This window comes from Acidobacteriota bacterium (genome assembly GCA_039030395.1).
Classification (GTDB): Bacteria; Acidobacteriota; Thermoanaerobaculia; order Multivoradales; family JBCCEF01; genus JBCCEF01.
Genome location: JBCCEF010000001.1, coordinates 57,672 through 115,342, shown reverse-complemented (window position 1 = coordinate 115,342; position 57,671 = coordinate 57,672). Strand labels below are relative to the sequence as shown.

The window sequence follows — 57,671 nt, the reverse complement described above, 5'->3', positions numbered from 1 at the left end:
GCGGCCGTTGGAACGCTGGTCAACACGGTGACCGTCGACGTTTCCAGCTCGACGGTCAACATCGGCGATACGACCGCCTCGGATACGAACACCTTGACGCCGCAGGCGGACCTCGCGATGACCAAAGACGACGGCGTCGAGGTGGCGGTGCCGGGCACCAGCGTCCGCTACACCCTCACCGCCAGCAATGCCGGACCGAGCGACGCCCCGGCGGCGCAGGTGACCGATCGCTTCCCGCCGGAGATCGACAGTGTGGTCTGGACCTGCAGCGGCCTGAACGGTGGAGCTTGCCCCAACGCCTCCGGTACCGGCGACATCGACGAAGTCGTGGTCCTGCCGGCAGCCGGCTCGGTGGAGTTCATCGCCGAGGCGGCGATCGATCCGGCGGCGACCGGCACCCTCGACAACACGGCGAGGGTGATGCCGGGGCCGGGCGTGGCGGATCCGGTGATCGACGGGCAGGAACAGGACACGGACAGCGACCTGCTGTCGCCGCAGGCGGATCTCGCCATCGTCAAGACCGCCGATGCCGACATCGTCGGCCCCGGCGCGGCGCTCCAGTACTTCCTCGAGGTCGTCAACGGCGGTCCGTCGGCGGCGAGCGGCGTGGAGGTGACGGACACCCTGCCGGCCGGCGTCTCCTTGGTCCAGGGGACCGGCACCGGCTGGATCTGTAGCGAGTCCTCCGGCGTGGTGACCTGTACCCTGCCATCGCTGTCGCCGGGGGCGGCACCGACGGTCACTCTCGACGTCACGGCCCCCCTCGCCGACGGTGCGTTCACCAACACCGCCGAGGTGGTGCTGGCGACGGATCCCGCCACCGGCAACAACGATTCCACCGTCGAGGTCACCGTCGATGCCACCGCGCCGGAGGTGGTCTCCGTCGGTACCGACGAAGACACCGGCGACGGCGAACTCAGCTCGATGGAGACGATGCGGGTCGAACTCGATCGCTTCTTCGTCACCTTCACGGAAGAGCTGGACAACCCGGCCGGTGACGGCGACCCGGGCGATGTGACCAACCCGGCGAGCTACCGGGTGATCGCCGCCGGAGCGAATCATCTGGTGGATACCGCCGGCTGCGGTCCGCTGGCCGGCGATGACTACGAGCTGCTGATTTCCGCCGTCGAGTGGGATGCGGTGGAGCGCATCGCAACCCTGGTGCTCGAGGCGGCGGTGGAGAAGCGGGACGACCTGTACGCGCTCTTCGTCTGCGGCAGCCTCGGCGACCTCTACGGCAACGCCCTCGACGGTGATGGCGACGGCTCCGGCGGTGACGACTTCGCGCGCTACTTCCGCCTGCAGCTGCGCAACCTGATCCTGAACGGCGACTTCGACTTCGGTCTCACCGGCTGGACGCCGAGCCCTGCATCACCGGGCGCCATCGCCTTCGACGACACCCGGGACGGCTGGGGCTGGTCCCTGTCCGGTTCACTGTTGATGCGCAATCTGGCCGGCGAGTCCTTCCTGGGGATGCAGCAGTGCATCAACACCGAGACCACCGAGGATCTGAGGCTGCTGTGGCAAGGCCACCTGATGGCGGATCTCGCAGCCGACATCTCGGTCGGGGTCGAGATCACCCAGTTCGAGGGACCGGATTGCAGCGGACCGATCGCCAGCGTCACCATTCCGGAGCACCGGCCGGAGGCCGTCGGGCCGCCGTGGATGGTGTTCGGCCGCACCGTGGAGCCGGTGTCGGGCCTGCGCTCGATCCGCCTGGAGATCCAGGCGGCGACGCCGCAGGGTGACGCCTTCGACCTGGGCGTTGACAGCTTGTCCCTGGCCGCCAGCGATGAGATCTTCAGCGATGGCTTCGAAAGTGGCGATACCACCCTTTGGACGACGGAGGTGCCGTGAGTACGGCGACGACGGATCGGCGCGAGAACCCGGTACGGAGAGATCCATGGTGAGAGACACTGGCTGGACGAGGGGCGTCCCGCGCGGCGCCGGGTGGTGGTTGGTCTTACTGCTGGCGGCGCTGCCGGCGGCGGCCGCCGAGCGCACGCAGACCTTCAACCTCAATCCGGGATGGAACTCGATCTTTCTGGAGGTCCAGCCGGAGGATGTGGCACCGGACGCGGTGTTCGCCGGCCTGCCGGTGGCGAGCGTCTGGACCTGGATCCCCGACGATACGGCGGTCCAGTTCATCCAGGATCCGGCCGAGGGTCTGATCGACCGGCCCGGTTGGCTCGGCTGGTTCCCACGGCCGCGACCGGAGTCGATCCTCACCAACCTGTCGGCCATTCACGCCAACCGGCCGTACCTGGTGCACCTGGAGGGTGCGGCTCCGGTCGAGCTCCGGGTGACCGGCGAACCGCGAGTGCGGGATCGCGGTTGGATCACCGATTCCTTCAATCTGGTCGGCTTTTATGTCAACCCGGCCCTGCCGGCCACTTTCGGCAACTATCTCGCGCCCTCGCCGGCCCACGCCGGGCAACCGATTTACCGGCTCGACGGTAGCGGCGTCTGGCAACTCATCGCCAGTCCCTTCTCGCAGCAGATCGAGTCCGGGGTCGCCTACTGGGTGTACACCGACGGTCCTTCGGACTACCGCGGCCCGGTGGAGATCGACCTTCCCGGCGGCACGGCGCTCGAATTCGGCGGTTCTCTGAGCCGGCTGCGCCTCAATTTGCTGAACCGCGGCAATGCTACCTCGCTGTCTGTTCGTCAGGTCGATGGTTCCCAGGTTCCTCTGACGGTGTTCCGTTTCGATACGGACACCGGCGAGCAGAGCTGGCCAGATCTACCGGAGGTCTATTCCTTGGCGGCGGGGCCCGACGAAGAGCTGCAGATCGAACTCGGAGTACGCCGTCAGGACTTTGTGTCGGTCGAAGCGGAAGGCTTGCTGGAGATCACCAACGGTCAGGGGTTCCGACGCTTCGTCGCCGTTTCCGCCGCCGCCGCTCTGCCTTCGGTGAATACCCTGCGCTCGGCCCGCGCCGCCGCGCGGGTGGGTGCGCCTCTGCCGGCGGCGACGCCGGGCCTCGAAGGGCTGTGGATCGGCGACGTGCGGGTGACCGGAGTGAGCGAGGCTCAGAACGGCTCGCTCACTCCCACGCCGGTCGGCGCCAACTTCAGCTTCAGAGTCCTGATCCACGTCGATTCCTCCGGCCAGCTTCGCTTGCTCAAGGAGGTCATCCAGATGTGGCAGGAGGGCACCATGGTGGTGGATCCGGCGAGCGGTGATCTGGTGGTGGAAACCCCCGGGTACCACGTGCTGGTGACCGACGACAGTCTGATCCCGAATTTCGACGGCGCTTCCGCCCGCGACGGTCAGCCGGTGGGCATCCGGGCCAGCACCGCCGCCTACGACTTCGACGGCGACGAGCAGTTGATGAACGGAAACTTCGCCCTCGGCGGTGCGGTGACGACCACCCTGCTGCTGCCGTCGGAGTTCCCGACCAACCCCTTCCGGCACAAGTTCCATCCGGATCACGACAACAAGGATCTGCGCTTCATCGAGTTCAGTCCGGAAGCCTATGAGGTGACCCGCAACATGACCTTCGACTTCGCGACCACCGATCCCTTCGGCCGCGACCTGCCGGAATGGGGATCGGAGTTGATGGGCGGCACCTACAGCGAAACCTTGAGCGGCCTGCACCGCAACGACATCGCCGTGGAGGGGACCTTCCTGCTGCGGCGGGCCTCGGCGCGGGCGGTGCTGAACGAGTAGGGAGAGTGGGTAGATGATCGGCTTCAAAACCAAGCTGGTGGCGTTGATCCTCCTCGCGGCGTTCACGGCGTCCGGGGCGTGGGCCCTGTGGCCGCTGAGCACCGGCAGTGCCGACGACGACGACGCGCGGGTGATCAAGACCGACGACCGCGGCAACGTCTACGTGGCGGGGGTCTACCAGAACACCATCACCCTGCCCGGATCGTCATCGGACGATGCCACCATCGGAGCCCAGGGCCTGACCGATCTCTACGTCGCCAAGTACTCGGCCGACGGCGAGCTCCTGTGGGTGGCGACGGCCGGCGGATCCTCCGTCGACGAGGTCAACGGGATCGCCATCGACGGCGGTGAGAACGTCTACGTCACCGGCTACTTCGTCAGCGAGATCCAGTTTCGCAACCAACAACTGGCGACCATTTCGCTGCCGCCGGTGGGCTTCGACGGCGACGACTACGAAGGCTTCGAGATCGTCGACTCACGCAGCGACCTGTTCGTCGCCAAGCTCGATTCTTCCGGCGACTGGGAGTGGGCGCGTATGGCCGGTGGCCCGGGCCATGATCGAGGTTTCGACATCGAGGTGATTCCCGGATTCGCCGGCGGCAACGATCCCATTCCCGACGGCGTGGTGATCGCCGGCGAGGCCAACTGCCCGGTGTTCTTGAACGACTCCGGTGAGTTGGTGGGCGACGACGCCTCGGAGCCCCAGCTTCACACCCAGTGGTTGTTCGATCAGAACGACGTCGATGACGCGACGTCCGGCTGCGGCGAGGCGTCGGTGCTGGTGGCGAAGATCGACACCTCGGGATCCTGGCAGTGGGTGCGCCGCGCCGGCACCAAGACCAGCCGCGAATGGGCCCGCGAGATGGCGATCGACGACGAAGGCAGGATCTTTTTGCTCGCCAGCTACCTGGACGACACCACCGTTCAAACCGCCATTCCCGAGGATCTTTCCTTCACCGGCGTGGCCGGCGGTGGGGTGCTCGAGTTCTACCACCGCTACGACTTCGATTTCGATGGTTTCGTAGCCAACGACGGCGGGGCGTTGGAGTACAGCTCCGACAGCGGCGCCAACTGGTACGACATCCTCGCCGGCGAAGCCGACAACGATCCCTCCAGTACCGCCGGCAACCCCCTGCGGTTCATCACCGGTGGGTATCCGACCGATCCCGGCGAGGACATCGAAGCCAACAGCAATCCGCTGGACGGGCGTGAGGGCTGGGCCTGCGATGTAGACAATCCCTGTCTTCTGAGCTTCGGTCTGGTGCAGGTGAGTCTCGACGACTTCAGCGGTCAGGATGTGCGCTTCCGCTGGCGGTTCGGCACCGACGACAGTGCCGGAGACGCCGGCGAGGGCTGGTGGGTGGACGACGTGGAGGTGCGCGATGCCACCGGCAATGTCCTCTTTACGGACGACATCGAGGGCGCGCCCACCCAGTGGCAGGTCGGCGCTTCCCTGGGCGGCACGGAGGTCTGGCATCAGGCCGGCGACTTCGTGAATGACGTCAACGGCGGGGTGCAAGCTTGGGAGGTGTTGGCCGACGACAGCCGGCGCGACCACCGACTGGAACTGGCGGACTCCCTTTCGATTCCCGAAGGCGAGCCTTCCCACTACATCGCCAGCATCGGCGACACGGACACCGCCAACCCCACCTGGAAGTGGGCCTACAAGTTCCCGGACGACGTGGAGGTGCACGACATCGCGGTGGACGACGCGGTCAACGTCTACATCGCCGGCACCTCCTCCGCCACCAATCTCACCTTCTCGACGGACTTCGGCGACACCCTCTTGACCACCCAGGGCGCCTTCCTCGGCAAGCTGACGGAAAACGGCGGCGAGCAGACCTGGGCGTGGCTCGTCGGCGCGACCGGCGGCCAGGGCTTCGGAGTGGCCCTGGACGACAACGACGGCGTCTACCTGGCGGGCTCCTACTCCGGCAACGCGAGTCAGATCACCAGCGTGCTGATGGACCCGCTCGATGCCGGGGGCGGGACCCAAACCGTCACCCTGCCGAGCGCCAACGGCGAAGACGTTCTGGTGGCCCGCCTCGACACGTCCGGTTCGCCGTGGACTTGGGTCCAAACCTCCACCGCCTCGGACTCGCCGGGGAACGATTACGGCCGCGCTATCGTCACCGATGGCGACGACGATGTGTTCGTCGCCGGTGACTTCGAGCAGGACCTACGGCTGGGTCCGGACGTCGGTCAGGAAGTCAGCGCGGTGGGCGGCACCGATGCCTTCTTCGGCAATCTCGAGGCCGATACGGGCGATTGGTTCGAGGTGCCGTTCGAGAGCTGGACGGTGGGCGCCGAAGTGCCGGCGCCGGCCGGCGCCGACGTCAGCCATCCCACCCAGTCGACGCCGGAGATCATCGCCAGCGGACCGGGCAACGCCATCGGCGACTACTTCTTCTGGAGCCCGCCGGCGGCCAACAGCTCGACGGGTCCCATCGGCCAGGGCGACGACCAGGGCCATCTCTATGTCCTGCAGCCGGTCAGCGCCGAGATCAAGTGGAAGGTCGACGCCGGCGATCTGACCAATCTCGAACGCCTCACCACCGTCGGGGCGTCGGACTGGCCGAGCGACTACTGCGGTGAGCCGGATTCGTCCCGGCCCTGCCGCCAGCTCCACATCGCCGGTACGCCGGCGGAGATCGAGCCGGACGGGTTGGATCTCGAGTACGTCAACTCGGTCAACGTGTTGAGCGATGGCTCCGGTGCCGAGATCAACGCCCAGACCAAGGTGTTGACCGCCACCAGCCCGGGTTTTGCGGTGTTCGGCTACTCGGAAGAGGTGGGCAACGTCGATCCGACCACCGCGCCGATCGTCTTCGAGATCGTCGAAACGGTGCCCTTCGACACCAGTCTGGTGCTCGACGACGGCTTGGTGTTCCAGGACGATCAGGCGTGCGAGATCGGTACGCCGATCACCTCGAATGTCGCCCCTCGGGTGCACACCGACTATCCCGGCAAGAACGGCTATGTGCTGTTCGAGAAGGCGCCCATCGACGCGGACGGCCCGGACCGAGCGCACGATCGGGACTCCCGCTCCGGCAGCATCGTGGCGGTCAACGAGGTGCCGCTCGATTCCGACGGTGACGACCTGATGGTGGTGGTGTGGTACCAGCTCAACGACCGCGGCGTCGCCTGGGGCAGTTTGCCCACCCGCTACGACTGCCAGTGGCCGGACAACCCGCTGAGAATCGTCATCGCCAGCCAGACCGGTTCCGAGATCTCCGGCCAGCCGGAACTCGACCCGGCGATCTACACCGCTATGCGGCTCTACAACCAGGACGACCCCTCGAAGCCCGGTTTCAACCCCAACGACGAGCACGCCTTCTTCGCGCCGGCCAATTCGTCGTCCGGGTTCAACGCGCTGTTCGCTCTGCGGGCCGATTTCACCGCCGCCGAGACGGTCTCCACCTCCAAGCCCTATTCGATCCTCAAGTACTTCGACGAAGGGGCGCAGGATTGGCGCTACCTGATCTATCAGGTGCGGGCGACCGGCGAGGGCTTCGACAGTTTCCAGTTCTCCGGCGTCGCCGGCAACAAGATCAACGCTCCTTATCCGGTGCGTCTGCTGGGCGGTTGCGAAGAGACCGCGGGCGCCGGCTCGCCGTTCTACCAGGACTATCAGAAGGCCGTGTGGGCGCGCTCCGCCGGTCAGGTGGTGGTGGAGTACTGGTATCCCCTGCAGCCCACCTTTCACTTTGACCGCGATGCCGACGACGCGGTGGAGTTCGGGCCGGGCCAGTGCATTCCCTGGCTGGGTGGAGATCCCAACGCCGGCGATCCGGTGGACACCCTCTACAACATCTCCTGGCCCTCGGATCCGCCGGTGCTGCTGGTCGGCGAAACCCTGGCGGAGCCCAAGTTCGGCTTGCCGGACATCATCAACCAGGCGGGGGTGAAGATCGTCTACGACGAGCTGCAGGAGAACCAGCTCGCCAGCGGCGAGTACGACCCCTTCAACACCCTGGCGCGGATCATCGATCCGCTCTCCGCTCGCTCGGTGATGATCGACGATCTGCCCACCTCGATCGCGACGGAGATCGACACGGCGACCGGTCAGACCGAGATCGTTTCGAACGCCGAGGGCACCATCCGGCTGCCTTTCAGCATACGTTCGCGCATCATCTACGACGGCCTGAACAATGAACTCAAGTGGAAAGGCATCTTCGATACGGCGGGCACCGGTGAAGACCTGTTGATGCTCAACGTGCTGACGGACCGCGAGCGGAGCCTTTTGAAGACCCTGGACGGCGGCGACGGCACCGAAGCCGAGGATTCCACCAAGACCTGTGAGGATCTCGACGACGCCTGCACCTGGGACGAGTCCATCGAGGCGCTCTACCGGTTGAGCCGCAACCCGAACCAGTTCGAGATCATCAACCCCGACGAGTGCAATACCGAGGAGCTGGAAACCGCCGTCGAGCAGGTGTGTGTCCTGTTTGAGAACATCGCCAATCCGCTGTGCGACAACCCGGACATCCTGGCGACCATCCTCGAGCAGTATGTGGTGTGCAGCGAGGTGCCGCCGACCCTCGATACGGAACGGCTGTTGATCGGCCTGCAGGACGAAAAGGGCATCACCGTTGAAAACGGCAGGCTGGTCGAAACGGAAGGGGCCGACGGCATTCCCGAGCCGGTTGAAGTCGCCGGCATTCCGGTGGCTCTGTCCGCCGGTGCGGCGCGCGGCACCGGCTATCTGACCCTCGCCTTCAACGAGGAGGCGAGCCTCAGCCCGCTGCCGGTGGACCTCCAGGTGATCCGCGTCGACTGCCTGGAGGTGGCCACCACGCCGCCGACCCAGAGCACCTACCAGGGCGAACTCGACGTCATCTTCCCGGACAACGTCTTCGATGAGCAGCTCACCCTGCGCCACAGCGGCGACTTCATGGGCCGCTCGTCGGACTATCGCTTCGAGTGGTTCTTCCACCCGGACGAGGACGGCACGCCGCCGGAGCCGCTGCCGGACCCGGACGGCGGCCAGCTCAACGGCTGGTTGCAGTATCAGCCGGACGGCGGCGACATCGGCGCCAACAGCATCACCATCAGCGGTTCTAATCTGCAGACCTTGTCGGACAACTGGTTTGTGGCGCGCTACCGCCCGATCGAACCGATCATCCCCTCCGGCGAGACGGAAGCGCTGTGCGGCGGCGGCTGGAGCTTCTATGCCGGCCAGCCCGGCTCCACCGCCCTCGAGGAGCGCGCCCAGCTCGCCCCCGGCTGGGTGGCGCGGGTGATCGACGGCCTCGGCCCCTTCGAAGCCCGGGTGCAGGATTTTCACGCCGCGCCCACCAACACCTACGCCAGCATGCTGGTGCAATTGGGGGAGCGCTACGAGGGGGACATCTCCTACAACCCGACGGCCGACAATCTCAACTCGATCGGTTTGATCGAAGCCTACGAGACGGTGCTGCGCCGGGCGCTGAGCCTGAGCGTGGACGGCACGCCGCCGGTGGACTACGCCCCGGTCAACCATCAGATTCTGCGCATCTCGTCGCGCCTGTCGGATTTCTACATGCTGCTCGGCAACGAGGCCTACGGTGATGCTCAGGATCCGATGATCGGCTTCGACGTGGCGAGTTCCGAGTACGGCTCCCTGGCGCCGGCCATCTTCACCTTCCAGAACCAGCTCTCGTCGCTCTTGGAGGAGGAACTGACCCTGCTGCGCGGCCGCGACAACTCCTTCGGGGCGGTCACCGCCAGTCCCCACTACAACCGTCTGCTGTGGAACTTCACCACCGGCGACGGCGAACTGGCCTACGCCCAGAACTACAACGTTTCCGATCAAAACACCGACGGCGTGATCGATGAGCTGGATGCTCAGATCCTCTTTCCGCAGGGCCACGGCGACGCCTGGGGTCACTACCTGACGGCAATGACCACCTACTACAACCTGCTGCGCCATCCGTTCTTCACCTGGCTGCCGCGCACCGGCGCGGTGCTGGTGGCCAACTCGCCGGTGACGGTGGACTTCCTCGACGAGCAGAAGTTTGCCCAGGCGGCGGCGGCCAAGGCGCGCGCCGGCGCCGAGATCGTGGACCTCACCTATCGCGATAGCTACGTGGAGGACCCGGCCGGCCAGTGGCAGGGCTACGAGGATTCGGACCCAGATCGCGCCTGGGGCCTCTCCGGCTGGGCACGGCGGGCGGGCCAGGGGGCGTATTTCGATTGGGTGGTGGCCAACGCCATTCTGCCGTCGGAGGATCCGGATCCGACCCATGTCGGTATTCAGCGCATCGATCGCAAGAACACCGAGGGGCTGGACCAGATCGCATCGCAGTTCGACGCTATTCAGGTGCAGCTCGACGAAGCCGATGCGGGGCTCAATCCTCTCGGCCTGGCCAAGGGCGTGGTGCCCTTCGACATCGATCCGGACCTGGTGGACAACGAGGCCGAGCCGTCGGCCGCCAAGACCCACTTCGAGCAGATCTACGACCGCGCCAGCGCCGCGCTGGAAAACGCCGCCGCCACCTTCAACTACGCCAATCAGTTGAGCGAGATGCTGCGGCGCAATCAGGACTCGGTGGACGCTCTGACCAACAACGTGATCGATCAGGAGCGCGCCTTCAAGGGCCGCTTGATCGAGATCTTCGGCTACCCCTATTCGGACGACATCGGTCCGCCGGGAACCTATCCGAGCGACTACGTGGGGCCGGATGTGTACCACTACATGTATGTCGACCAGACGGATTTGACCGGTACGCCGGAGGATCCCACGGACATCTTCACGGCGGAGTTTTCGGCCCTACCGGCGATGGAATTCTTCGACTTCGACGTCGGCAACCCGACCTGCAGGGACAATCCTTTCGATACCGGCTGCTCCCTGTCGAATCCGACCAACGACACCCTGTCGGTGGACTACCACGTCTCCCGCTCGCGGCGCACCAATGCCGCCGGCATGCCGCCGACGGCCGATTCCTTCTTCCTGGTCAAGCCCCCCGAGTGGACCGGCAATCGTCGCGCCACCGGCGAGCTGCAGGACCGTTTGTCGGATTTGCTGGTGGCGATCAACAGCTACGACCAGATCCTCGAGGAGTACGACAATCTCCTGCTGAGGATCAACGACCAGCTCGAAATCCTCGAAGCCCAGCACCGGCTGAGCAGGAAGCAGATCAAGATCCGCAACAAGCAGCGCACCGAGCTGGCCGACATGAACGCCATCCTCGGCACCCTGCAAACCACCTCGACGACCCTCAAGCGGGTGGCTTCGGGCATCGAGGAATTCGGCAAGAGCACCTCCCAATGCGTGCCCAAGTCGCTGGTGGTCGGCCTCTCTTCCGGCGGTGACGTGTTCGCCGGCGTGCGCTGTGCGGTGGAGCAGAGCAAGGGACACGCCAAATTCTGGGTGGAAACGGCGGCGGACGTGACGGACACGGCGGCCAACCTGCTGTCGTTGGCGAAGGAAGACGTGGGCATCCAGGCGGACATCGAGATCCAGGCCCTGAATGCGGAGTTCGCGGCCTTCTCCAAGCTCAAAGAGCTGGAAGCCACCCTGCGCCAGGAGCCGTTGCTGCGCCTGGAGGCCTACCAGCGCCGCGAGATCATCGACCAGAACCGCGGCAAATATCTGGCGGCCTTGGCCAAGGGGCAGCGGGTGCTCGAAGAGATGGTGCTGTTCCGCAAGTTCGCCGCCGCCGACGTGCAGCAGGCGCGCTACCAGGACATGACCTTCCGGGTGTTCAAGAACGACGCGCTGCAGAAGTATCGCGCCCAGTTCGACCTGGCGGCGCGCTACGCCTATCTCGCGGCCACCGCCTACGACTATGAGACCAATCTGGTCGGCACCGACGAGCAGGCCGGCCAGGCCTTCCTGTCGGATATCGTCAAGGAGCGGGCGGTCGGACAGCTCCTCGACGGTGAGCCGGTACCGGGCTCCCGCGGGCTGGCCGATGCGATGGGGCGCATGCGGGAGAACTTCGACGTCCTCAAGGGGCAGCTCGGCTTCGTCAACCCGCAGAGCGAAACCAACCGGTTCTCGCTGCGCCAGGAGATGTTCCGCATCCCCGACGAGGATCCCACCACCTTCGACGACCAGGACGACCAGGACTGGCGCCAGGCCCTGCGCGACCACTATGTGGACGATCTGTGGCAGTTGCCGGAGTACCGGCGCTACGCCCGGCCCCTGGCACCGGAGAGCGCCGGCCCGCAGCCGGCTTTGGTGATTCCCTTCGAGACCACCGTCACCTTCGGGCTGAACTTCTTCGGCTGGCCGCTGGGGCCCGGCGACAGCGCCTACGACGCCACCCACTTCGCCACTCGCATCCGCACCGTCGGTACCTGGTTCCAGGACTACGACGGGTTGCCGCTGTCGAACACGCCGCGGGTGTACCTGCTGCCGGTGGGAGCGGACGTGCTGCGGCCGCCGAGCGGCGACCTGTTCCAGACCCGCGAATGGTCGGTGGTCGATCAGGTCCTGCCGGTGCCCTTCCGCATCGGTGACACGCAGCTCGACGACCCGGATTGGATTCCGATCAACGACAGCCTGAGCGGCAGCTTCGCGGACGTTCGCCGCATCGGCACCTTCCGGGCGTTCCACGATTCCGGAGACTTCTTCGAGGGTGAGACCACCGCCGACAGCCGCTTGATCGGGCGCAGCGTGTGGAATCGCCGCTGGCTGCTGATCATTCCCGGCGGCACCTTGCTGAACGATGCCGAAGAGGCGATCGACATCCTGATCGACGGCAACGACCCGGGCGGCGACGGCACGCGCGACGGCGATGGCATCGACGACATCTTGATCTTCTTCCAGACCTATGCCTACACAGGAGTGTGAGGAATGGTGACGCCAATCAACTCAACCAGAAGACGGCTGACCTTCCGTCGACTCGCCGGCCTGGGGATCGTGCTGCTCCTGGCTCTGGAAGTAGGGGCGCGGCTACCGGGCCCGGACCACATCTTCTACGGCCGGGTGCTGCGCGGCGGGGAGCCGGTCACCAGCGGCGTGGTCGAGGTGTTCCTGGAGGGGGATTCGGTTCCCCTCGCCAACTACGTCATCGGATCCGACGGCGAGCTGGGACAGCGCTACGCGCTGCGCATCCCCATCGACTCGGTCGATCCCCAGGACCCCGGCACGGCACGGCCGGGCGACGCGGTCACCTTCACTGTCGACGGCGTGTTGGCCGGCGAAGGGGTGGTCGGTGAATGGGGTGAGGCACAAGTGCTCGACCTCGACGAGCTGGCAGCGCTGCCGGGTATGACCGTCGACGATGTGTCGCTGGTCGAAGGCGACACCGGCAGCCTCGATGCGGTGTTCACCATCACCTTGTCGCAAACCTCGCTGAACCCGGTGACCGTCGACTACGAAACGCCGTCCGACCAGGGAACGGCGACCCAGGGCCTGGACTATGTCGACACCAGCGGTACGGCCACCATCGATCCGGGCGATTTGACGGCGACGGTGATCGTGCCGGTGCTCGGAGACTTCGAGGAAGAGGCGGACGAGACCTTCAAACTGATCTTGAGCAACGAGAGCGGCACGGTGCTGTCCGACGCCGAAGGTGAAGGCACCATCATCGACAACGAGCGGCCGCCGGATGTGGCCGTCGGCGATGCGGCGGTGCTGGAGGGGGACACCGGTTCGACCCAGGTGGAACTCACCCTGGTGCTGTCGCGACCGATCTCGCCGGCGGTGTCGGTCGATTGGTCGACCACCGAGGCGTCCGGCGGCGCCACCATGGACGTCGATTTCGCCGCCGCTTCCGGCACGGCGGTGTTCGCTTCCAACACCACCACAACGACCCTGATGGTCGAGGTCTTCGGCGACCTCGAGGACGAAGACGACGAACTCTTCCACGTCGATCTCGACGCGGTGAGCGCCGAGGCCACCTTGAGCGATCCCCGCGCCGACGTCCTGATTTGGGACGACGATGGCTTCCTGGAATTCGTCGAAGCGGTCGGCCTGGGCGCCATCTCCGGCCTCGACGAGGCCTCGGCGGTGGCCGTGGCGCCGGCCGGCGACTGGATCTTCGTCACCGGCAAGGTCAACGACACGCTCCTCTCCTTCGCCCGCGACGGCGTCGACGGCAGCCTGACCTTCGCCGATCAGATCTCCGAGGGCGACGGGGCCGGCGCGGTCGACGGTCTCGATGGACCGGAAGACATCCTGGTCAGCCCGGACGGCGCCCACGTCTACGTCGCCTCCTTCGTCAGTTCGGCGGTGTCGGTGTTCGCGGTGGATGGCGGCTCCGGCGCCCTGACCTTCATCGAATCGCAGATCGACGGCGCCGGTGGCGTCGACGGCCTGCTCGGGGCCTCGTCCCTGGCCTTCGACTCGACCGGCGATTTCCTCTACGTCGCCGGTGAGACGGACGACGCGGTGGCGGTTTTCGAACGCGACGAGACGACCGGCGCCCTGACCTTCGTCGACGCCTACTTCGACGCCGACGATCCGGTGGACGGCCTCGGCTTGGACGGCGCCACCTCTGTGGCCGTCAGCGCCGACGACGCGCACGTTTACGTGGCGTCGCGGATCGACTCGGCGGTGGCCGCCTTCGAGCGCGACGGCACCACCGGCGAACTGACCCTGGTCGACGTCCAGACCCTGGCCGGCGGTCCGATCACCGGCCTCGGCGGCACCAGCTCCGTGGCGGTGGCCGGCGACGGCGCCTTCGTCTACGCCACCGGCGCCTCGGAAGACGGTCTGGTGGTGTTCCAGCGGGACGACGCCACCGGCGCCCTCACCTGGGTGCAAACGCTGCTCGACGGGGTCAACGGCTCCGACGGCCTGGACGGCGTCACGGAGGTCGCCGTCTCTTTCGACACCCGGGTGGTCTTCACGGCGGCCCTCGAAGACGACGCGCTAGGGGTGTTCCTGCGCGACCCCAGCACCGGCTCCCTGTCGCCCATCGAGTTCCACTTCGACGGCACCGGCGGCGAGGACGGCCTCGACCGTGCGCTCCAGCTCGCCGTCTCGAGCAACGATTCGAGTATCTACCTGGTGGGCAGCAACGACGACGCGGTGGCGGTCTACCTGCGCGATTCCATTCAGCCGACGGATCCGACCAGCCTCGAAAGCACCACCCACACCGAGGGCGTGTGGTCCAACCTGTCGCGCATCACCATGGAGTGGTCCGGCGCGGTGGACAACATCGGCGGTACCGGCGTGCTCGGCTATTCCTTCCAGTTCGATCTGACGCCGGTCGAGATGCCGGACCTGATTCTCGATCTCGTCCACACGGTGGACGCCCACTCCACCGAGAGCGCCCTGCTGCCGGACGACGACGGCTACTATTTCCACCTGCGCACCTGTGACTTCGGCGCCAACTGCACCTCGGCGATCCACCGCGGCCCCTACCGCATCGACGCCACCTTGCCGACGGCCCCTGCGGACCTCGCCTCGGCGAGTCACGGCGGTGGCGCGCCGGTGGCGGACGACACCATCGACGTCACCTGGACCGCCGCGACGGACAATCTGAGCGGCGTGGCGGGCTACTCGGCGGTGTTCGATTTCGATCCTGCCAACACCTGCGCCGAGACCCAGGACATCGGACCCGTTACCGGGCTCACCAGCCCGCCGCTGGCCGACGGTTCCTGGTACATCCACCTCTGCGCGGTGGACGAGGCGGGCAACTGGAGCGACCCGGTGACCCTCGGCCCGCTGGTGGTCGAAGCGGTGCCGCCGACGATACTGGCGGTAGACACCGTGGCCGGCACCGGCGACGGCGTGCTGACCTCCGGCGAGGTGGTCGACACCTATTCGGTGACCCAGATCTACGTTTCCTTCAGCGAGCTGATGGAGGACGGAGCGGGCGACAGCGATCCCGGTGACGTCACCAATCCGGCCAACTACCAACTGGTCCACGGCGGTCCCGATGGCGTGGTCGAGACCGCCGTCTGCGGCGCGCTGGCCGGGGATGACGAGGCGGTCAGCGTCGATGCGGTGTCCTTCGATACCGCCACCTTCCGGGCGGCGGCCGAGGTCAACGGCGGCCTGGCACTGCCGGCCGGTGCCTATGTTCTCTTCGGCTGCTCGACGCTCCTCGACGTCTTCGGCAGCGCCCTCGACGGCGACAGCGACGGCACCGGTGGGGACGACTCGGTGCTGCCCTTCAGCGCGACCTTCAGCAACCTTTTGGTCAACCCGAACTTCGACGGCGACCTGAGTTCTTGGTTGCGCTTCCCGGACGACTCCTCGGTGGTGGACTTCGCCGCCGAGGACGCGGATTTGGCGCCGACCTCCGGCTCCGCGGGCGCCGTCTTCTCGGCCCTCGATCCGGTGGCCTATGTCACCCAGTGCGTCGCCCTCAACGCGGGCCTGCCGCACCTGGTGCGCGGCCTGGTGCGGATCGACGGCGGCACCGACAGTCTGCCGACGGCCTCCGCCCTGGTGCGCTACTTCGGTTCGAGCAACTGCGGCATCGACCAGCTCGGCGAGGAGACATCGTCGGTGGTGAGTGGCGATACGCTGGGCCTATGGGAACCCTTCGAGCTGCCGGTCCTCACCATTCCGCCGGGAACCCAGTCGGCGCGGGTCTTCTTCCTGGTCGACGGCACCGGCTCCACCAGCTATGACGCCTTCTTCGACAACCTGGTGTTCGGCGAGCAGGCCACGGCGGAGATCTTCACCGACGGCTTCGAGTCCGGCGACACCACCCTGTGGTCGGCGGCGGTGGACTAGGGCGGTGCCGAGGGTGCGGTTGTCGAGGGCCTGGTGGCTCGGGCTGGCGCTGGGGACCGCTGTCGGCTGCGCCACGGTGCCCCCGCCGGAGCCGGCATCGCCGAGTCCGCCGGTGGAGACGCCGGAGCCGGCATCGCCCCAGCCCTCCCTCGAAGCTCTCACCGGCCGGCCGGAGGTGCTGGCGGTGGTCGAGGGGACGGTCATCTCCGTCGAGGATCTCGAAGCCGCCATCGAGCTGCGCGGCGGCGCGGCCCGCTACCCCGACCGGCAGCGCCGCCAGGCCCTCCTCGACGAGCTGATCCAGCATCGGGTGACCCTGTTGCGTGCCCTCGAGGAGGGCTACGACCAGCGCGAGGATGTCGTCCGCGCCTTCGATAAAATCCTCGTCAACCTCTACCGCCGGGAACACCTCGAAGAAGAGGCCCTCGAAGTGACCCCGGAGGCGATCGAAACCTACTACCGCGAGAATCCGGAGCGCTTCCTGCGGCCGGCGCGTTCGCGGCTGGCGATGATCTTCGTCGAACTCTCGCCCCGTCTCGGCGAGGAGGGGCGGGCCCGAGCGCGGAGCAGGGTCGAGCAGGCCCGTCGCGAAGCTCTGGAGCTGTCCGTCGAGACCAAAGGCTTCGGTCCGCTGGCCAAAGGCTATTCGGACGATGCCGCCACCAAGTACGTCGGCGGGGTGGTGGGCTGGCTCTACCCGCGCCAGTCCGCCGGCTACAAGTGGCCGGAGGAGGCCTTGCTGTCGGGGCTCGCCCTGCAAGAGGTCGGTGAGGTCAGCGAGATTGTCACCACCGATGAGGGCTTCTACCTCTGGCGTCTGGTGGAGCGCGAGGAAGACCGGCCGCTGCCCCTCGACCGGGTGCGCGACGGCATCGCCGGCATCCTGCGCAAGGAGATGCGGGCCGAGCGCCGGCGCGCCTTCGCCCAAGAGCTGCGCCACGGCTTCGAAGTGTGGACCGACTACGATCGCCTCGACGCCCTGCCGGAAGTGACCACCGATCCCGGCCCCCCACCCTTGCCCGGCGGATAGCTACCCGTGGTCGCCGACGTTCTCACCCAGCCGAGAACCGAATCTCTGCCGGAGACCTGGAGTCTGTGGCGCTATCGCCACGTCGCCGGTCTGCTGCGGCGAGGTGGCCGGCCCAGCGATTCGCTGATCGACCTCGGATGTGGCGCCGGAAATGTGACCCGGTTTCTGGCCGACGAGCTCGGGATTTCGCGCGTCGTCGGTGTGGAAGAGGATCCGGTTCAGATCCGGGAAGCTCGCCGTTTGGGGTTGGAAGTGCGGGCCGCTTCGCTGCTCGATGAGAGCCTGCCGGAGCGCATCGCCGAGCGCTTCCCCGAACGCTTTCAGGTGGCGCTGCTGGGCGATGTCCTGCACCATCTCACCGGAAGAACGATCGAGGATTCCTTCCGCCGCGTTCGCCGGGTTCTCGCCGCCGCCGCCGCGCTGCTCGAAAAGGGGGGCACGTTGATCGTGGCGGAGCCGGTCTATCGCTGCCGCTGGCTGCGGGACGGCACGTATCACCTCAAACGCACGGTGTCGCGCTGGCGGCGTGGGCGCCTGGAGTTGGGACCTCGTTGGCTCAATGTCGGTCCGCCGGTGGTGCGGTTCTTCGATCGCCGCGAGCTGCTCGCCCTGATCGAAGGCAGTGGCTTGAGGGTGGAAGCGGTCGTCGAGAGCGACCACCAGCGGTTGGCTGGGGTGTTCGCCCGCGGCCGCATCACCCTGCTCGCTCAGCCGGCCCGCTCGACGTCTTCTGAGTCCGGCCGCTCCACCGCCACCGCCACCAGGTCGCCGGAGAGGCGATGAAAGTTCTCCGACGGATGCGCGCGCCCTTCGACGGCAAAGAGCGTCGGCGCCTGGTCGTGGCCGAAGAGGGCGATCAGGGCGCCGTTGTCCGGTTCCGCGATGGCGCCTCGGAGGGCGTAGGTGCCGGCGAGAAGCGGCAGGTTGGGAATGCGACAACGCAGCACGCCGGAACCCTCGGCGAGGGCATAGGCGGGCCGCTCGCCGGCGTGCAGCAGGCCGGAGGTGATCTGCACCATCAGGTCCGCCGTCGCCACCCGAAATCCCCAGAACACCTCCGGCCGCGCTTGCCGGGAGCGGTAGTGGAGGTGCACCTCGGCGACCTCGCCGGTGCGCAGGGTGTCGCCGGTGATGGGCAGGATCTCCAGCCGGTCGATGATCACCGGCTCGCGGGTGCTCAGGGGACGTGCTGCGCTCGCCGGCGCCGCCGGCCCGGGCTGCTCCTCGCCACGGCTTCTCCCATGACGACCCCCATCGCTCGCAAGGTAGGCCTTGACCACCCGGTCGCTGGGGCCGTAGTCCACCACCTCGCCGCCGTCGAGGTAGAGGGTGCGGCTGCACAGGTTTTGCACCGTGTACAGGTCGTGGGACACCAGAATGATCCCGGCGCCGGCCTCGATCAGTCCCATCATGTGGCGGACGCACTGACGGCGGAAGTGCAGGTCGCCCACCGCCAGCAGTTCGTCGAGCAGCAGGATGTCCGGCTCGAGATGGACAGCGATGGCGAAGCCCAGGCGCGCCCGCATGCCGGTCGAGTAGGTCAACACCGGCGCGTCGACGAAGTCGCCGATGCCGGCGAAGTCGAGGATGGCTTCCAGGTGCTTCTCGGTTTCGTCCGCCGACTGGCCGAGGAGGGTGGCTTCGTGGAAGATGTTCTCGCGCCCGGTGAGCACCGGATCGAAACCGATGCCCAACTCCGAAATGGCCCGCAGCCGGCCGCGCACGGTGATGCGTCCGCCGTCGAGGGGCAGGCGGCCGTTGAGCAACTTCAGCAGGGTGCTCTTGCCGGCGCCGTTTGGGCCGACGATACCGAGGCATTCTCCGGCTTCCAGACGGAAGGTGACATCGGCGAGCGCCCAGAACTCGCCGGCCCGCAGCTTTTCCGCCGGCCGTGGCCGGCCGAGGGCGCTCGTTACCAGATCCTGCACTCCGTAGCGCAGGGATCGATCGAGGCGCCGGCAGAACTTCTTGCGCACCGAAACGGCTTCCAGGAGAGCCTCGCCGGGGGGAGAATTCACCCCGCCAGTGTACAGGGTCGGGGATGCTGAGACCGAGACTGGGACGTTCCGTCCGGCGCTGGCTGCGCTGGCCGGCGAGCTGGCGCAGGGGCGCTCCGCCGCCGGCCGCCGTGGCGGCCTACTACGACCGCTGGACTTCGCGCTACGAGGCGGCCTTCGGCGATACCTTCCAGTCCAGCCGGACCCACGACCTGGACGAGTTGTTTTCCCACATCGCAGACCAGGTGGAACTGGCTCCCGGCCAGCGAATTCTCGACGCCGGCTGTGGCGTCGGGGGTCCTGCCCGCTGGCTGGCGCGCCGCCGCCGGGTGTTCGTCGACGCGATCAATGTGTCGCCGGTGCAGGTCGAAAAGGCCAGGCGCAATGTCCAGAATGCTGGCCTCGGCAACCGGGTGCGGGTGATCGAAGGCGACTTCCACCAGCTCGATCGCCATGTTCCGACGGGAGCCTTCGACGCCGTTCTGTTTCTCGAATCGCTGGTGCACGCGCGGCAACCGGTGATGGTTTTGGCCGCGGCGGCTCGGGTGCTCCGTCCCGGGGGAATCCTCTACGTCAAAGACCTCTTCCGGCGCCGCGATCCGTTGCGGGGCCAAGAGGCGCGGCGGGTGAAACGGGCCGTCGCCAACACCAACCGGCACTTCCGTCTGGAAGTTCAGCCGAGCGACCGCATCGCCCGCTGGCTCGTACAGGCCGGCTTCCGCGTCGACTACCTGCGCGAGCTACCCATCGCCACTCAGCACGACCTCGGCAATGCTTTCTGCGCCGAGCACGGCATCGACATTTACCAGGGCGAGCCGGTCACCTACCTCGACTGGCTCGAGCTAAAAGCGAGGAAGACATGCTGAGAGATCCGGCGGCGCGCGCCCAATTGGAGCGCGAAGGCTGGGTGATCGTGGACTTCTTCGAGCCCGCCGAGATCGACGAGCTGGTGGCGACCTTCGAAGCTCTTCACGACTTTCCGGTGGAGGGGATGTTCTTTTCCAACCGCAGTCCGGACCAGGAGTACAAAGCCCGAGTCCAGAAGTTCATCAAGCGGTACTACCCGCCGAAGGTCGACCAGTTCTTCGACGACGCCGAGTGGATCGACGGAGTGTTCATCATCAAGGCGCCGGGTGCCGGCGAGTTCACCAATCACCAGGACTGGTCGCTGGTGGATGAAGGCGAGCATCGCAGCATCGGGATTTGGGCGCCGCTCCTCGACACCGATGCCGGCAACGGCACCTTCTGTGTGCTGCCCGGCAGTCACCGCTTTCACGAGACCTACCGCAGCCCCACCATCCCGTCGATCTACGCTCGCGACGAGCTGGAGGCGGTGGTCGACGCCCACCGCCAGGTACTCACCGTCCGCCGCGGCCAGGCGGTGCTCTTTGACCACGCGCTGATCCACGCCACCACCTCCAACACCTCCCGGGAGCGGCGCAGCGCCGCCTTCGTCGGGGTCAAGCCGCGGCGGGCGGAAATGCGGTTCTACTGGCTCGATCCGGAGGCACAGAAAATCGAAGCCTTTCGCATCGAGCGCGATTTCTTGTATCGCTACGACTATCGGTCGCGGCCCGAGGCTCCCAGTCTGGGGTTCTTGCCGTGGAATCCGCCGGAGCTGTCGCCCGATGACCTGGAGCAGGCCATCTCCCACCACGCCGGCGCCGAGCCGGTGCGGGTGCCGTGGTGGCGCCGCTGGATCGCTGCCGGGAGGTAGGTTCTACGCGCCGTAGATCGTTGCCCGGATCTCCTGGCCCCGCGAAAGCAACGCCGCGAACTCGGCCTCGTCGATTTGTCGATTACGGTTGTCGACGAACCCCAGGCTGGGCAGGTCCGGCCGCCCGGCGAAGAGCGCCGGCCCCACTTCCACGTAGAAGTCCGAATCCGCCGCCAGCACCTCGAAGCGCTCCGGCTGAGCCGGGTCGAGCCAGTGAATCACCGTGGTGAGTTCCCGCGGTACCAGCTCGATCTGGATGGCGACGCGCGCTTGCCCGGTGCGGTTGTCGGCGGAGTAGTGGAGCAGGCTGTCGTCGAAGATGACCGCCTCGCCGGCGGTCGTCTCCAAGGGCACGAAGTACTTTTCCTTCAAGGCCGCCTCGAAGCTGTGGAAGTAGGGCGTCGAGGCGAAATTGGCCACCTCCGGCAGCAGCTTGTGGCTGCCGTCGATCACCTGCAGGGCGCCGTTCGTTTCATCGACATCGATCAGCGGGCACCAGGCGGTGACGGTGGTGTCCGAAAGCTGGGCGGTGGTCGGCCAATTCTGGTGGATCATCAACGCCCCCTGCCCCGGCGGCTTGACGTGGATGTTGCTGGTGAGAATCCGGTAGTCCGCCAGCAGTTCCTTGAGCGGCGCGGCAAAGAACTCCCGGATCAGGTGGTCCGAAGCCCGCCGGTACTCGACCTTCGGGTCGAGGTAGGTGCAGTGATAGGTGGGCCGCTGGGGGTCCTCCGCGCCGGGCGCAAAGCCGTCGGCGGGCTGCAATTCGTCGATCCGCGCCCGCAGCGCAGTCACCTGCCGCGAATCGAGCAGGGGAGTTCGAACCCAACCCTTGCGCCGCAGGGTCTGGTCGCAGTCAGAACTCTGAAAAATGGGTCTCACGGCAAGACTTTCCGGGGGCCAAGTGGTGGTGAGAATAGCATCCGGAAGGTCCGCCACCGACGAGCGTCCGGGTCCTGAAGATCCTGCCAGGGGATAGGATCGGGCGATGTCATCGGAACCCAAAGACGGCGCCCGGGTGCGCATGCCGCCACCCCTCGTCTTTCTGGCCGCGGCGCTCCTCGGTGCGCTGATGGAGCGTCAGGTCATCGCCCTGCCGCTCGCCGGGGCCTGGACCCTGCCGGTGGGCATCCTCTGCCTGGTTCTCGGGGCGCTCCTGATCGCTCTGGCGATGCGGCTCTTCTTTCGCTCGGGCCAGGATCCGGAACCCTGGAAGCCCACCCCGTCGATTGTCGCCGCGGGCATCTTCCGCTGGACCCGCAATCCCATGTACGTGGGGATGGCGCTGCTCCAGATCGGCGCCGGGGTGCTCAAGGGGTACGGCTGGATCGTCCTCACGGTGCCGCTCTCCCTGTGGCTGGTCTACCTCACCGCCGTGCGCCACGAGGAGGAGTACCTGACTGGCAAATTCGGTGACGAGTACTTGCGCTATAGGGCGTCGGTGCGCCGTTGGTTGTGAGTCCTAGGATTCCCCTGCCTTGAGACCCTGGGTGTCGATCCGCCGCAGGGCGGTGGTCAGGTCCTTCATGCGGTCGAGCTGTTCGAGGGTGGTGCTGAACAGTTTTTCGATCCGCTTGTCCGGCGGCACTTCCTGGCGTTTCATCCAGCGGTGGATGGAGCGCACGGATTCCATCAACCCCTGGTCCACCGTACCGGTGAGTTCATCGAGAATGTCGTAGACGCCGGACTGGAGGGTCTGGACCACCTGGAAGGTGGTGCCCGCCTGGGCTGACTCGGCCGGTCGCGCCTGGAGCCCCTGGTTGAGGGTGTGGGCGATGGTGCCGAGACCGCTGGCGAGGGCCTGGAGCTGTCCGTAGATGGCGGCGACCTGCTCCGGATCGATCGCCGAGACGGGTGGGGGAGTTGCCTCGACGGGTCGAGCAGCGAGGGCTTCGCGGGTGGCCGTGTCGCTTGCCGAGAGGGCTTCAAGCACCGTCTGCAGGCGCTCCAGGTAGGGGCCGAATTCGACCTTTAGGGCGGTCGGTGACTCGTCCTTCGCCGGTGCTTCGAGGGTGACGGTGCGGTCCTCGGCCGCGCGCTGGATCTCGCGGCCGATCTCTGCCAGCCGGTCCGACAGCAGACCGAGGGTGCCGGTGACCCGGGCCACGGGATCTTCGTCGTCGCCCACCGCTTGGTGCTTGGCGAAACCCTGCTTGATCTCCCGCCAGCGCTCTTCTTCGTCGTCGGTCAGCACGCCGCGCAGCTCGCGCAATTTCAAGAGGTTGTGCTCGGCGCCGGAGGTGAGGGTCTGGGCCTCTCCCTGGTAGTGGTCGTCGAGCAGCGCTTCGAGCTCCCGTGCGTCCATCACGGCGACGATCTTCTCGGCCAGCTTCGCCATGTTGCGGTAGCTGCCCTGGAGCTGGAAGCGCGGCTCCGTGCGGTAGCGCGGGTCCTGGGCCGCCGAGGCAATGTACTGCCGGTTCACCGCCAGCAGCACCTCCTGCACCCTCAGCAGTTTGGCGAGCACCGCCAGTACCTCGCTCAGTTCGGCGCTGCCGTAGGGGTGTTCGAGCTGGTCCGCCGGCACCTTCTCGCCGCCGGCCATGCGCACCAGGTGGTAGAGGTCCTGGCGATTGCGGCCGGCGAGCGGCGCCAGCACCGGGTTCGAGGTGAGGGCGTTTTCGATGTACGAGAGGGCGAAAAGTTCGTCCTTGCCGGAGAGGACGTCGCCCAGGTTGTAGACGTCCGAGCGGTTGGCGAGCATGTCGGGAATCTGGAAGCGCTCGCCGGACTCGGTGTAGGGGTTGCCGGCCATGCACACGGCGAAGCGCTTGCCGCGCAGGTCGTAGGTGCGGCCGCGGCCGCGCCAAATGCCCTCCACCCGACGCTGGGCGTCGCACAGAGAGATGAACTTCTGCAGCAGCTCGCTGGAGGTGTGCTGGATGTCGTCCAGATAGAGCAGCACGTTGTTGCCCATCTCGAAGGCGAAGTTGATCTTCTCGACCTCCTGGCGGGCGGTGGCGTTGGGCGCTTCCTGGGGATCGAAAGACGTCACCGAGTGGCCCAGCGCCGGCCCGTTGACCTTGACGAACACCAGCCCCAGGCGGTCGGCGATGTACTCCATCAGGGTGGTCTTGCCGTAGCCCGGCGGCGAGATCAGGAGCAAGAGACCCATCAGGTCCGTGCGCTTGTCGCCGCCGGCGGCGCCGATCTGCTTCGCCAGGTTGTCGCCGATCAGCGGCAGGTACACCTCGTCGAGCAGCCGGTTGCGGACGAAGGCGCTCATCACCTTCGGCTCGAATTCCGCCAAGCGCAGGTCCCGGCGGGCTTTCTCCAGGGCCTCGTGGCGAAGTTTCTGGTAGGCCCGGAAGCCCGGGACCCGTGCCGCCCGGAAGCGCTCGAAGCGGGCCAGCAGCTCATCGAGGCGAAGGCTCACTCGGCCGTCGCGAATGCGCCGATGGGAACCCAGGAGGCCGGAGACTTCGGCGGCGAGGAGCGGTCGGTGGACGATCCGCTCGACCCCCGAGCGATCGCCCAGGGCGAGCCACACGGCGACCTCGTCGCGGGTCCACTCGGCGGCCGGCGGGGTGTCGTTGCCGGCGCCGCGGGCGACGAAGCCTTCGAGCCACAGGCGGGCGAGGGCGAGGCGCTGGCCGAGATCCTCCAGGGCCCGCAGATCGTCTTCGAGCTGGCGATCGAGGGACTGGTCCCGTAGGTGGCGCTGGAAGGCCTCAGCCAGATCTTCCGCGTCGCCGGCCACCACGAACTCCGGGCTCGCTTCGGAGAGCTGCTCCACCAGGTAGGCGGCGCTCTGCGCCGGGCTGGCGGAAGCGGCCACCGGTGGCCCACCGCGGTGCGGCTCGGTCCGTTCCGAGGTAGCTAGCTCTTCGGCGTAGGCCGCGATGCGCTCGGCCAGTTCTCCTTCGAGGGCCGCCGTGGCGGCGCGGTGGTCGAGCTTCGAGCGCAGTCGCACCAGACTGGCCGAGCGCCGGCGGAGCAGGTCCTGGCCGCCTCGGTCGAGGCCGGTGGCGTAGTAGAGAAGTGCCAGGGCGCGGGCGTCCGCCCGGTAGCGCAACAGGCCGACGGTGGAGGTGGCCGAAACAAGGTATTCGAGGATCCGGGCGGCGTCGTGATCGTGCACGCCGCGCTCGTAGCCCTCGTCGTAGCGCTCGGCGGCGAAGGCGCGCACCACCTCCAGCAACGTGCCTTCTTCGAGGGCGACGTGGAGGGCGTCCAAATCGAGGCCGTCTTCGCCCAGCTCGGCGGCGCGCAGAATGGAGCAGGCGAGGAATTCACCGCGGTAGAGGTCTTCCGTTTCGGAAACCACCGACTGGGTCCAGTAGTCCTCCATCTCGGCCAGGGCCGGATCGTCGATCGGCGCGAAGAAGTCCGTGCCGGTGAGGTGGAGCTGGAGGCCGTCGCCCTTGGTGACCGCCGTCAGGTCGAAGGGCTGGCTGTTGACGGCGAAGCGGTGACGCCCCAAGCGCACCAGGTGACCCGCCTCGAAGATCTCCCGGCGGTCGCGCAGCGTCCGAGCGGCCTCCTGCCGCGCCGCCTTGATGGCGCCTTCGATCTCCTCGGCCTTGACCTGGTCGCCGGTCTCGCGCAGACGCTCCGTCAGGTCGCGCAGCTTCAGGAGCATGGGATCGGCGGCGAAGAAGGCGTTGAGATCGTCCTCCGCATCGAAGCTGCCGGCGCGCCGTTCGAGGGAGGCGAGGATGCGCTCCGAGGCTTCCGCCAACCGCTGCGCCCGCCGCTGGCGCGCTTCGAGGAGATGCTGCTTCTTGGCGCTGAACGCTTCGGTGACCTCTTCGCGTTTGGTCACCAGCTCGTCGAGGAATTCATCGAGGTCGGCGTAGCGGCTTTCGATCTCCTCGAGGGTGAGCATCAACCGGGCGATCGCCTCATCGCACTGCTCCGGCGTGGCGGCGAGGGCGAGGGCCGAGGCGACGCTCTGGCTGAACAGTTTGAACTCGGCACCGAATTCGAGCCGCGCTTCGTGGCCGCGCAGCTCCTTGCGCCGCCCGTCGAGGAGCGCCCGCACGCGGTTGACTCCGGTGAGCACCTCGGTGATGCGTTCGAGGAGGGAAGCGCGCACCGTGGCGTCTTCGATGTCGAGGGAGCCGGTGACGTCCGCCAGCACCCGCAGGCCCTCGTCGAGGGTGGCGATTTCCTCGCCGAGGTGCCGCGTCTCGGTGACCTTGGAGAGGCCGGAAATCTCTTCTTCGAGGGTCGCTAGACGTCGGTGATAGGGCTCCAACGCCGCGTCGCCGCCGAGGTACTCGACCGCCGCCCGGGCGGTTTCGTCGAAGCTCTCGGCGGCCTGCTCCATCAGTTCCTCGAGGCGCTCGCCGTCGATGTAGCGCAGCTCCCCGAGGGAGATGAGATGACCCCGCTGCCGGCGGAGTTGGCGCAGCGTCTCGATCGGCTCCGTCGGGTCCGTCCAGCGGGCCGGATCGACCTGGCGGGTCAATTCGTCCACCGCCCGGCTGGCCTCCGCCAGGGCCTGGGCGGACTGGCCGCGGATGGCCGCCACCTTTTCGAATTCGTCGAGGATCTGGCCCGCCGTCTGGCGGATGCGGCCGAGGTCTTCGGCCAGGCCGTCGAGTTCCTCGTGCTCCAGCCAGTGGTAGCTGTCGAGGGCGCGGTCGAGGCTGGCGATGAGCTTCTCGTAGACGCCGCTGGTCGGCTCCTGTTCGAGGATGGCGCGCTTCACCGCCAGCAGATCGGCGATGCCGCGCACCAGCTCGGCGTTGCCGATCTGCTCCAGGTAGGTGTCCGCCCGGTCGCGCTGTTTGCCGGCGGCGTGCTCTTCGGTTTCGAAGGGCGTTTGCCAGATCTGCATGGTGTGGACCCGCGTCGGCTCTTCGGAGATGGAGCGGAAGAGGATCATGCGCCCGCTTGAGAACACCGTGTAGCCGTTACAGTGGATGGGGGTCTGCACTCGTTTGCGGATCAGGTTGTAGGGCAACAGCAAGAAGCCGCCGTTTTCCCGCTCGTGGAAGACGTAGAGCACGTCTTCGCCGTTCGGCGAGCGCAGGCGGCGCACGAATTCCAGATCCTCGCCGGCGTCGGCGAATTGTTTCGATTCGCCTTCCTCGAGGTAGTAGCCGCCCGGAAAGATGATGCCGTGGTCTTCCGGTAGCTGCTGGCAGGCCTGGCCGATGGAGTCGATGCGAGCTACCTCCTGGGTGAGGGTGTTGAACACCAGGTAGCGGTAGGTCTCCTCGCGGAAGGGCAGCACCTTGAGCAGGATCAGCGAGCCGATCTCGGCGTAGGAGATCTCCGCGTCGTCCAGCGTCTGGTCGAGGTTGTCTACCGGCTCCCGGAAGATGCCCAGGCCGTCTTCGGTGTTGTTTTCGACCTTGACCGTCAGGTCGCCACCGATGGTTTCGATGAACACCTTGCCGAGAATGTCGACGTGGCTGTGCTCGCCGTGGACGTGTTGCTCGCGGGTGGTCGGGGTCCACTCGAAATCGTGCGACGGTTCGAAGGCGTGGTCGCGCTCGCCCCGGTTGTCGATGTAGGTGGTGTTGCCGTCCGGATCGATCGCCCAGCGCAGCACTTTGATGTCGTGCACCGTGGCACCGGTCTGGAAGACGGCGAGCAGCCGGCCGTCGAGGTTGCGCAGCTGCAGCAGGCGGGTGGAGCGGTAGTAGGTGTACAGCTCGTCGAAGGCGTCAACGAACTTCGGAGTCCGGAGAAACTCCGCCGCCACCGGTTCGAGGGTGAACGCGCCGTCCTTCTCCGCGAAGTGGTGACAACTGAAGACGTCCTCGACGGTGGTTTCTTTGCGCAGGCCGATGAAGACGTTGTAGCCGAAGACCAGGTGGTTGCCGACCTGGGCGAGGGCGCGCGGCACGCAGTTGTTCTCGGTGCGAATGCGCACCGAGCCGGCGACGGACATCTCCTGGCCGCCGAAGAGTTCGATCCGCCGATCGTTCAAGGCCTCGGCCTTGTCGCCCAGCGCCTTCGCCTGCTCGGCCAGGCGGTCCCGCACCAGTTCGTAGGTCCCCTGATCGAGGGTGGCGGAGGCCTCCGCCTCTCTGATCGTCGTGTCCTCGGGCGTTGCGCCGGTGGTGGGGTCAGCCATCGCCGGCTACCCTTGGACTCACCACCCGCGTCGTTTCATCCGGAAGGATTCTCCCCGGGGAGGTCACTCGCCGCCCTTCTCGGACTCCTTCGAGCCGAGGCTCTGCAACAGCTTGGCGCCGTCGGAACTCGACAGCAGCTTGGTGAGCGCCGCCGCCATGGTCAACGCCTGCAGCCGCTCTGGCGAACTGGCGACCCCTTCGGCCATGTCCTTCAGATCTTGCGGCAGGTTCGACCGGCCTTCCAGGTAGTCTACAAACAGGGTCTGCAGAGTTTCCGAGCGGCCGACGAAGCCGTCGATCGACTTGCCGCTCGCTACCGAGTTGACCAGGCGATCGAAGAACACTCCGTCGCCGCCGACGATGTCGATCTTGGCGTTTTCGAGAGCGGTGCCGAGCACCCCGGCCTGGGCTTCGGCGATGGCCTGCTGGGTCTCGATGGCGCGCAGCTCGATCTCTTGGTCCTTTTCGAGCCGTAGGCGGAACTCCTCGTGGCCGCGGCTGGCTTCGTCGAGGGCGGCCATGGCGGCGGCCTTGTCCTCGATGCCCTTCGCTTCGGCGCTGAATTTCTCACGCGACGCCTGGGCCGCCGCCGAGCCCTGTTCGCGGATCACCATGGCCTCGGCGAGGCCCTGCTTCTCGATCGCCGCGGCGTCCTGCTCGCGCACCCGCACCTGGGCCAGGCCAAGGGCCGCCTCCTCCGCCTGGATGCCCTCGGCCAGGCGGATCTTGGCCTGCGCCTCCTTGTCCGCCGCCTGGACCTCGGCGTCGGCCAGGATCAACCGCTCGCGGGCCTTGAACTTGGCCGCCTCTTCCTGCGCCTCGGCCTGCTTGATGTCCTTGACCAGGCCTTCCTGGGCCTCGCCCTCGGCGGCGATCACCACTGCCTCCTTGGTGCGCTTCGCCTCTTCGAGCACCCGCAGTTCCTTGATGCGCTCTTCTTCTTCGGCCACCGTCCGGTCAACGGCGACGCGCTCGCGGATGACGTCGGCGATCAGGCGCTTTTCCTGTTCGAGTTCCTTCTCTTTGGCGATGCGGGCCAGCTCCACGGCGCGCTCCGCCTGCACCACTTCGAGCTGCCGCTCCCGCTCCACCCGCTCCGTTTCCACCGCCACTACCCGCTCGCGGTTCTTCGCCGCAACGGCCACCTGGCGCAGGCGGTTTTCTTCTTGGATCTGGACGTCTTCGGCGGTCTTGATGCGGGCCGTCTCGGAGCGCAGGCGTTCTTCTTCCTGTACCTTCAGAGTCTCCGCCTCTTCCCGGCTCTGCACCGTCGCGATCTCGCGCTCTTGGCGGGCCTTGGCGTCGGCCTCCTGGCGCTCCAGCTCGTAGATCGCTTCCTGCGCCTCGACATCCTGCTTCTTGATCTGCTTCTTCTCGAAGTTCTCGTACTCGTTCGTCTTGACGTGCTCCGTCGCCGTCAACTGGGTGATCTTGCGGATGCCCTGGGCGTCCAGGATGTTGAACTGATCGAGGGATGCCAGGGGCGTCTGTTCGAGGAAGTCGATTGCCGCGTCTTCCAGGAAATAGCCGTTCAGATCCCGCCCGATCACCTTGATGATCTGGTCCCGGAAGTCGTCACGCTTGGTGTAAAGGTCGACGAAATCGAGTTGCTTGCCCACCGTTTTCAGCGCTTCCGAGAACTTGGCGCTGAACAGTTCCTCCAAGGTGTTGGGGTCCGAGGCTCGCCGGCAGCCGATGGACTGGGCGACCTTGATGACGTCCTCTTTGTTCTTGTTGACCCGCACGAAAAAGGCGACCTTGATGTCGGCGCGGATGTTGTCGCGGCAAATCAAGCCTTCTTTGCCGCGGCGGTCGATCTCGATGGTCTTCAGGGAGATGTCCATCACCTCGACCTTGTTGATGAACGGGAACACCACCGTCGGCGTGAAGGACACCGAAATGCTTCCGGAGCGGGTGATCACAAGGGCCCTTCCCTGCTCGACTTTTCTGTACATCCACATAGGCTTCTTCTCCTCTCGCCTCCACCCTACGCACTTGAAATAGGTTCGTTCAGCAGCCCCTGATCTACGCCCACGAGCAGAGTGCCGGACCTTCAGCTTCGCCGACTCATCGAAGCGACCAGACTCGGCGGCCTTCCCAACTTCGGAGGTGGAACCGGAGGCTCGACTTCCGCCCCACCCAGCCTCGTCTCGACCAAGATTCCTGTTCAGCGAAATAAAGACGTCAGAGGCGCAATAGTAGCTCAACGCGCGCGGCGCACTGTGCCGAATCTCTCGGACGTCTGTACGCGGTCACCGGTCAACCTATTCCCGGACCACACGGCCCGGAGGACGTCGCCCGGCGGGCTCCACGTCCACCGTTTGGCCCCTGTGGTTGGAGGTGGAGCCTGCTTGCCGTGTGGCGTAGAGCCGGAAGTCCGCGCTGGTCTTCAGGGCCGCTCTCCGGGCGGAGAAGGAGGTTTAGGGTAGGGACGGGCCGGCCGCGGGGGGAAGTTGAGAAGACTCCGTACCGGTCCGTGGTGCCGAAGGCCGGACTCGAACCGGCCCCTTTCTTGCCCTCAATGCCAGAGGCCGAAGACCACCCCGAAGAGGGTGAACGCCAGGGTGTGGTAGCCGGTATTGATCGCCCACAGCTTGAAAGGGCGCAGCTCGAACAGATCGTTGATTCCGAACGAAGCCCCCACCCAGCAGAGCCCCGCGAGGGCGCCCACACCGATGGCGAAGGCCGGCGCCGGCTGCGGACCCAGGAACATGGCGAAGACCCAAGCGGCGATAAAGGTCAACACGTAGGAGACGCCGAAGGTGCGGACCTTGTCGGCGGATTCGAGCTGCTCGTCGGACAGGCCCACCTGGCGCTGCCAGGCGTTGGCGAAGAGCGCGCCGTACCAAACTCCACCGAGAACGAAGCTGGTCAGCGCGGCGACGGCGACCTTGAGGAGCGAGGGCATGAACGGTGCGGTTTCGGCGACGGTGGTTTCCATGAGTTTCCTCCCTTGCACTGTTGGATGTGAGCTACGACGAGCGCAACGTCCCACACCTCTCCGGCCCGGTCTTGGAATTAATCGACTGGCGGCGGGGAACCGTCGATTCCTTACAATTCTTGCGCGGCGCGTTGCGTCAAGATAGATGTCAACACGGCGGGCGCTTCCGCCCGCCGCATGATCAGGAGACCTGGAGATGGCCAAATCCCCGGAGGAAATGCAGCAGGCGATGATCGCGAACCTGTCCGAGAAGACCGGCCGCCCCCTCGACGAGTGGATCGGTCTGGTGCGCGGTACCGGTTTGGACAAGCACGGCAAGATCGTCGCCTGGCTCAAGGGTGAACACGGCATGACCCACGGCTACGCCAATCTGGTGTCCCACCTGGCGCGCGCCGGCGACCGACCGGCGGCGGCTCCGGTCGACCTGGTGGAGGCTCAGTATGGCGGCAGGAAGGCGGACCTGCGACCGATCTACGACGACCTCGCGGCGGCCGTCGAGGGCTTCGGCTCGGATGTCGAACTGTCGCCCAAGAAGACCTATGTGAGTCTGCGGCGGAGCAAGCAGTTCGGTCTGATCCAGCCTTCCACCGCTACCCGGGTGGACGTCGGCATCCAGCTCGCCGGCGACCAGCCCACGGAGCGGCTGGAGGCGTCGGGCAGCTTCAACGGCATGGTCTCCCACCGGGTGCGGGTGACGGCTCGGGACCAGGTCGACGAGCAGTTGATCGGTTGGTTGCGCGAGGCCTACGAGCGGGCTTGAGACCCTGACGCGGAGTTGTCTTGCGCTCCGCGGAGGGTCGCCGTGTCTTCTTCGTTGAGCAGCCCCAGGCCGTCCGGCGAGCGGCGACGGAACACCTCCGTCGGCGTCGCCCCGGAGAGTTGCCGGAAGTCCCGCACCAGATGGGCCTGATCGTAGTACCCGGCGTCGAGGGCGAACTCCGCCCAGTGGACGGAGTCGACCTGCTGGAGGCGCTCGAAGGCCGATTCGAAGCGGACCAGGCGCGCATAGGCTTTTGGGGACAGGCCGATCTCGTCCCGGAAGCGCTCGGTCACATAGCGATGGCTGAACCCCGTGGCCCGCACAATCTCCCGGATCGGCGTGCTGCCGTCGCTCTCATGGAGGCTCTGCAGGCCGAAGCGCACCGCCGCCGATAGGGGCGGTGACGGTGCGAGATGGCGCTCCACGGCTCCGGCGAGGAGCCGGGTGCGGTGTTCGAGGTCGCGGCTCTCCACCACCTGAGACCGCAGGCGCTCCACCTGCGGTCCGAGCAGGCCGTCCAGTTCGACCACCTCGCCGGCGATGGCGCGCGGCGTATCGCGCAGGAAGTTGGCGACCCCGGCGGGCCGCAGGCGCACCCCGCACATCTGCGCGTTGGGCGGCGACTCCACCCGGAGCGGTTTCTGCTGTAGGCCGGACACAAAACTCGTCTCAAAGGCCAGATCCTCCGCTCCCCGCGCCTCCTCCCGCAGCCAGTGGCGATCGGTGACGCAGAACAGCACCTCCGTGCGGGTGCGCGGCAGAATCTCCTGCTCCTCGAAGCAGTCGACTCCCTCGCTGCTCCACACCGCCTCCACCTGCTCCGCCAGTGGACCTTCGGGAAAGGCGAGCACGATACGCCAGGTGCCGATGGGCGTCGACTCGGAGAGATCGACGAAACTCCAGTGCTCGTCGGCCGGTGTTTGAATGGGACCCATGGGGGTGAGGATATCGCTTCCGGTTGCGATCCGTTGGGTTGCGGAGTCTCAGGAATCCGAGTGTTCGGTGAACCTTGCCTGACATATCCGGGGCCGGACTGCCGATTCGCGGCGATTCTCTCGGGCTGCCTTTGAGATTAGAATCGGACGATCTCTTTGAGAGTCCTCAATCTCGAATGTTCTGCACCTGGGTAGACGGGTTGCGTTCCTTCGGGGCGAATTGGAAGCTTGATCCAAAAAGGGGGAGACTGCATGCCCAAGGATAGTCGATCCAAAATGAGTGCGGCTCTTTATGGAGCCTTCGGGGCGATTGCGCCTGACATCCTCTTGCTGTACTCCAAGCGCTGGACCATGCCTTCCTTCGAGTTCCATCTCGGCCAGTATGTTCTCGCGACCCTCGTCTATCTGGGTCTGGCATCCGTTGTGGCGTACATTTTTCCCTATCGGGGAGCGAGGACGCCTTGGAAGGCCTTCGCGGTTGGCTTCAGCCTTCCGGTCATTCTGGCGGGATTGTTGTCGGTTCAACGAGGCGTTGTGCTGACGCCTCGGGGCACGTCCCTCGGTGGGAGGCTATTGGACCTGATGTCTCTGTTCTAGGCTGGAATTCTCACCGTCAACCTATTGCGAGACCGTATGCCACTGAATCTGCTGCTCTATCCGCAGAAGCTGCCCCTCGACGTACTGACGGTACGCCTTCGTCGCAGAACCCACGAATGCCTTGTATCGTCAGCGACTGATGTCCCCGCGCTACGGTCGTCGATGAGAAATCCAGGTTAGGGCGGGCTACGATGCGCCTTTTTCTTTCTCTTCTGCTGGTTCTGTCTGTGGCTTGTGGCCAGTCCGATACAGCGACGTACATTCCGGTTCGAAATTTCGGCGCAGAAGTGACGACCGCGTGGGAGGCGGAAGCCTGGGAAGCGCTTCGTAGCCTGGATGCCGAACTCGATCTCGATAAAGACCTGTTTGCAAGGCAGTCGGTCGACACCTTGATCACCCTGGCCGCAGTGCGTCGTGTGGCGAATCTCGGTGACCCCATGCAAAGACTCGATGAAGCTGCCGCCTTGTCGGTGGATGGCTCCCTCTCCGCAGTTTCGAGGCTGAGGCTCGCTCGGGAATACCATCTCGCCGGTTTACCTGAAAAGGCATTGGAGGTTGCCTCTGCGGAGCCACGTGGCGCCGATCCTCAAGAACTCCAACAACTCCGAGCGGCTCTCGAGGACGAACTCGGGGCTTTCCTTCCGCCGAGCGGGGACTGGGGAACCCCAGGTCTGGCGTCGGAAGCTACTTTCGATCAGCGCTTGGCAAGGGTACTGACGGCACTGGACTCCGGAACTGTCGGCAGCCTCGGTCGCTATGTAGACGAACCTGAGGATGCTCCTGACGAACAGGCTACGGAGGCTCAAGGGCCTACGGTTTCCCCCTCTTCTTTTGCGGGCGGAATGCTGTCCAAAGTGTTGAGTGGAGGCGGCGGGTGTGAGGAGTTCGCAGACCTTTCTGACTCGATGTTGGACGTCGGTGACCCGCTCGCAGGGCTGTCCGAAAGGGGAGTGTCGAGTCTTCGATCCATGGTCGAGCAGTTTCTCGCCGCGGAAGCTCGCACGCCATGGGGCGGAGACCTCGGAGAAATCCCCATGCTTCTGGGCTTATACGAAGCTGAATCGTACTGGGCCAGCGAAGACACACTGGCTCTGCTGATGCGAGGAGGGCGGTCGGTCCATCTGATCGTCCTCGCGCTGGCGCCGGAAGGTCTGAGAGCGTTGTCCTTTCGCTTCTATGGAGATCCCGCCATCGAGTTCCTACCGGTATTGGGACGGGGGATGCAGCTAGTCGGTCGATACCGAGAAGGCAGCGGAGGGTACTTGGCAGCTTTCGTTCTGGATACCCCGAGTCTCCGACCGGTGTACTACGTCCAGGGTGTTCATCGCGGGGACATCCAACTGATCAATGTCGACGCCGATGCGGCGAAAGAGATCCTGCTCTTGGTCGCGGGTTCTCCCTGGGGCTGTACTCAGTGCGAAGCCATCTATGAAGGGCACATTTTCGACTACCACAAAGCCGACGGTTGCTTTGGGTATGCGGGGTCTTATGAAACCTCCGTTCCGCTCACATATCGGGCCGCTAGCTTTGGGTTCGGCATGACATCCGACATGATGCTGGAGGTGGAGCGAAACCTTTCCGGTCCAGCAGGACAACTGATCTTGGAAAAAGAGAGTATCGCCCCTGGAGATCTGACGGAGGAAGACATCCTCGAGTTAGCGTCAGCGATTGACGGCGAACTCAGCCTCCATGTCGACGCGGGGCGACCTCTGACTGTCGCTTCGTATGTTCGGCGCCTTGGAGACCTGATCGAGCGATCGGGCGTTGAGATGGAGGAGCTGTATCTGCAGGCTCGGTTGTCCCAGGCCTTTCACCTCTTTTTGGGAGGCGATTTCGCAGGCTCTCTCGAGATCACCGAGGACCCGCACATCAGGGATGGGCTGCGCGCCGAAGCGGATTCACGATCCGCGTGGATGAACCTGCGACTCGCCAGCCTTCTGACTAGCGGTGCGCTCGATGACGGGTTCGAAGAGCTCACCGAGTTGGCACGGGAAGTAGAAACCACAGAGGCGGCTCTCGAAGGCAATTTCGCCCTGTACTACCGTCAGATCGGCGACCATCAGAGCGCCTTGGAGCATGCTCGTCTTTCGGTTTCGCTCGCCTTCCCTGAAGCGAATGCGAGTAGCCGTAACCTCGGAGCTGTCCACGCCGCCTCCGCTGCTCTCAGCCTGGGCGACTTGGAGTCGTGTCTAACCTGGCTGCTGAGGGGTGTGCGGTGGTCCAGAGAATTCAATCACACCTCTGCTCTGAGCGGGATCCTTCAGATTGCCGCCCAATTGGCTTTGGAGCGCGAGCTGCCGACGCTGGCAGTGTTATTTCTCGACGAGGCCATCACCTTCTCGGACCCCTTGACCTGGTCCAACCATGGTGCGCCCATCATGCTGCTCTACGGTCGAGCTTTGGAAAAAGCGGGAAACGTTGAGGCGGCGCTCGCGGCTTTTCGGGCGGCGGATGCCAACGCTACGGGTCCTACCTATTCCGCCGGAGTGATGGCAAACTTCCATCTTTCGCGCCTGCTCGCTGACTCCGATGCCGTCGAATCCAAGCGCTACGCGAATCGGGCAGTCGAGCTTATCGGCTCCGGGCGCTCCTCGCTCTCCCTTGAAAGTCACAAGTGGTCGTTCCTGGGTGACAAGGACGAGATCGTCTCCTGGGCTGTCGAACTCGCCCGTCGGTCAGATGACGACGCCGAGGTCTTTCGGCTATTGGAGGAATGGAAGGCGCGCGTTTTTCGGGATGTCTATCGCTCGACCTCGACTCCGGCGATGGTGCGCCCGGTCGATCTGGGTGCGGTTCTGGAACGGCTGCGGCCTGATGAAGTATTGGTTTCCTACTTCGTCAGTCCGTCGATCTCTCTGCGAGCGGTGCTTGACAAGTCCGAAGGACTGACCGTTGAAGAGCTACGGTGTCCGAATGATGAGATCTTGAGTCTGGCGAGGCAATCCCGCGCAGCCTTCGATCTGACGAATCCGGAAGCTTTGCGGGCGATCCGGAAGGACGACCCATCCGGTGCGCTTCAGACTCACTTGGCGACCCTCGGTCGCTGCCTCTTCGATGGGATGAGCGATCTTCGTGGCAAGGTCGTGGTCGTCGCGCCGGACGAAGATCTCTTCGGCCTCCCTTGGCCGGCTCTGGAGGTGGACGGCGCCCCGCTATCTGCACTGGCGTCGACGGCCTTGGTGCCGTCGATCAGCTTTGCGATGGAACACCTCGAAAAGAGGTCGGTGGCCGGATCGGGGGGCGGCGCCGCCGAAATGGAGATGCTTGTTCTCGCGGCCCTCGGACCCTACGAGCCGACTCCAAGTCCGGATTCCCTCTCTCCGCCGACCGCGATTCCTCGGCAACTGCCCCGCCTTCGCGGGGGAGTGCGTGAGGTGAAGTCCGTCGATCGAGCGCTATCCAGGATGGCCGCTTCCCAGATTTTGGTCGATCGGGGGGATGTTCGCCGGTTCGACCCCGCCCGCACCGAAGTCGCTTCCAAGGAGGCCTTTCTGGAGAAGATGCCGGACGCGAAAGTGGTGCACGTGATCGCTCACGGGCTTTTCGACCCGGTGATTCCAATGCAGTCCTCACTGCTCCTTTCGAGTGACTTCGAGGCCCGCTTGAAAGCGATCGATCTGGCCAAGCTCGACCTTTCGAAAGTTCAACTGGTGACGCTGAGTTCGTGTGATTCTGGAGTGGTTGACGGAAAACCCGGCAGTGAACCCGTGGGTTTTGTCCGAGCTGTCTTGGGAGCCGGAAGTGACTCGGTCCTCCTTGCTCGCTGGCGGGTCGACGATGCGGTAACGACTTCGTTCATGGGCGACTTCTATGCGGCCTTGGAGGAGCACGGACGGGCCGAAGCTCTCCGCCTCGCGCGCGAGAAGGTCCGGCGAAAGTTCGAGCATCCGTACTTTTGGGCGAGCTTCGTTTTGCAAGGCGGCTGGGGCGAACTCAACTGACTACCGGTTCGCTGCACCGTTCAGACGGCGCCGAAGTCCGCCCCGAGGGCGTACAGGCGCCCGTGCCCTAGATCGCTCGAGTTGTCGGCGAAGACCCGCAATCCGAGGAGCCCATAGCCGGCGGGAACCTCATGGTTGAAGGGCTCGCCGTCGGTTCCTCCGCCGAAGCGCGGCGTGTAGCGCAGCGCGCCGCTGACGCCGTCGCGAATGGTGAAGGAGAGATCGTTGATGTGGTGCCAGGCGGTTCCATGGATGCCGCAGATGTGCTCCGTCGGAGTCAGTGTGAATTCGCTGTAGAGGCCGCGAAGGCCGCCGAACCGGTGGCAGGCGGCGGGTGCCGAAGTACAGACGAAGATGCCGTGAACTCCCGCCTGGTCGGTCCACAGCCCGAATCGCCGGATCGGTCGATCGAAGGTCATGGCATCGGCAGAACCGAAGGCGGGGCCGAAGGCCGCCGTGGATCCCAGAGCGAAGGGTGGTTGGCTGGCCGCCCGCGGTCGAACCACCGCCCCCAGCGTGGCGAGCTCTTTCTCGTCCTGGGTGCGATGTCCGGCGAAGCCGACGATTTCGAGTCCTCCAGGAGCCCGGAAAGTGAAGTCCGACGCCTTCGGCTTGCCCACGAGGATCTCTTGTCGATTGGACTTGAGGCGCAGCCACCGGACCCGGTTGTCGAACCCACCGCTCACTTCTTCGAGAAACTCTCCGGGCGCCAGATCGAAGTTTGTCGGTTCGCCGGACAGTTGCGACTGCAGACGGCTGTCTCGCTGGATTCCTTGGCCGTCCTGGTAGGTGAACTGGTACCCGGTGATTCGATCGTCCGTCGCCCAGACCAGGATTCGATGGACGCCTTCGTCAGGGCGAATCCCGTCGATGGTGTCTGCGTAGACACTCCGGGTGTCGTTGCCGTGGTAGGGCTTCGGAACCCCCAGGACCGTCAGTCCATCCACCCGTCCGTAGAGCTGCAGGATCGACCACTTGTCGTCGGCGCTCAGCTCGGGGTGGTTGTTTCCTCTCCAGCGGGAGCCGGGCGGCCATCGGGAGGGTCCCATGGCGACCAGCGGAAACCCCGACCAGCGATGGTCGTAGTGCATGGCCGAGCAGTAGTCGTAGCGGCCCAGCACGAGGACGGATGTGCCCGCAGGAGAGTGGGTTGTGCAGTCCTCAAGGGGTCCGGCATCCCGTGAGGAACCGCCGGAAGTTCCGCTCTTCGGCGAGTTGTCAATGGTGTTGAAGTACAGGCCGTCGGGACGATACTGCTCGTGATGCAACCCGAGAGCGTGGCCGAGTTCGTGCACTCCGTGGCCGACGGAACTCCAGTCAGTATTCAGAAACACCGAGTAGGTGCCTTGTCCCACACTTTCGGAGGCGTTCCTGTCGGAGGAGTCGAGGGTGACGACGGGGCCCGGCGGCGCGGCCTCAACGAACTCGACATTGGCGCGCCGCCAGATCTCCATAGCGCGGCTGAAGTAGTCCAAGTGCTGCGCGGTGATGCTCGCTCCCCAGCGGTAGCGGAGAACTCCCTGTCCCCACACATTCTTGACTGCATACCCCATGATCCTTCTCCTCCGGTAAGAAAGTGGATCCTGATGCCTGGGGTGACTCGCGCTACGAAACTGTTTCGCCGCCGGGCTAGGGGCACCGGTAGTTTCGCCAGCCTTCGCCGATGTCGGTGGCGGTAAATCCGAGATTGTCGCGCAAAAAGGCATGCAGAGCCTCCGGCTGCGAGCTGTAGAACATCGGGTGGTCGCCTTTGATCATCGCACTTTCCTTTCTGGCGGCGGGATGCAACTCCTGGGAGCCAGGATATCCGCTGGATGAGGCACAGTGGGGTCGACCGCAGGGCGGGCGACGCGGTGGAGTAGCATCCAGGCCATGATCAGAGCCGAGGTGACGCGCGAGTTGGTCTTTTCCGTTGACGAGTCCGGGGTCCTGTCGGAAGCCGGCCGCATTCCGCAACCGCTTCGTCGGAGGCTGAGAGCCCTGGTCCTCGCGGTGTGTCTTGTCCCAGCCGCACTGCACGCCGACTCCGCTCCCTCAGATCTTTCATGTTCCGCCGACCTGGATCGTCAGGAGGTCTCGCGCCTCTTCGATCTGGCGCGTACGCGAATGGCGGTGCCGGCCGGGTTGGACTTGTCTGCTCTAGAAGGCGTCGGAGGTGGCTCTCCACAGTGCATCGTGTTCCTCACGGCGAGCGATGGCGGTCGAGCTTTCACCACCCTCGGGCGGGGAGAGACCGCCGAACGGGCGGTGGCGCGCGCGGCGGATCGCCAGGCCCTGCGGCCGAGGCGGGGTGTCCTCTGGCTTCGCCTCGGCTTCGTCCACCGGCTCGAGCCGAGTCTTCCCATGCGGGGTTCCGCCATCGGTTCAATCGCTTCCTCCGATGATCTCGGAGTAGTCGGTGTGGCGACTTCCCGGGCCTTCGAGGCGGCGATCCACCCGGAGGAGCTAATGGCCTACCGACTGGTAGCCCAAAGCGGTGACCTGCGCGCCGCCCGGGTGCGCGGATTCCTGGATCGCTTTCCCCATCGCGCGCCTCCGATCGACCGCCGGGACGCGTCGCCACCGGCCGCAACTACTCGAATGCCGGACGCATCGGCGACCTTTCCCGTGCCCTTCGTCCTGCGGTCGTTTTTCGATGGCGCAGAGGGTGCCGGCGCCGAGAATCTCGAGCGCGGAAACCGGACGGCAAGTGGGTTGCGAGGTGAGAACTCCGCGGCGGTCCTGCGGAATCGCGCCCTAGTTGCCGGCCGCTACCTGGTGCGCAATGTCGGAGCCGACGGGCGCTTCGGCTACAACTACCTGCCGAAGTCCAATCGCTTCGCCGACGACTACAACATCCTGCGCCATGCGGGCACCGTGTACTCGCTCTTCGAGCTGTACCGGGCGACCGGTGTCGCCTCCTTTCACACCGCCGGCGACCGCGCCCTCAGCTACCTGAGAGACCAGTTTCGGCCCTGTCCCCACGCTTCCGAGGCCCTCTGTCTGGTGGAGGACGGCGAGATCAAACTGGGCGGCAATGGACTGGCGATTCTGGCACTCCTCGAACATCCCGCAGTGGAGGAACGGCCGGATCTCCTAGCCGACGCCCGCAAGCTCGCCGCCGGCATCATCGCCCTCCAGCAGAAGGACGGCCGCTTCCAGCCGCACAAACTCACCTGGCCCGGTGGAGAGGCCGACGACTTCGTGTCCATCTACTACCCGGGCGAGGCCTGCTTCGCCCTGGCCCGCCTTACCGTTCGTACCGGGGAACGAAAGTGGCTGGACGCCGCGGTGTACGGCGTCCTCTACCTGACCGAGGTGCGCGATGGGGGCCTGAAAGACGATGAGTTGCCCCATGACCACTGGCTCGCCTACGCCTTGCGGGAGATCGAGAGGGGTTCCACGGCGGCGGGGGAGAACGCTCTCCGATCCTCCCGCCGAACCTATGCCCGGCGCATGATGGGAGCCATGGTCCGGGCGCAGAACTCTCTCGCCAACGGTCTGGAGCCGCCGGATTGGGCTGGCGGTTTCTACCGGCCGCCGCGCTCGGCGCCGACTTCGACGCGCCTCGAAGGCATGGTGGCGGTAGTGGATCTTCTCGGCGATGCCGGTGGCGGAGAAGAAGCGGTCTGCGCGGCGGCGGACTACCTGCTGCGCACCCAGTTCGAAGCTCCCTCGGCCCTTTTCCTCGCCGAACCGGAGCGGGTGCTCGGCGGCTTTCGCCGTAGCCTCACCGATTTTCAGCTACGCATCGACACCTCGCAGCACGCCGTGTCGGCTCTTTTGGGCCTCGCTCGCCTGATCGACGAAGGGCGCCTTTCGTGCAGCGGTGGACCCACCCAACCTCTCGACTAGAACCCAGCGCGCGCCGCGGAGTGCTAGCCTGCAGGCCATGAGCGAATCAGAGTTCCAGCACCCCGTCATCCTGGCCCTTCGCGCCCGCGCTTTGGCATTCCCCGAGGTCGTGGAGGGCGACTCCTGCGTCAAGCGAAGCTTCAAGGTACGCAACAAGAGTTTCCTCTTTCTGGGAGAGAAAACGGACGAATACAACGTCATGGTGAAGCTCGGCCCGGCGCTCGAAGAAGCGACTGCTCTGGCGAAGCCCAGGGCCGGGCGGTGGAGCGTGGGGATGTCCGGCTGGACGACTTTGAAGTTCGATCCCGAAGAGGTGCCGCCGGAGGGATTGTTGGAGCGTTGGTTGGACGAGAGCTATCGGTTGCAGGCGCCGAAATCCTTGCTTAGAGAGCTCGCAGCGGGCTAGCGACGGGGGCAGACCTCTGCGATGAGATCGGCCTCTTTGCGGCCGGAGTCAATTTTACCCGGATAAAATTGACAAGCAGGATCGAATCCGAGTACATTGCGGGCCGACGGATGAACCCCTAAAGGAGATTCGAGCGATGTCCTGCGAACCCCAGATGGATCCCAGAGAACAGCCGTCCCTCGTGGCCTTTGTCGGCGATGAGCTGGTGGAGCGAGGCGCACCACCAGATGTGGCGCTGGCCCTCAAGCGCCGGACCGATCCTGGAGAGGAGCGGCCGGTGCTGGTATTCGATGCGGTCACCAGCCGACCCTTCGAACTCGACCTGCGCGGCACCGACGAAGAGGTGCGGGCGCGGCTGGCTCCGCCGCCGGTGAAGGGCGATGGCCCTACGCCCACCGTGCGTCGCGGACCCGGGAGACCGAAGCTCGGCGTGGTGGCGCGCGAGGTGACCTTACTTCCGCGCCACTGGGAGTGGTTGGCAGAGCAGCCGGGGAGCGCTTCCGTCACCCTCCGCCGGTTGGTGGACGCAGCGCGGAAAGAGGAGGTGGGCAAGGTCTCGCTGCGGCGGGCGCAGGAGTCGGCCTACCGGTTTCTTTCGGTCATGGCGGGCGATGCCGTGGGTTTCGAGGAGGCCATCAGGGCGCTCTTCGCCGGCGATGCGGAACGCTTTCGCGAACTCATCGGCGCCTGGCCGGCGGACGTCCGCCGCCATGCCAAAGAACTCGCCGGCGTCGCCTTCGCGGCGGCGGCCGAAGCGGGCTGACCCCTGGCCGGTGCTCGGCGCTTGCCCGACAGACCATCAGCGGAGGCCACCGCGCTGGCAACCTGGCTAGAAGTCCGCGAACCAAAACAGCATCTGTACCAGGGCGAGTCCTCCGGCGAGAGCCAAGACGGTGGTGAAGAGGCCCAGTTTGCGCGAGGCGATCCAGCCGCTGGCGCCGATGCTGGTGAAGAATCCGACGACGCCGGCGAGGAGCCCATACGAGGGCCAGCGGTTCAGTTGGGCGATGCGGTTGGCGAGATCCACGTTCTCCTTCGCTAGAGCGCGGCTCATGTCTGCCGACATGAAGGACCACATGAGGGCGGCGGATACCAGGCACAAGGCGCCGGCGATGGCGGTGGCGACGGTGACCTTGGCCGAGCGGGAGAGAGCACTGGGGTCTCGGGTTCCCGTGCCGGCCGCCAGCAGCGCCGCGGCGGCGGTGAAGGCGAGGCCGCCTAGCACCGCGCTGATCGAGGCGAGCTGCTGGTAGGCCTGGACGTAATAGTCATTCGTATTCTAGCGTTGCCGGGAGGTTATACCTGAGTTATACTAAGGGCATGAAAACAGCCATCTCGATACCCGACGCCGATTTCGAGAGCGCGGAGGACCTCGCACGACGTCTGGGAGTCTCCCGCAGCAAGCTCTATGCGGAAGCCGTCCGGGAGTTCGTTCGGGCGCGTCGTGATCTCGGGGTACGGGAAGCGCTGGATCGAGTCTATGCCGCGGAAGACTCGGAACTTTCCGAGGAGACTTCCGCAATGCAGTCGGCCTCTCTGCCCGATGACGACTGGTGATAAAGCGGGGCGAGATCTGGTGGGCCGCACTGTCGGATCCGAGAGGATCCGGACCGGGATCTCAACGTCCTGTACTGGTGGTTCAATCCGACGAGTTCAACCGCAGTCGAATCCGAACGGTCATTGCCGTGGTCTTGACCAGCAATCTTCGACTGGCCGAGGCTCCCGGCAACCTCGTCTTGCCAAAGTCGGCCACCCATCTCTCGAGGGACTCTGTAGCCAACGTGTCTCAGCTCGTCACAATCGATCGCAGCTTCCTTGCGGAAGCCGTTTCCCTCTTGCCTGCCCGGTGGATGGTTCGGGTGGCGAACGGGCTTCAACTTGTGCTCGGGCTGTGACGCCATGAAGACCTTCGAAACCCTCGGCGAAGTCACCACCCCGGACGGCAAGGCGCTGACCCTGCATCGCCGCGGCGACGATGTCTGGATCTACCTCGACGGCGCGGAGTTGATGGGGAGCCGCGATCCCGGCTCCGAACGGGCGCTGGCCGCGTTGGGCTGTGCCGGCCTGGCGAAGCGGCCGGCGCCGCGGGTGCTCGTAGGTGGTCTGGGATTCGGCTTCACGGTGCGGGCGGTGCTCGAAGAGCTGCCCCAGGTGGCCGAGGTGGTGGTGGCGGAGAAGTTTCCGATCGTCGCCGAGTGGAACCGCGAGGTGCTCGGCGGGATCTACCGCCGCACCCTGACGGATTCCAGGGTGAACTTGGCGGTGGGGGATGTGCGCCGCTGCCTCGCACCCAAGGCCGCCTTCGACGCCATCTTGCTCGATGTCGACAACGGCCCCTCGGCCTGGTGCCTGGAGACCAACGGCTGGCTCTATGGCCGGGCCGGCCTGGCCGCTCTCTTCGAGTCCCTAAATCCCGGCGGCATGCTCGCCGTGTGGTCGGCTTTTCAGGACAAGGCCTTCGTCAAGAAGCTGCGCGTGGCCGGCTTCGAGGCGCGGGCCGAGGCGGTGCGGTCGCGCGGCTCGAAGGGTACCTGGCACACCATTTTTCTGGGCGAGAAGCGCGTGCCGAGGAGGCGCCGGCGATGAGCGCTTTGGCTCCCTACTTGATGATCGCCAGTGCGGCGGTGGTCTTCGCCCTCGGCACGGTCCATCTGCTGTTCACGTTTCGGGGCCGACAGCTCCAGCCCCGCGACGCGGAGCTGACCGCGCGCCTCCAGCGGTCGACCTTGGGCATCACCCGGCAGACGACCGTCTGGAAGGCGTGGATCGGTTTCAACGCCAGCCACAGCCTGGGCGCGATGCTCTTTGCTGCGAGCTACGGATACCTCGCACTGCAGCATGGCCCGCTCCTCTTCAGCTCCGAGTACCTTCTCGCATTGGGGTTGGTAGTGCTCTGCGCCTACCTGTGGCTGGCCTGGCGTTACTGGTTCAGCTCACCTTTCTATGGCATCGCGCTGGCGCTGGTGCTGTACCTGCTGGCTTGGATCCTGCGCTGGACCTGAGGCTTTCTATTCGCCGGACGGGCCATTCGCTGCTAGCTGCGACCGTTTCACCGGCCGGCCTCGCACGATCACCGTGGCGAGGGAGTCGTAGGCCTCCACCGAATTGAGTGGGTTCTGTCGCAGGACGAGGAGGTGGGCGGTCTTTCCCGGCTCCACGGTGCCGAGTCGGTCTTCCAGGTGGAAGGCGCGGGCGTTCTCGAGAGTGGCGGCACGGAAAATCTGCGCCGGGGTCATTCCCGCCCGGGTGAGCTCTCGCATCTCCAGGAAGCCGTTGTAGCCCGGAGGGTTGCCGTAGGTCGGCGACGACGGGGTGTCGCTGCCGAAAAGCAGCCGGCCGCCGTGGCGGGCGAGGTGGTCGATCACCGCGGCGCCCTGCGCGATACCTCCGCCGAGGGCGGCGCGCACGCGTTCGTCCGGTGCGCCGCCGAAGTCGTTGCGCAGTTCCTCGCGGAACCACTTCCCGTCGGCGCTGCGATACCAGTCGATCAGCGCTGCCGGCAGCACCGCCGTGAGCTGCGGATCGTCGAGGAAGGCCGGATCGAACATCGCCTGGAGACCGGACATCACCCGCGCGGTGGGCATCACGCCGATCTTCTGCGCAATTTCCTGGTCGAGGACCTGCCGGATCTCCTGCGGCAAACCGCCGCCTTCCGGCACCGCCAGGCCGTCCCAGTTCCACATGCCGTGGACTACCACGTCGGCGCCGGTTTCGGTGGCGAAGCGGTGGAACTCGTAGGAGTTGGCGTGCAGGCTCACGGTGAGGCCGTGCCGATGGCCCGCGGCGACGATCTCGCGCACCATCTCGGCGGTGGGGGTCGGCCAGCGCTTGACCGGGCCGAAGCCGTCCTCGGCAAACACCTTGACGCAGATCGCGCCGCCGGCGGCCACCCGCTCGACGGCGGTGGCCGGTGCGTGGTCTTCCGGCCGGAAGCGCCGCGGGATGCGCTCTGCCTGCCGCGGGTCCCACAGAAAGTTGGGGTAGAGGTCGAAGGCCACCGCCGGCGGCAGGAAGGCCATCGGGTAGCCGTTCGCCAGGGCCAGAGCGCCGCCGCAGTCGTAGACGTCCGGCGCCAGGTTCGCGCCGCGCATCCGTCGGATCGGTTCGGGATCGACTACGTTGAGGTCGATCAGGGTGGTGAATCCGAAGTAGAGATAGCTCTTCGGAAGCTGGCGTTGGTAGACCTCGACCAGGGGTTCGAGCGGTGCCGGCGGGGGCAGGGGGATTCCCGGTACGCTGGCCAGGTGGACGTGAGCGTCGATCAGGCCGGGGGTGACGAACCCGCCGTTGGCATCGAGTACTCGTTCCGCCTCAGGGGCGCCCTCGGTTTCCCGGCCGATGGACGCGATGCGCCCGCCGGCGATGGCGATCCAGGCGTTTTCGAGAGGCGCTTCGCGTTCCGGCGACACGAGGGTAGCGTGGCGGATCACCAGATCGAACCCCGACCTCGCCTCCGCCGAATCGACCGAGGCGGTGTCGGAGGCACAGCCGGCGATCAGCAACGAGACGAAAACGAGAAGGAGAGGGCGAGCGGCGGCCGGACCGGCGAGTTTGTTCTTCATGTTCGCTCCCTACGCCGCCGGCGAGCGGTTCGTTTCAGCCGGCCGTCGCCGGCCGGAGTTCGAGGCGTGTGTTCCCCCGAACGGCTTCCGCTTCTTCCTCGTAGGTATCACCGTGCATTCGGGATTCCAGCTCGTCGGAAATCGGCAGCACCATCGGCACCGGCTGCCAGCGGAAGGGCTCGCCGGTATCGAGATTTTGCACCCTGCCCTCGTCGACGGCGCCGGTGGCTTGTGCCAGGGGCAGGCCACCGAGAGCTGAGCGCAGAGCGCGGAATCGCCCTTCGTCCTGCGGGTGGACGAAGCGCAACACCCGGCGCGACTGGCTGGCCGTATGGTAGTGAGACGGTACGAAGAGCAAGCCGTCGAGCTGTTGGCGATCGCACACCAGCACGAGCAGAGCGATCAGGTCGCGCAACATGCCCAATCCCGGATGCTGCTGTCCCGGCAGGCGCGGCTGCCGATCCGAGAACTCCCGGCGGGGGTTCTGGAGTAGCAGCCACTCCACCCGCAGCATCTCGTGCGGCGGCAGGGACGCCTTGTCGCGCCGCACCTTGAGTTCCATCAACAGGTGTCGCCGTCGCGGGCTGCCGAACACCCGCATCGTCTCGCCATCGGCGCCGGAAAGGTCGAAGTCGAGCACCGGTTGCCGGTAGCCGAGGGCGCGCAGGCGATCGAACAGGCCAGCCCGCTCCAGGGCCAGCTCGATGCCGTGCTGCGAGTAGTAGCCGAGGAAGCGTTCCGAGCGCCGTCGCGGGCTGCCGAGGGCGCCGAGAATGTCTTCCTCCGAGAGGCCCCAATCGTCGGGATCCTCACCGGTGAGTTCCGCCGGCCGAAAGTGGGCAGCGAGGCGGCGGTAGCCGGCGAGGGTGAGGGCCTCGGTGGTGGGTGGTTCCAGGGCATCGCCGGTCAACATCCAGGCGAGGGTGCGCGCCGTGTGGCGCCAGGCGTCGCTGCCGTAGCCGCCGCCGAGGACGATCACCAGGGGTCGTTTGGCGAATCGCGTCTCCCCCTTGGGCTCGCCGTCCGCCGGTTCCGGGCTCCGCCTTGGGCGGCTGAGTTCATAGACCCGCCGGTCCCGCGCCAGCAGCCCCTCGGCGGACAGGCTCCAGTCGCCCAGCTTGTCGTCCTCCGCCGGATCGGTGCCGGCGATGTAGAGCACCAGCTCCGGGCGAAAGGCCTCGAACAGCGGGGGGAGGCTCTCGTCGAGCACCGCCAGGAACCGCTCGTCTTCGATTCCGGCGCCAAGTTCGATCGCCGTTGAGGCGACGGCCTCTCCGTCACCGTTGGTCTGGTTGTGAATGGAGAAGGTGTGGACGGTGTCGTCCGCCGCGAAGTGCTCGCGGGTGGCGTCGCCGTCGTGCAGGTCGAGGTCGACGATCAGGATCCGGCCGTCGAACCCTCGCTGCCTCTGGTCGGCGACCGCCGCGGCGACGTCGTGGAACACGCAGAACCGCTCGGCGCGGTCCGGAAAGGCGTGGTGCAGTCCGCCGCCAAGGTTGACGGCGATACCGCCGCTGACGGCGACCAGGCGGGTGGCGAGCAGGGTGCCGCCGGCCATCAGTCGCTGGGTCGCCATCAGCGCGTTGTGCTCGCCATCGCTCGGCTGGAATCCGACCGCCCGAGACAGGCTGGCCGGGTCGTGGAGGGCGTCCAGGTAGTCCTCGTGATGGATCTGCCGCAGGAGCTGAAGCGGTACCGGATCGGGCTCGTGGATGTGGCTCGGCCGCACCAGGTCTTGTCCTTCCAGGTAGGCGAGGATGCGTTCGCCGCGCCGGGGGTCGTGCAGGCCGGTGTTGAGGGTGAGGGCGTAGCCGGGGCCGTAGACCAGCTCGACAGATCGGCGATCCAAAATGTTCGAGAGCTTGCGCCAGCGGCGGCGCACGATCCCCGGCAGCCAGCCGATGGGGTTCTTCATTGCAGCCGCACTCGGGTGGCGCCCCAGCCTCCGGCGTCGGCCGGTGCATCGCCGTATTCGACCACCCTTGGATCGCGTTCGAGCAGGGTGCGGACGGTGTTGCGCTGCACCCCGATGCCCCGTCCGTGAACGATGCGCAGGGAGCGCAGTCCGCGCTCGTAGGCGGCATCGAGATAGTCCCGCACCAGCGCGGCGATCTCGCGCGGCGGAAAACTGTGCAGGTCGAGGGTGTCGGTGATCTCGAGCTCGACGGGTTCGCCGGCCAGGGGGTCGTCGGGGTTACCCTTCGCCCGCTCGGTGTCGAATCCGGGGTGAGGATGGCGCGGCTCGTCCCCGTCGCGGCGGGTCATGGAGGAGATTCGAGCGGCGGCATTTCGTCCGCCGGCAGCTCGTCTGCCGATTCCGTCACCGTCTCCCGCGGCTCGGGGGAGGACGTCGGCTCGGCCCGGATCTCCGGTCCCAGCAAAATGGCGAACCAGCGTGTGGAGGGATTGGCCTCCATGGCGATCTTGATGGTGAGGGTCAGCGGTGCCGAGAGCAGCATGCCCACCGGCCCGAAGATCCAGCCCCAGAAGAGCAGCGAGAGGAAGACGACGAGGGTCGAGAGGCCCAGCCGTTTTCCCATGATCCGCGGTTCGATCAAGTTGCCGACGGCGATGTTGACCAGCACATAGCCGGCGGTCAGCACCAGCGCCCGCCCGAGTCCGTACTGGATGAAGGCCAGCAGGACCGCCGGCACGGCGGCGAGGATCGAGCCGATATTGGGGATGAAGTTGAGCAAAAAGGCCACTAGGCCCCAGAGGAGGGCGAAGTCCACTCCCAGCAGGGTGGCCCAAAGGGCGATGATGGTGCCGGTCAGCAGGCTGATCGCCGTCTTGAGGCTCAGATACCGCTTGAGGTCGTCGGCGGCGCGATTGAAATACTTGAAGTAGCGCTGGGCGCCTCCCGCCTCGCCGAAGGCCGCCTGCATCTTGGTGGGCAGCGAGGCCGCTTCGAGCAACAGGAAGAAGACCGTGAAGAAGATCAGGAACACGTTGCCCAGCACCCCGCTCAAGGCCCCGAGAAGCAACGACACTCCGTTCATCACGGCGCCCGGCTCCAGGCTGTCGAGAATCTCTTGCAGGGAAAGCCTCTGGCCCATCTCACCGGAAAGGGAGACGAGTTCCTCCTGGAGGCGCTGTTGGTAGACCGGAATGCGGCTGGTGAACTCGTTGATGGTGCGACCCACGAATACCGCCAGGCCGACCACCGCCGCCATGATGGTGAACACGACGGTCACCACCGCCAGCCAGTTCGGGGCGCCCCGCTGGCGCAGCCAGGCCACCGGCGAGGCGGCGATCACCGCCAGGAAGATCGAGAGCAGAAACGGCACCAGCAAGGCCTGAGCCCACTGCAGAGCGACGGCCAGAATGGCAAGGGACGCCGCAATGAGCAGGACTCGGAGGGCGCGGGATGGAGCCAGTGGGTCGTTCATGGTCGGAACCGCAAACTACTGCAAATCATAGCGGATCGGAGCGATGCTTCGGTTCACCGGCCCGTTTCCATGGGCCATGCGGCATTCGTCCATCACCGTGAGAGGCGGGAGTCGCCCTACCGTCGGTGACAGGGGAGAGCAGGTTGAGGGGCGCGGAGCTACGACTCTACGGCCGCCGCGAGAACGATCCGTTCGCGATCGGACACCACCACGCCGCCGGCCTGTTCGAGAGTGACGGCGAAGAGTGCCGGCTGTTCGAAGGGAAGGCGGGCGTCGATCGGGACGATCACTTCGTCGGCCCCCGGCGGGATGTCGAACACTCCGCCGTCGATGGGGTAGCGGTCGTCCCGCTGCTGATCGAACAGCCAGAGTTGATATTGCTTTTCATTCGGATCGTTGACCGCCAGGCCGCGGATTCGCATGAATCCGCGCTGGAGCGAGGAGCTCCACACTACGTCGCCTTCGGCGCCGCGGGCGGCGAGATCTTCGGTCGCCGACCAGGGCAGGGTTTGGACGTCGTCGGCGTTGGCGAGGAGCGTGGCGCGCTGTTCGGCGGCACTCGGTGGCGCCGGCGCCTCGACCTGGGGCCACCAGGCGACGACGGCGAGCAGCAGGCCGGCGGCGGCCACCAACCACGGCACCCAGCGATTTGCGGCAGGACTCGCCGTCAGGTCGTGCGGGTGCCTTTGCCCCGGCAGCTCCTCCTGGGAAGCCGGCATCTCTTCCGTCGGCGGGAAGAAATTCGCTGCGTCGCTGCGCACCCGGCGGGCGAGGGCGGGCGGCAGCGCCGCCGGCGCTTCGCTCAGGGCTTCGTCGATCGCCGCGGCGGTCAGGTCGAATTCGTCGCCGGCCCAGCTGGGATCGCGGTCGAGGAGGCGGGCGAGCTCCTCGCCGTCGGCCAGGCCCAAACCTTCCGTCGCGCGCTGCGCGAGGAGTTCGAGGAGGCGTTCGTCGGCGGGCCGGTTCATGACATCACTTTCTGGCCGGAAGAGCCTTCGTGGACCGCGAGTTCCTGCCGAACCATTGTCAACCCGCGGGCGATGTGGGATTTGACCGTGCCCAGGGGCGTGTCCGTGCGTTCGGCGATTTCGCTGTGGGACATACCGTAGTAGATCGATAACTGCAGGGCGCGGCGCTGTTCCGGTTTGAGCTTGGCGAGGGCCTTGTGGGCGATCGCCGCCTCCGCTCCGTGTTCGATCGAACGATGCGGGGTCGAGCCCACCTCACCGAAGGCCGGCAGCGGGCGCAGCTCCGGCTGGCGCTGGGTGCGGCGCGAGCGATCGATCAGGCGGCGGCGGGCGATCATGGTGATGAAGGTCTTCTCCGAGGCTTTGGAGGCATCAAACTTCGCCGCGTTGCGCCACACCGCGAGGAAGATTTCCTGCACCGCGTCTTCCGCGTCCGCCGCAGACGGTGACAAGCGGCGAGCAATGCTCCAGATCAAGCCACCGTATTCGTCGATACAGAGCTCTACGGCTTGCCGGTCGCCGGCACCGATTCGGGCCAAAAGGCTCACGGGGAGTGTCGCTGTGGGCAGGGGGAAAGGAGCATGGGCGCATGGTACGGGAAGTCGCGCGAGGAGGAAAGCCCTCCCCGCGCGACGATGCAGTGAACGGCCCGTCAGTTCGCCGCTGGCAGGAGCACCGAGTCGATGACGTGGATCACTCCGTTGCTGGCGCCGACGTCTGCCTTGACGACGGTGGCGTCGTTCACCTTGACGTTGCCGTCGACCACCTCGAAGTTCAGCGATTGCCCGTTCAGAGTCTCGGCGCTGTCCATCTTGACGACGTCCTTAGCCGGCACCTTGCCGGCGACGACGTGGTAGGTGAGGATGGCGGTGAGCTGGTCGCGGTTTTCAGGCTTGAGAAGGGTGTCGAGGGTTCCGTCCGGAAGGGCGGCGAAAGCGTCGTCCGTCGGAGCGAACACCGTGAAGGGCCCGTCGCCCTGCAGGGCGCCCACCAGATCGGCGGCTTCTAGGGCCGCCGCTAGGGTATTGAACGAACCGGCCCCGACGGCGACCGCGACGATGTCCTTGGACTCTTTCTTCTTGTGATGGCCGGCGAAGGCCGTGCTGGCCGTCAGGGTGACGCCGAGGAGGAAGATTGCGGCGGTTAGAAGGACATTACGGCGGGAAGTGGAAACAGTAGTTCTCATCGGAAACTCCTTGAGTCTCATCGGTTATCGATACTGGATTGCTGACCTAAGCTTTGGTCCCTTGGGGCGGCCGCGCCCAAGAGTGACTACATCTACCCTTTCGATCCCAGGGCGAAATCGGATGCAATCCCAATCCGTACCGAATGGGAGCCGCGGGCGGAAAAGCGGCAAAAAAAAGACGAGACGCCCGAAGACGTCTCGTCGATCCCTCGAAGGGTCAGAAGCGGGCCGCTCGGCCGGTCGCTATCCGTCCTCTTCGAATGCCTCCTCCAAGCGCCGCTCGGCCTCGCGCAGGGTGCGCTCGCGCTCTTCTAGCTCGCGTCGGCGCTGTTCGAGTTCGCTCCGTTCGGCGGCCAGGCGGCGCTCTTGCTCTGCACGGGCGCGGGCGCGACCCTCGGCCGCGCGGTCGCGGGCCTCGCGGTGCCGCTCGCGGCTCCGCTCGATCTCCTGCCGGTGGCGCTCGGCGTGTTCCCGTGCCTCGGTACGTAGCCGCTCCAGCTCCTCGGGAATCGGGCGGTGGCGCTCGGCCAGTTCCCGCGCTTCGGCCCGCAGGCGCTCCAGCTCGTCGGGGTTCGGGCGGTGCCGTGCGGCGAGGCGGCGGGCCTCCTCGCGCAGGCGTTCGAGTTCTTCCTCGGTCGGACGGCTGCGCTCGGCGATCTCTCGGGCCTGCTGCCGCAGACGCTCGATCTCTGCGTCCGACGGGCGCTCCACCTCCGCCAGCCGGCGGGCTTCGGCGACCAGGCGGTCGATCTCCGCCTGATCCGGCCGCGACCGCTCTGCCAGGCGACGGCCTTCTTCGGCCAGGCGTTCGATGGTCTCCTGATCGGGCATTGAAGCGGCGACTATGTCGGCGATGCGGGCATGGAGTTCGGCGCTCGCCGCATCGTCCCAGCCGGCATGGTCGCCGACGTGCTGCAGTTCCTCCAGGTCGTGGGTCATTTCTTGGGCCAGCTCTTGCCAATCCTCAGCGAAGTCCTGGCTCCAGTCCGTCAGGGCTTCGAAATGGTGAAAGTCGTCGGTCTCCAGGTCTTCGAGGCTGCGGTAGAGGTCTCCGATGTCCATGCCTTCGAAGCGCCGGCCGAGGTCTTCGAGCGCGCTGAAGTCCAGGGTGCTCAGCTCGACGGCGATTTCTTCCAGACCTTCGAGGTTCTCCAATCCCTCGATTTGGAGATCGTGCAGGGCTTCGAGTGCGGCCAACCCTTCGAAGCCTTCCATCTGGAACTCGAAGTCGCCCCAATCGTGGTCGCCCCAGGAGTCCACCAGGTCCTCGTCGGTGAGGTCCTCGTCCCAGCTATCGTCCCAGCCTTCGTCAACGTCGCGGGCCTCGCGCTCTTCCTGCGCCGCCATCCAGTCTTCGCCATCCTCCCCTTCGACCACCCAGCCGCCGTTGGCGTCGCCCGCGGGATCGCCCCCGGCGACGGACTCGGCGGATTCCCCCGGCTCTTGCCGCTCCGCCGCCGGTGGCGCGTCGTCGGCGCCGGCCTTCGCCGTCAGGGTGACCGCCGGCAACGCCAGCACGGCGAGGAGAACGGCCGCAATGCCCCCTGCCAGGAGCCAGCGGGAAGGCCGGTCGGCATTGGCGTCGCGGTCCAGCAGCCGCTCGATCCGCCGGCTCAGACCGGAAGGTCGCCCGACCATTCCCGGAGCGGGAACGGTCGCTGCCTCCCCGACGCTCCAGCCGGCGACGGCGGTCAGGCAGCGGGCGAGGGCGCTCGGTTGCCCGGTCTGCTGCCGGGCCCAGTCGTCGCAGCGGAACTCGGCGATCTCCTCGAGGCGCCGCCGGGCGACGCGCAGCAGCGGCTGGAAGAAGAAGACCCCTTCGAGCGACCTCATCGTCAGCAACCACAGCGGGTCATGGCGCACCAGGTGGGCCGTCTCGTGGGCCACCAGTGAGGCCTGCTGCGCCCCGTCCAGCTCCTGTGCTCGTTCCGGTAGGCAGATCTCCGGGCGAACGAAGCCCAGGGCGATCGGTACGGCGAGTCGCGGGGTGGCGGACAGGCGGGTACGACGCGGTACTTCCGGCCGCCGCAGGAGGCGTTTCAAGGTCTCGGCGGCGGGCCCCAGGCGCACCGGCTGACGGCGGTGCAGATGGTGGCTCAGGCGCAGGCCGGCGAGGGCCAGGGGCAGGCAGGCGAGAAGCGCTCCGCAAAGCCACAGGGCGAGGAGGGGAGCGGCCCAGCGGTGCCGGCGAACACCTTCCGGCGCGGCGGCCGGAGCGACCGGAAAAACGCCGGCGGTTTGCAACCGCTGCTCGCCCGACAGAGCCGCTGCCGGTGCCGCTGCCGACAGCGCGGTGGCCGGTAGGGAACCCTCGGCCGGAGCGGCTGGGAGGTTCACCGTCACCCGCGGCAGGGCGGTGAGTTCGCCGGTCGGGCGCTGGGTGTCGACGGCCGCTGCGGTCGAAGGGGCTATAGTCCACCGTGCCGTCAGCGGTTCGAGGCCAGCGCCGATCTGCAGGGAGGCGGTGACCAGAGAACCGACGATGGCGAGTCGCCAGATCGATTCTTCGAGAGCCAACCGCCGGCCGCGCAGAAGCCGCGAAAGGCCCCAGGCGACGGCGAGGAGCACGGTGCTGTGAATTGTCCAGGTGATGAGCCAGCCGGCGGCGGTCGCCAGCGGTGTTGCTTGGATCCAATCAATCACGGCCGTTCTCCTCTCGGTCGAAGCGCTCGATCATGGCGCGGAGTTGAGAAAGTTCTTGCGGGTCGACTTCGCGCTCGGCGAGTAGGTGGCTCACCACCGCCGTCACGTCTCCGGCAAACAGTCGGTCCGTGAGGTCGCCGAGCATCGCCCGGCGCACGTCCCGTTCGCTGATCACCGGTCGGTAGACGAAGCGGCGGCCTTCGGTTCTATGGGTGACTACGCCCTTGACCTCCATCTTGTTCAGCATCGTGGCGATGGTGGTCAGGGCGAGACCCCGGTCTTCCGCCAGGGCCTGATGGACCTGAGCGACGGTGGCCTCCTCGTGATCCCACAGCACGTGCATAATGGCGAGCTGGAGATCGCCGAGGTGATGGGTCGTCGGGGCATTCGGTGGGTCGGATGGGTTCATGATGGTCTCCTCGGGGCTGTGAACTACCGAGATAGTACTACCGGAGTAGTTTTGATGTCAACGATTTGGCGTAGATCCTCGAATCTAGGGATCTGCGCCCGCCGAGCGGCCGCCTGAGAAGACCGCCTCGTATAATCCGTCGATGGCCCCCGGTAACCCTGCTTGCTGCCCCTGATGATCAGGCCATGGTGAAGAACCTGCTGTGGATCGGGCTGGGCGGATTCTGCGGGGCGATCGCCCGCTGGGCCTGCGCCGGCTGGATCCAGCGGTTGAGCGATTCGGCCTTTCCCTGGGGTACTGCGGTGGTCAACGGCGTCGGTTGTCTGGTGATTGGAATGGTCGCCGGTTGGGCCGAGGGGCGGCAGGTTCTGTCGCCGGAGAGCCGGGCGTTTCTGGTGGTGGGGGTTCTCGGATCCTTCACCACCTTCTCGACCTTCGGTCTGGAGACCTGGGAACTGGCCCGAGGCGGCGGAATCTCCGCGGCCGCCGGAAATGTTGGACTGCAAGTGACGGTCGGTCTCGCCGCCGTCATCGCGGGCGCCCAGATCGGCCGTTGGCTGGCCTGACCGATCGCCAAAATTTCGGTTCCCCGTTCCCGGAGCCGGTTGCCTCGTCCGGATCGACCCCGTACTGAAATCGCCTTCTTTGCATTCATGTTTCGCTCTTCACACCCCTTCCTTCGCACCCTCGCCCTCGGCCTCTTCCTCGCCGGGGCGATGCCGACCGTGGCGGCGCCCGCGCCGGAAGACTTGGCGGCGTCGGAAACCATCGTTTCCTACACGCGAGCGGCCGGTCAGGTGTTTCGCGGCCGCTGCATCGAGGTTCGGGATACGACGGTCGAGCTGGGCGGTGGGCGGCTACCGGCGACGGCTTATGTCTTCGCGGTGATCGATGGGCTCAAAGGAGTGAGCGGAGAGCGGGTCGAGTTTCGTCAGATCGGCCGCCGCGACGGTGGACCGCAAGATCTCGGGCGGCGAGTGGGCCTGCCGGTCTACCGCCTCGGCGAGGAGTACGTGCTGTTCCTGCTGCCGCATAGCAGCGCTGGACTCACCTCGCCGGCCGGCGCGGCCGAGGGGGTTTTCGCCTTGGAAGGCGAGCTCCTCCAGCCGGTGGCGACGGGCCACGGCCTGCGCTGGAAAGGGGTCGGCGAAGCCGCCGACGCCGTCCGCCGGGGGAGTGTGTACGCTCCGGCCGCATCGATACCGGGAGCGGCCGGCCTGGACTATGCCGGCCTGCGCCGTATCGTTCTGGCGGAGGGCTCGCAATGAAAAGGGTTGTCGGCGTTTGCGCCCTGCTGCTTTTGATCGCCGGCTCTCCAACCGCCTTCGGCGGCGAGGCCGCGCACTACGACGCCGCCGGCCAGCCGGTGCTGTGGGATCCTTCGCTGCCGGTGCCCTATCGCGTGGATCGTGGCTCCCTGGGGGGCTTGTCCAACGTTCAGGCGGTGGCCCTGGTGCGGGACCTGATCGGCGTTTGGGAAGCGGTGCCCACCTCCACCCTGCGCTTCGAGCGCCTCGGTTCGACGGCGGAGGACGTGGATCGGAGCAATTTCGCCCGCTATCTCGGGGCGTTCAGCGGCCAGACGACGCCGGCCGGCGAAAACGTTGTCGCCTTCGACAGCTCCGGCGAGGTTTTCGATGCGCTGTTCGGTGTCGGTACGGGCATCGTCGGTTTTGCCAACACCACCTGGGTGGACGACGGCTCCGGGCCGATTCCGCTCTCCGGCACGGCCCCGGCCGGTGCCCGGATGGTGGAGGCGGCGGTGTTTCTGAACGGCCGTTTCATCGATGGCGCCCAGGCGCCGAATGACGACAATTTCGAGATCTCGCGGCCCGCCTTCGAGGCGGCCGTGGTGCACGAGTTGGGGCACTTCGCGGGCCTCGGCCATACGCAGGTGCGCGGCCTGGCTTACCCGCCGTTCTCGGACTTGCCGGGATTGACCGGTCCGGTGGAAACGATGTTTCCGTACATCCAGCCGAACGGCAGCCAGACCACCCTGGAGCGGGATGACGTAGTGACCCTGTCGCGCCTCTACCCGACGGCGGATTTTCTGGCGAGCACCGGTTGTGCCGAGGGATCGATCACCACTTTCGACGGCGAGCCTCAGCCGGGCATCAACGTCATCGCCACCCACCGGGACGAACCGGACGACGCTCTGTCCACCGTTTCCCTCGGCGCCGATGGCCGCTTCCGTCTGTGCGGACTGCGGCCGAGCGCACCCTACACGCTACACATCGGTGAGATCGATGCCTTCCACGCCGGCGGTAGCCGGGTGGGTCCCTACTCGCCGCCGCGCATTCTGCCCGGTCCGGCGGAGGCGTGGAGCGGCGACGACGAGGGCTTCCACGAAGCCTTCGATACCGCCGAGGTGTTCTCGGTGCAAGCCGGTGGGCTGCGGCCGGAACTGGACTTCATGGTCGAGGCGCAGGCCTGGGCGGTGATCAATCAAGAGCTTTCCGGGCAGGTCGGCCCGCTCGATGTCGCCCACGGCGATTTCGATGGCGATGGAACCCTCGACCTGGTGGGAGGGCGGACCGGCGCCATCGGCGGTGAGACCGGAAACGATGTGGTTTTTTACCGTGGGCTCGGTGGTGGCTTGTTCGACCGGCCGCGCACGGTGGCTCCCTTTCCCGGCGTTTCGCAGGTGGAGGCCATTCACCTGAACCCACAGGTCGATCGCTTTCTGGACTTCGCCGCCGCCAGCGACAGCCAGGGCACGGTGCGGGGCTTCTTGGGCGACGGTCGGGGCGGTTTCAGTACCGGGGTCGTGCTGTTCCAGCTAGACCTCGAGAACTTTGCCTCGGAGGTCACGCTCGCCGCCGGGCGGGTCGACGGCGACAACCTGGACGATCTGGTGCTGCTGGCGCGCTACAGCGACGCGGCGGCCGGGTTGGAGGTCGACACCTCGGTGATCTCCCTGCTGAACGATGGCGCGGGCAGTTTTCCGCCGACGGTGAATGTTCTGCCGAGCGCCTCGCGCCTGGCGGGGATGTCCCATCGGCGGCTGCTCCTCGGCGATTTCACCGG

General features: G+C 66.3%; 40 protein-coding genes (2 of these 40 cut by a window edge). 22 read left to right on the top strand and 18 right to left on the bottom strand.

Going from position 1 to position 57,671, the window contains the following annotated elements:
- The 6 genes in view from AAF481_00445 to AAF481_00420 are tightly spaced (at most 46 nt apart) and all read left to right on the top strand, a layout consistent with a single transcriptional unit that may run on beyond the window.
- Positions 1-1,857, top strand: the 3' portion of a protein-coding gene (locus tag AAF481_00445) for a beta-propeller fold lactonase family protein (protein MEM7479613.1). The gene continues 13,350 nt to the left of window position 1, outside the view; only the last 1,857 of its 15,207 coding nucleotides appear in the window; the start codon falls outside the window, past its left edge; its stop codon occupies positions 1,855-1,857.
- A 46-nt stretch (positions 1,858-1,903) separates the two neighbouring features.
- On the top strand, positions 1,904-3,673 hold the full coding sequence (locus AAF481_00440) for a hypothetical protein (GenBank protein MEM7479612.1): 1,770 nt from the start codon (positions 1,904-1,906) through the stop codon (positions 3,671-3,673).
- Between the two features lie 13 nt (positions 3,674-3,686).
- Entirely contained in the window at positions 3,687-12,452 is an 8,766-nt protein-coding gene (locus tag AAF481_00435) for a hypothetical protein (GenBank protein ID MEM7479611.1), read from the top strand.
- 3 nt (positions 12,453-12,455) lie between these two features.
- On the top strand, positions 12,456-16,295 hold the full coding sequence (locus AAF481_00430) for a beta-propeller fold lactonase family protein (GenBank protein MEM7479610.1): 3,840 nt from the start codon (positions 12,456-12,458) through the stop codon (positions 16,293-16,295).
- 13 nt (positions 16,296-16,308) lie between these two features.
- A complete protein-coding gene (locus AAF481_00425) occupies positions 16,309-17,325 on the top strand; it encodes a peptidylprolyl isomerase (GenBank protein ID MEM7479609.1) in 1,017 nt (338 codons plus the stop codon).
- Positions 17,326-17,331: 6 nt separating this feature from the next.
- Positions 17,332-18,108, top strand: coding sequence for a class I SAM-dependent methyltransferase (locus AAF481_00420; GenBank protein ID MEM7479608.1), 777 nt, complete (start codon positions 17,332-17,334; stop codon positions 18,106-18,108).
- Here the strand turns inward: AAF481_00420 and AAF481_00415 are convergent.
- Positions 18,033-19,343 carry a polysaccharide ABC transporter ATP-binding protein gene (locus tag AAF481_00415; protein MEM7479607.1) on the bottom strand — a complete coding sequence of 437 codons (1,311 nt, stop codon included), beginning with the start codon at positions 19,341-19,343 and terminating at the stop codon, positions 18,033-18,035. The two genes, AAF481_00420 and AAF481_00415, sit on opposite strands and share 76 nt — an antisense overlap.
- Before the next feature lie 23 nt (positions 19,344-19,366).
- Here AAF481_00415 and AAF481_00410 point away from each other — a divergent pair, with 23 nt between their 5' ends.
- Both AAF481_00410 and AAF481_00405 read left to right on the top strand, forming a co-directional pair.
- Positions 19,367-20,188, top strand: a complete 822-nt coding sequence (locus AAF481_00410) for a methyltransferase domain-containing protein (protein MEM7479606.1) — start codon at positions 19,367-19,369, stop codon at positions 20,186-20,188.
- Positions 20,182-21,039 carry a phytanoyl-CoA dioxygenase family protein gene (locus AAF481_00405; GenBank protein ID MEM7479605.1) on the top strand — a complete coding sequence of 286 codons (858 nt, stop codon included), beginning with the start codon at positions 20,182-20,184 and terminating at the stop codon, positions 21,037-21,039. Before AAF481_00410 ends, AAF481_00405 begins: the two co-directional genes overlap by 7 nt.
- A 3-nt stretch (positions 21,040-21,042) precedes the next feature.
- On the opposite strand, the gene AAF481_00400 is transcribed toward AAF481_00405, so the two are convergent.
- Positions 21,043-21,921, bottom strand: coding sequence for a phytanoyl-CoA dioxygenase family protein (locus tag AAF481_00400; GenBank protein ID MEM7479604.1), 879 nt, complete (start codon positions 21,919-21,921; stop codon positions 21,043-21,045).
- A 106-nt stretch (positions 21,922-22,027) separates the two neighbouring features.
- Between AAF481_00400 and AAF481_00395 the strand changes: the two genes are divergently transcribed.
- On the top strand, positions 22,028-22,498 hold the full coding sequence (locus AAF481_00395; protein ID MEM7479603.1) for an isoprenylcysteine carboxylmethyltransferase family protein: 471 nt from the start codon (positions 22,028-22,030) through the stop codon (positions 22,496-22,498).
- A 3-nt stretch (positions 22,499-22,501) separates the two neighbouring features.
- Here AAF481_00395 and AAF481_00390 read toward each other — a convergent pair whose 3' ends face one another.
- The 3 genes from AAF481_00390 to AAF481_00380 form a co-directional block, all read right to left on the bottom strand.
- A complete protein-coding gene (locus tag AAF481_00390) occupies positions 22,502-28,072 on the bottom strand; it encodes a DNA repair ATPase (GenBank protein ID MEM7479602.1) in 5,571 nt (1,856 codons plus the stop codon).
- 63 nt (positions 28,073-28,135) lie between these two features.
- Positions 28,136-30,028: a flotillin family protein gene (locus tag AAF481_00385; protein ID MEM7479601.1), complete on the bottom strand. Its 1,893-nt coding sequence runs from the start codon at positions 30,026-30,028 to the stop codon at positions 28,136-28,138.
- Positions 30,029-30,591: 563 nt separating this feature from the next.
- Positions 30,592-31,014, bottom strand: coding sequence for a DUF1761 domain-containing protein (locus tag AAF481_00380; GenBank protein ID MEM7479600.1), 423 nt, complete (start codon positions 31,012-31,014; stop codon positions 30,592-30,594).
- A 196-nt stretch (positions 31,015-31,210) separates the two neighbouring features.
- Here AAF481_00380 and AAF481_00375 point away from each other — a divergent pair, with 196 nt between their 5' ends.
- Positions 31,211-31,774: a DUF4287 domain-containing protein gene (locus AAF481_00375; GenBank protein MEM7479599.1), complete on the top strand. Its 564-nt coding sequence runs from the start codon at positions 31,211-31,213 to the stop codon at positions 31,772-31,774.
- Here AAF481_00375 and AAF481_00370 read toward each other — a convergent pair.
- On the bottom strand, positions 31,759-32,709 hold the full coding sequence (locus AAF481_00370; protein MEM7479598.1) for a helix-turn-helix domain-containing protein: 951 nt from the start codon (positions 32,707-32,709) through the stop codon (positions 31,759-31,761). The genes AAF481_00375 and AAF481_00370 overlap by 16 nt on opposite strands.
- Before the next feature lie 252 nt (positions 32,710-32,961).
- Between AAF481_00370 and AAF481_00365 the strand changes: the two genes are divergently transcribed.
- Entirely contained in the window at positions 32,962-33,306 is a 345-nt protein-coding gene (locus tag AAF481_00365; protein MEM7479597.1) for a hypothetical protein, read from the top strand.
- 191 nt (positions 33,307-33,497) lie between these two features.
- On the top strand, positions 33,498-37,247 hold the full coding sequence (locus AAF481_00360) for a CHAT domain-containing protein (protein MEM7479596.1): 3,750 nt from the start codon (positions 33,498-33,500) through the stop codon (positions 37,245-37,247).
- A 20-nt stretch (positions 37,248-37,267) separates the two neighbouring features.
- Here AAF481_00360 and AAF481_00355 read toward each other — a convergent pair whose 3' ends face one another.
- The gene (locus tag AAF481_00355; GenBank protein ID MEM7479595.1) at positions 37,268-38,800 is read right to left on the bottom strand and encodes a jacalin-like lectin; all 1,533 of its coding nucleotides are present in this window, start codon (positions 38,798-38,800) and stop codon (positions 37,268-37,270) included.
- A gap of 76 nt (positions 38,801-38,876) precedes the next feature.
- On the bottom strand, positions 38,877-39,005 hold the full coding sequence (locus AAF481_00350; GenBank protein MEM7479594.1) for a hypothetical protein: 129 nt from the start codon (positions 39,003-39,005) through the stop codon (positions 38,877-38,879).
- Between the two features lie 114 nt (positions 39,006-39,119).
- Here AAF481_00350 and AAF481_00345 point away from each other — a divergent pair, with 114 nt between their 5' ends.
- The 3 genes from AAF481_00345 (at position 39,120) to AAF481_00335 (ending at position 42,250) form a co-directional block, all read left to right on the top strand.
- Entirely contained in the window at positions 39,120-41,081 is a 1,962-nt protein-coding gene (locus AAF481_00345; protein MEM7479593.1) for a hypothetical protein, read from the top strand.
- Between the two features lie 37 nt (positions 41,082-41,118).
- The gene (locus tag AAF481_00340; protein MEM7479592.1) at positions 41,119-41,487 is read left to right on the top strand and encodes an MmcQ/YjbR family DNA-binding protein; all 369 of its coding nucleotides are present in this window, start codon (positions 41,119-41,121) and stop codon (positions 41,485-41,487) included.
- 136 nt (positions 41,488-41,623) lie between these two features.
- The gene (locus AAF481_00335; protein MEM7479591.1) at positions 41,624-42,250 is read left to right on the top strand and encodes a DUF2239 family protein; all 627 of its coding nucleotides are present in this window, start codon (positions 41,624-41,626) and stop codon (positions 42,248-42,250) included.
- Between the two features lie 66 nt (positions 42,251-42,316).
- Here AAF481_00335 and AAF481_00330 read toward each other — a convergent pair whose 3' ends face one another.
- Entirely contained in the window at positions 42,317-42,712 is a 396-nt protein-coding gene (locus AAF481_00330) for a hypothetical protein (GenBank protein MEM7479590.1), read from the bottom strand.
- A gap of 95 nt (positions 42,713-42,807) precedes the next feature.
- Here AAF481_00330 and AAF481_00325 point away from each other — a divergent pair, with 95 nt between their 5' ends.
- The 4 genes from AAF481_00325 to AAF481_00310 are packed head-to-tail and all read left to right on the top strand — an operon-like array spanning position 42,808 to position 44,489.
- Complete coding sequence (locus tag AAF481_00325; GenBank protein MEM7479589.1) at positions 42,808-43,044, top strand: hypothetical protein; 237 nt, start codon at positions 42,808-42,810, stop codon at positions 43,042-43,044.
- Positions 43,041-43,382 (top strand): type II toxin-antitoxin system PemK/MazF family toxin, encoded by a 342-nt coding sequence (locus AAF481_00320; protein MEM7479588.1) that lies wholly within the window; start codon positions 43,041-43,043, stop codon positions 43,380-43,382. The genes AAF481_00325 and AAF481_00320 overlap by 4 nt, the downstream gene beginning before the upstream one ends.
- A gap of 4 nt (positions 43,383-43,386) precedes the next feature.
- A complete protein-coding gene (locus AAF481_00315) occupies positions 43,387-44,073 on the top strand; it encodes a hypothetical protein (GenBank protein MEM7479587.1) in 687 nt (228 codons plus the stop codon).
- The gene (locus tag AAF481_00310) at positions 44,070-44,489 is read left to right on the top strand and encodes a hypothetical protein (protein ID MEM7479586.1); all 420 of its coding nucleotides are present in this window, start codon (positions 44,070-44,072) and stop codon (positions 44,487-44,489) included. Before AAF481_00315 ends, AAF481_00310 begins: the two co-directional genes overlap by 4 nt.
- 6 nt (positions 44,490-44,495) lie before the next feature.
- Here the strand turns inward: AAF481_00310 and AAF481_00305 are convergent, their stop codons facing one another.
- The 9 genes from AAF481_00305 to AAF481_00265 form a co-directional block, all read right to left on the bottom strand.
- The gene (locus AAF481_00305; GenBank protein MEM7479585.1) at positions 44,496-46,049 is read right to left on the bottom strand and encodes an amidohydrolase family protein; all 1,554 of its coding nucleotides are present in this window, start codon (positions 46,047-46,049) and stop codon (positions 44,496-44,498) included.
- Between the two features lie 34 nt (positions 46,050-46,083).
- A complete protein-coding gene (locus tag AAF481_00300; protein MEM7479584.1) occupies positions 46,084-47,964 on the bottom strand; it encodes a histone deacetylase in 1,881 nt (626 codons plus the stop codon).
- Positions 47,961-48,314, bottom strand: coding sequence for a Smr/MutS family protein (locus AAF481_00295; GenBank protein MEM7479583.1), 354 nt, complete (start codon positions 48,312-48,314; stop codon positions 47,961-47,963). Before AAF481_00295 ends, AAF481_00300 begins: the two co-directional genes overlap by 4 nt.
- Positions 48,311-49,438, bottom strand: a complete 1,128-nt coding sequence (locus AAF481_00290; protein MEM7479582.1) for an AI-2E family transporter — start codon at positions 49,436-49,438, stop codon at positions 48,311-48,313. Before AAF481_00290 ends, AAF481_00295 begins: the two co-directional genes overlap by 4 nt.
- 158 nt (positions 49,439-49,596) lie before the next feature.
- Entirely contained in the window at positions 49,597-50,406 is an 810-nt protein-coding gene (locus AAF481_00285; GenBank protein ID MEM7479581.1) for an anti-sigma factor, read from the bottom strand.
- Positions 50,403-50,954, bottom strand: coding sequence for a sigma-70 family RNA polymerase sigma factor (locus tag AAF481_00280; GenBank protein MEM7479580.1), 552 nt, complete (start codon positions 50,952-50,954; stop codon positions 50,403-50,405). Before AAF481_00280 ends, AAF481_00285 begins: the two co-directional genes overlap by 4 nt.
- Positions 50,955-51,058: 104 nt before the next feature.
- The gene (locus tag AAF481_00275; GenBank protein MEM7479579.1) at positions 51,059-51,592 is read right to left on the bottom strand and encodes a fasciclin domain-containing protein; all 534 of its coding nucleotides are present in this window, start codon (positions 51,590-51,592) and stop codon (positions 51,059-51,061) included.
- A gap of 243 nt (positions 51,593-51,835) precedes the next feature.
- A complete protein-coding gene (locus tag AAF481_00270) occupies positions 51,836-54,235 on the bottom strand; it encodes a M56 family metallopeptidase (protein ID MEM7479578.1) in 2,400 nt (799 codons plus the stop codon).
- Complete coding sequence (locus AAF481_00265) at positions 54,228-54,644, bottom strand: BlaI/MecI/CopY family transcriptional regulator (protein MEM7479577.1); 417 nt, start codon at positions 54,642-54,644, stop codon at positions 54,228-54,230. Before AAF481_00265 ends, AAF481_00270 begins: the two co-directional genes overlap by 8 nt.
- A gap of 185 nt (positions 54,645-54,829) precedes the next feature.
- Between AAF481_00265 and crcB the strand changes: the two genes are divergently transcribed.
- From crcB to AAF481_00250, 3 genes are all read left to right on the top strand, one after another.
- Positions 54,830-55,210, top strand: coding sequence for a fluoride efflux transporter CrcB (gene crcB, locus AAF481_00260; protein MEM7479576.1), 381 nt, complete (start codon positions 54,830-54,832; stop codon positions 55,208-55,210).
- Between the two features lie 87 nt (positions 55,211-55,297).
- Positions 55,298-55,912 carry a hypothetical protein gene (locus AAF481_00255; protein MEM7479575.1) on the top strand — a complete coding sequence of 205 codons (615 nt, stop codon included), beginning with the start codon at positions 55,298-55,300 and terminating at the stop codon, positions 55,910-55,912.
- Positions 55,909-57,671, top strand: the 5' portion of a protein-coding gene (locus AAF481_00250) for an FG-GAP-like repeat-containing protein (GenBank protein ID MEM7479574.1). 1,345 nt of this gene lie beyond the right edge of the window; only the first 1,763 of its 3,108 coding nucleotides appear in the window; the start codon lies at positions 55,909-55,911; the stop codon falls past the right edge of the window. Before AAF481_00255 ends, AAF481_00250 begins: the two co-directional genes overlap by 4 nt.

Coding starts and splice junctions, on each gene's coding strand:
- AAF481_00440 (MEM7479612.1), top strand. CDS start 1,904: ATGGTGAGAGACACTGGCTGGACGAGGGGCGTCCCGCGCGGCGCCGGG.
- AAF481_00435 (MEM7479611.1), top strand. CDS start 3,687: ATGATCGGCTTCAAAACCAAGCTGGTGGCGTTGATCCTCCTCGCGGCG.
- AAF481_00430 (MEM7479610.1), top strand. CDS start 12,456: ATGGTGACGCCAATCAACTCAACCAGAAGACGGCTGACCTTCCGTCGA.
- AAF481_00410 (MEM7479606.1), top strand. CDS start 19,367: ATGCTGAGACCGAGACTGGGACGTTCCGTCCGGCGCTGGCTGCGCTGG.
- AAF481_00405 (MEM7479605.1), top strand. CDS start 20,182: ATGCTGAGAGATCCGGCGGCGCGCGCCCAATTGGAGCGCGAAGGCTGG.
- AAF481_00395 (MEM7479603.1), top strand. CDS start 22,028: ATGTCATCGGAACCCAAAGACGGCGCCCGGGTGCGCATGCCGCCACCC.
- AAF481_00390 (MEM7479602.1), bottom strand. CDS start 28,072: ATGGCTGACCCCACCACCGGCGCAACGCCCGAGGACACGACGATCAGA.
- AAF481_00385 (MEM7479601.1), bottom strand. CDS start 30,028: ATGTACAGAAAAGTCGAGCAGGGAAGGGCCCTTGTGATCACCCGCTCC.
- AAF481_00380 (MEM7479600.1), bottom strand. CDS start 31,014: ATGGAAACCACCGTCGCCGAAACCGCACCGTTCATGCCCTCGCTCCTC.
- AAF481_00375 (MEM7479599.1), top strand. CDS start 31,211: ATGGCCAAATCCCCGGAGGAAATGCAGCAGGCGATGATCGCGAACCTG.
- AAF481_00370 (MEM7479598.1), bottom strand. CDS start 32,709: ATGGGTCCCATTCAAACACCGGCCGACGAGCACTGGAGTTTCGTCGAT.
- AAF481_00365 (MEM7479597.1), top strand. CDS start 32,962: ATGCCCAAGGATAGTCGATCCAAAATGAGTGCGGCTCTTTATGGAGCC.
- AAF481_00360 (MEM7479596.1), top strand. CDS start 33,498: ATGCGCCTTTTTCTTTCTCTTCTGCTGGTTCTGTCTGTGGCTTGTGGC.
- AAF481_00355 (MEM7479595.1), bottom strand. CDS start 38,800: ATGGGGTATGCAGTCAAGAATGTGTGGGGACAGGGAGTTCTCCGCTAC.
- AAF481_00350 (MEM7479594.1), bottom strand. CDS start 39,005: ATGATCAAAGGCGACCACCCGATGTTCTACAGCTCGCAGCCGGAGGCT.
- AAF481_00345 (MEM7479593.1), top strand. CDS start 39,120: ATGATCAGAGCCGAGGTGACGCGCGAGTTGGTCTTTTCCGTTGACGAG.
- AAF481_00340 (MEM7479592.1), top strand. CDS start 41,119: ATGAGCGAATCAGAGTTCCAGCACCCCGTCATCCTGGCCCTTCGCGCC.
- AAF481_00335 (MEM7479591.1), top strand. CDS start 41,624: ATGTCCTGCGAACCCCAGATGGATCCCAGAGAACAGCCGTCCCTCGTG.
- AAF481_00325 (MEM7479589.1), top strand. CDS start 42,808: ATGAAAACAGCCATCTCGATACCCGACGCCGATTTCGAGAGCGCGGAG.
- AAF481_00315 (MEM7479587.1), top strand. CDS start 43,387: ATGAAGACCTTCGAAACCCTCGGCGAAGTCACCACCCCGGACGGCAAG.
- AAF481_00310 (MEM7479586.1), top strand. CDS start 44,070: ATGAGCGCTTTGGCTCCCTACTTGATGATCGCCAGTGCGGCGGTGGTC.
- AAF481_00305 (MEM7479585.1), bottom strand. CDS start 46,049: ATGAAGAACAAACTCGCCGGTCCGGCCGCCGCTCGCCCTCTCCTTCTC.
- AAF481_00300 (MEM7479584.1), bottom strand. CDS start 47,964: ATGAAGAACCCCATCGGCTGGCTGCCGGGGATCGTGCGCCGCCGCTGG.
- AAF481_00295 (MEM7479583.1), bottom strand. CDS start 48,314: ATGACCCGCCGCGACGGGGACGAGCCGCGCCATCCTCACCCCGGATTC.
- AAF481_00290 (MEM7479582.1), bottom strand. CDS start 49,438: ATGAACGACCCACTGGCTCCATCCCGCGCCCTCCGAGTCCTGCTCATT.
- AAF481_00285 (MEM7479581.1), bottom strand. CDS start 50,406: ATGAACCGGCCCGCCGACGAACGCCTCCTCGAACTCCTCGCGCAGCGC.
- AAF481_00275 (MEM7479579.1), bottom strand. CDS start 51,592: ATGAGAACTACTGTTTCCACTTCCCGCCGTAATGTCCTTCTAACCGCC.
- AAF481_00265 (MEM7479577.1), bottom strand. CDS start 54,644: ATGAACCCATCCGACCCACCGAATGCCCCGACGACCCATCACCTCGGC.
- crcB (MEM7479576.1), top strand. CDS start 54,830: ATGGTGAAGAACCTGCTGTGGATCGGGCTGGGCGGATTCTGCGGGGCG.
- AAF481_00255 (MEM7479575.1), top strand. CDS start 55,298: ATGTTTCGCTCTTCACACCCCTTCCTTCGCACCCTCGCCCTCGGCCTC.